Source organism: Streptomyces sp. NPDC029836, from assembly GCF_055574495.1.
The window spans coordinates 791,660-849,330 of record NZ_JBVHZI010000001.1 but is presented as its reverse complement, the minus strand read 5'-3'; the positions used below and the strand labels follow the sequence as shown (position 1 = coordinate 849,330).

The window sequence follows — 57,671 nt, the reverse complement described above, 5'->3', positions numbered from 1 at the left end:
GCGCCAGCCCCGGTGGACATCGCAACGGCGTTGCTTCAGTCACATATCGGACGTGGTGCCGAGTTTGATTGAGCTCGGGCTCAATGAGGGAATCCAAGGTGAGGTGGGCAATATCGGGCCCGACGAGAACCCCGTTACCATTCTCGAGCTGGCGCAAACGATCGCTGATGTCCTGGATGTCCCGTGCAACCCGATCTTTGTCCCCGGGCGGCCACTCGAAGTGCATCAAGCGACCTGTAGTTCCGGCAAGGCGCGTGTGCTCCTGGGCTACCGCACAGAGGTCGGGCTACGTGAGGCCGTGGCCGCGATGGCCGAATGGATATCGGCCCAGGGGTCACGTGAGTTCGATTACCATCTTCCGTTGGAAATCGTGAGCGGCCGGACGCCCGTGACATGGACCGAGCGGATCCTGTGACGCCGACGCCTGAGGTCTGCATCGTGGGACGCGGTCGCTGAGCCGTGCGGGCTGTCGGACTGGTTCGGCAGGAATCTGGATGCCTGGTCGGACACCGTCCACGCCCCCGGCATATCGGATGTGATCGATAGCTGCGACGTCCTGGTCGTGCACGTCGATCAGAGCGGACTTTTCGAGGGCGGTCGGCGAAGAGGCGAGGTGCTGGCTAGCATCTTCGGCGGAGAGCAGAACCGGCCGCAGAACGACCCGGCCGCCGGGCCTCGCCACGTGCACGGCCTCGTTGACGGCAAGGGGCGGGCGCCCAGACCCCGTACGCCCCCGAGGCGGTGGCCCGTGCGCTGGGCGAGGCAGCCGCCGCTTTCGAGTGAGGGACCGCCCATGCCCGGATCGCTGACTGAATCACCCGTCCTCGGCGGACCGTCCGGCCCGCCGGGCCGCCAGGCCGGGCAAGCGGGTCCTGCCTAGTCGTCGCGACGCCGGACCGGCGGCTTTGAGTAAGCCGGTGACGAGTCGGTGTCACCAGCGCCGAGCAATCGAGAGCCATGTGGGCCCGGGTCGAGCGACCTGGCGCACTCGCACCATCGGCTGAGCCTTGCCGTGGGCCGCAAGAGAGCGACGCTGGCTGGCGTATGGCGGGTCCGCCCAGCCTGCCGCGAATGCAATCATGGGCCGTTACCGGGTAGGTGGGGCGGCGGAACCGCGCCGATCCAGTCCCGGAAGAAATAAATCCCCCTGGTCAGACCCGTGGGTGGGTGCCACGATGCTGACTTTTGCTGACTTCCAGGGGCTCGCAACGTCCTGACCTGCGGAAACGCCCAACGATCCAATGGTTCTGGAACTGGATCGGGCGGTCCCAGGAGGATGTCGCAGGCTTCCGCGAGGACTGGATGAACGGCACCCGCTACGGCGAGGTCAAGGGCTACGACGGCCCTCCGATTCCGGCTCCGGAACTGCCCCCAACTCGCCTGAAGCCTAGGGGAAGGGTGCGCTGAACCGTGCTGATGCCCGGGGTTGCGGTCGGATGAGGCTGCTGTCATCTCGTTCCGGTTCCAGAGGTCGGCGGAAGGGAACGCCGTCTCTGGAGGGGCTTCCTGATCTTGAGGTCGTGTCTCATGTGAACCAGGCTGTGGTCAGGTCCAGTCGAAGGAGTCCACGCTGCGGATCGGTCTACCGACTGCCGCACCCAGTCGTTGAACCGGTGGGGGGAGTGCTTACGTCGAGGGCGTAGTCCGGCCGATGAACATGCTGGGTCGCTTCGCCACGTTGGCCCAGCACTCGCGCTCGCACACGCCTATGGGATCTCGTGGATCTCCAGCGAACGGCCGCTAACCGGTGATGTGCGGCGGTGGCGACGGTCACGGATCAGGGCCCACAAAACGTTGACGCGGCGGCGGAGCGATCACCGTCCGGGTATCCCGTTTCCCCTGGGCTCGCCGGATCTTGCCGTGCCATCCGAGGAGTCGAAGGCGTGTAGGCCTCGGCATGCCGACGTGGTCAGGGCGCAGTTGACGTCGACCACGCCTTCCACGGCGCGTGCGAGCCGTGCTGCCACCGGAATGAGTGATGCGTCGAGGATGCCGCCGGAGAGGGTGACCACGCCGTGGTGGACATCGACCCGCACCCGGTGCTGGGCGAGCGGGAACAGCCGGCCGACGACCTCGCGCCGTACGTCGTCGGCGAGTTCGCTGTCGGGGCGCAGGAACACTTTGAGCAGATCGGTGCGGCTGACGATGCCCTGGAGGGTGCCGTCCGGGTCGACGACCAGCAGTCGTTTGATGTGCCGTTCCGCCATGATCCGGACCGCCCGGGCCAGGGTGGTGTCGGGCCCGACGGTGACGGCGGGGGTAGTCATCAGGTCCTTGGCCAGGGTCGAGCCGGCCTTCAGCGTGTCTCCCAGCCGCTGCATCTGCTCGATGAGACCGGGGTCGTGACCGCGGAACTCCTCTTTCGGAAGCAGATCGGCTTCCGAGACCACACCGATGACCTTGCTCGCGCCCTCCCCCTCGATGACCGGTACTGCCGTCACTCGCCACTGGTTCATGACGGCGACGATCCCTTTGAACTCGGCGAGGGGCGTGACACTGACGACGATTCTCGTCATCACGTCGCGGACGAGGTGCGGACTGGAGGTCATGGCGTGGTCCTCGATGAGACGGCGACAGGTTCTCCGGGCTGTCCTGGAAAGCGGCGGCCGGCCTCCGGTGGAGGAAGCGGCCCCGCCATCCACCATCACACGTCCACGGCAAGGGCCGGACGGGCCTGTCAGGCCCCGGTGCGGGACCGTTCGGCCCTGGCCGGGAACCGAGCGGCGGGGACAGCATGAGGTGAACTTTGCCGGAGCGTGCACGACACGAGGAGAGGTGGCGTGATGAAGGCACTCGTCTTCCAGGGGCCTGGACGCACCGCGTGGCACGAGGTCCCGGATCCGGGCATCAAGGATCCCGGCGACGTGATCGTGCGCGTCGACGCGGTGACCATCTGCGGTACGGACCTGCACATCGTCAAGGGTGACCTGCCGGATGTGGTTCCGGGGCGGGTGCTCGGTCACGAGGCCGTGGGAACGGTGGTGGAGAGCGGCGGTGACGTCCGCTCGGTGCGGGCCGGCGACCGGGTGCTGGTGTCATGCATCTCCTCGTGCGGCCGGTGCAGGTTCTGCCGTGAGAGCCGCTACGGGCAGTGCCGCGGGGGAGGTGGGTGGGTGCTCGGCCACACCATCGACGGAACCCAGGCCGAGTACGTCCGTGTGCCGTTCGCGGACCTTTCCGTGTACCCGTTGCCGAGCACGGTCGACAGCGCCGATGCCGTTCTGCTCGCGGACATCTTCCCCACCTCCTACGAGGTGGGAGTGCTGAACGGCAACGTGCGGCCCGGGGACACCGTGGTCGTGGTCGGGGCCGGCCCCGTGGGACTCGCGGCCATCGCCACGGCACGGCTCTACTCGCCGGCCCGCGTCATCGCCGTCGACCTCGCGCCGTCCCGGCTGGCGAAGGCACGAGAGCTTGGGGCGGACGCGGTCGTGAACGCCGCCGAGGAACCGGAAGCGCTCGTGGGCGCCCTGACCGACGGTCTCGGCGCGGATGTCGTGATGGAGGCCGTCGGCGTGCCCGAGACCTTCGAGATGTGCACCCGCATGGTCCGTCCGGGCGGCCGGGTCGCGAACATGGGCGTCCACGGCAAACCCGCGACCCTGCACCTCGAAGACCTGTGGATCAAGGACGTGACCATCACCACCGGGCTCGTGGACACCAGCTCCACGCCGATGCTGTTGCGCATGCTGGCGGCGGGCCGGCTGCCGACCTCGTCGCTGATCACGCACCGTTTCGAGCTGGGGCAGATGGAGGAGGCGTACGAGGTGTTCTCCCGCGCCGGTGAGACGGGCGCGCTGAAGGTCGTGCTGGGCGGGCCGCTCCACGACGACCTGGTCGTGTCGAACCCGTCGCGCATCCAGAAGGCCTGACGGACCCGGGTGTGCCGCGTCGCCGGTGCTGACGCGGGGCCGGCGGTGCCAACTGTCGGTCACACGGTCTTGGCCGCTCCGTTGGGCAGGGACGGGGCGAGTTCCACCACGGGCGGTGCCTGGACCGGCGCGGCCGCGGCTGCGGAGGACTCGCGGGCGAGGAAGGCGCCGAGTTCGCCGATGGTGCTCATGAGCGGGGCGGGGAAGACCACGGTGGTGTTCTTGTCGACGCCGATCTCCACGAGGCTCTGCAGGTTGCGCAGTTGCAGGGCGAGGGGGTGGGCCATCATCGTGTCGGAGGCGTCCCCGAGTGCCGCGGCGGCCATCGATTCGCCCTCCGCGTTGATGATCTTGGCCCTCTTCTCCCGTTCGGCTTCGGCCTGGCGGGCCATCGCGCGCTTCATGCTGTCGGGCAGCTGGATGTCCTTCAGTTCGACGAGGGTGACTTCGACGCCCCATTCCGCGGTGGTGACGTCGAGGATCTCGCGGATGCCGAGATTGATGCGGTCGGTCTCCGAGAGGGTCTCGTCGAGGGTGTGCTGCCCGACGACCTTGCGCAGGGTGGTCTGGGCGATCTGGTTGATGGCCGCGCCGACGTTCTCGATGGCGATGACCGACTTCACGGCGTCGACGACGCGGAAGTAGGCGACCGCGGAAACGTCGACGCTGACGTTGTCCCGGGTGATGATGCCCTGGGACTGGATGGGCATGGTGACGATCCGCAGGGACACCCGGTGCAGGACGTCCGCGAACGGCACGATCGCCCGTAGGCCCGGCGCGCGGGTGCCGATGAGCCGGCCGAAGCGGAACAGCACGCCCTGCTCGTACTGTTTGACGATCTTCAGGGCCATCGACAGCCCTATCAGGGCAACGGCGGCCAGGGCGATCAGCGCGAAGATCAGGACTTTCATGAAGGTGCTCCTCACGAAGCGTGTTGGCGGAGTAGGGGGATGACCCGGGTCCGTCCGCGGGGCTCGGCACGGTGCGACCGGGTGTGGCGAGCCCGCCTCGCTCTCATGGTCGCGCGGGGCGGGCAGGGGCCGAACGGTCCGCATCCTGCGTCAGCGGGGTACGTCCTCGGCGCTGCGGGCCGGCGGAGCGGTGAGGGAGCGGGCGTCGTGGGAGTGGGCCGTGAGCTGGTTGATGACCGCGACCACGCCGTCCAACTGCCCTGCGAGCCTGAGCGCGACGGGAATCTGGCTGCTTTTGGCCAGTCGGCCGTCCAAGGTGACGATCCCGTCCACGACACGCACGTTCACGGCGTCGGCAGCGATGCCCATCGTGTCCGCCAGCACGTCCTCGACCAGCACGCGGCGTATCTCGTGGTCCGGGCGCAGGAACACGCGCAGCAGGTCCCGTCGGGTCACGATGCCGACCAGACGGTCCTCCTCGTCCACCACCGGCAGTCGCGTCACGCCCCGTCGTGTGATGAGGCGGGCGGCCTCGGTGACGGTCTGTTCGGCGTGGACCGTGACGGCCGGCGCGGTCATCACGTCTTGAGCGGTGAGGCGGCCCTGGACGAGCAGATCGGTCCGCGAAACGACCCCGAGGACGCGCTCGTCCGCGTCCACGACAGGCACCCCGCTGATGTCGTGTTCGACAAGCAGCGCGGCCACGTCCGCGGACGGAGTGCGCCCGACGACCGAGATGACCTCGTCGGTCATGAGGAAGCCGACTTTGGCATGCTTCATCAGCGGCCCTCCTGTCGGCTCCGGCCGGTGAGCGCACCTTGTGGAGCGCCCTCACCAGCCACCATCCGCCGCGTCCGCCCACAGTGCGAGGGCCGAACGGGCCCTCTGCCAGGCTGACCGGTCCCGGCCGGGTGCGGTCGGTGAATCGGTGCGTGACGGACATGGGACCTTCGGTCCCATGACTGCCCCCCGCAGCCCATTCCTCGCGCCGGTCCGGGTGATGGTGTGAAAGCACCCCCGACGCCGTTCCACAGCTACGCTGAAGGCCGGACTGGTGCGCAGAGCCCCTCGATACCGTCGGAGGTGTCCATGGTCGGGGACGATCGCGATGCGCCGACGAGCCCGATTCCGCAGCCGAGGCTGGACGCGCTGCAGGCGGAGATCCGTGACGCGCGGGGCACCCGTGACCGGCTCACGGGCCTGCTGGAGGCGGTCATGTCGTTGGGGCAGGAGCTGGACCTGGCCCAGGTGCTGCGCGGAATCGTGGAGGCCGCTGTCGTCCTCGTGGACGCGGAGTACGGCGCGCTCGGCGTGGTGGGAGACGACGAGAAACTCGCCGAGTTCATCCCGGTGGGCGTCAGCGACCAGCTCCGGGCGAGGATCGGCACCCTCCCCACCGGGCACGGACTGCTGGGCGAGCTGATCCGGCACCCGCGGCCACTGCGCCTGGGAGACCTCTCGGAACATGCGGCTTCCGCTGGTGTTCCGGATGACCACCCTCCGATGCGCTCCTTCCTCGGCGTGCCGATCCGGGTCCGGGACGAGGTGTTCGGCAACCTCTACCTGACGGAGAAGCGGGGCGGCACGGACTTCGACGCGGATGACGAAGGGGTCCTGTCGACCCTCGCGGTCGCCGCGGGAGTGGCCATCGACAACGCCCGCCTGTACGAGGAGGTCCGCCTCCGGGAGCGCTGGCAGGCGGCCGGCTCCGACTTCACGAGCGCGCTGCTGTCCGGCTCCTCCGAGATCGAAGTACTGGAAGGCATGCTGGAGCGGGCCCGGGACATCATCTCGGCCGAGATGTGCGTCTTCTACCAGGTGGGGCCCAGCGGCGAGCTGCGCGGCTCGCTGGCCCTGGGGGAAGGCGCCGAAGCGCACCGCGGGATCGTCCTGCCCGGCGGCGAGGGGATTCTGGCCGGGCCTGGCATGGCGCGGGACGGACTCGTCACCTTGGCGAATGTGGCCACCGACACCCGGGTGGCGGCGCAGCCGGACGTCTGGACGGGCTTCGGGCCGGCCGTGGCCGTCACGGTGGGCACCCGGGCGAAGCTACGGGGTGTACTGATGCTGGCGCGGCGTACCGGACGGCGGGCGTTCGCCGCGACCGAGGTGGCGCCCCTGCCCGGCTTCGCGGGTCAGGCCGCCCTGGCCTTGGAACTGGCCGACCGGCGCCGGGACGGTGAACAGGTGAGCCTGCTCGAAGACCGCGACCGGATCGCCCGTGACCTGCACGACCTCGCGATCCAGCGGCTCTTCGCGACGGGGATGACCCTGCAGAGCGCCCAGCGCTTCGTGGAGCACCCCGAGGCGTCCGAGCGGCTGGGCCGGTCGATCGACGACCTGGACGAGACCATCAAGATCATCCGTACGACCATTTTCGGACTCCGTGACCACGACGCGGCGGACAGCACGCCGAGACTCCGGGTCCGCGCGGTGCGGGCCGTGGGCGAGGCGGCTGCGCTCCTCGGGTTCACGCCCGCCCTGCGCATGGAGGGGCTGATCGACACCGACGTGCCGGCCCCGGTCGCCGACGAAGTGGTCGCCGTCCTCGTCGAGGCCCTGACCAATGTGGCCCGGCACGCGCGGGCGGCTCGTGCGGAGGTCGGGATCGTCCTGGCGGAAGGCGTGCTGACCGTGACGGTGAGTGACGACGGCGTGGGCGTCGCGGAGGACGGCCGTCGGAGCGGGCTGCGCAACCTCGCGGAGCGCGCCGAGGCCCGCGCGGGCGCGCTGTCCCTCTCCCCGCGCGCGGACGGTGACGGAACCCGGTTGGACTGGCGGATCCCGCTCCTTCCTCCCATGTGAGTACGCGCGTCAGCGACCGGTTTCGTCGCGCTCGCGGACCTCGGCGGCGATCACGGCTGCCTGGACGCGGCGTTCGACCCCGAGCTTGGCGAGGAGCCGGGAGATGTGGTTCTTGACCGTCTTCTCGGACAGGAAGAGCCGCTTGCCGATCTGGCGGTTGGTGAGGCCCTCGCCGATCAGCTCCAGTACGGCGCGCTCGCGCTCGGAGAGCACCGTCAACCGCTGGTCTTCCTGAGGTTTGCTGCCGCCCGGATCCCGGAGCGAGCGCATCAGGCGGGCCGTGGTCGCCGGGTCGAGCATCGACTGCCCCGTCGCCACGGTGCGAATGGCGGCGACCAGGTCGGAGCCCTTGATCTGTTTCAGGACGTACCCGGCGGCGCCGGCCATGATGGCGTCGAGCAGCGCGTCCTCGTCGTCGAAGGACGTCAGCATGAGACAGGCGAGATCCGGCATGCGCGAGCGCAGCTCACGACAGACGGTGATGCCGTCACTGTCGGGCAGCCGGACGTCGAGCACCGCGACGTCCGGCCTCAGCGCGGGCCCCCGGGCCAGGGCCTGGGCGGCCGTCGCGGCCTCGCCGACCACTTCGATGTCGGGCTCGGAGTCCAGCAGGTCGTGCAGGCCGCGCCTGACGACCTCGTGGTCGTCGAGGAGGAACACCCGGGTGGGTGCCGGGGCCGCATTTGGTGCATCGGACATCCGCGCCACGCCCTCGGGTCGGGTTACGTCTGGGGTCGATCATCTCAGATGTGGCTTCCGCTGCCGTGGGGCGCGTAAAGGTCGAGGAGCCGGATGTGGGCGGAGACGAGCCGGTGGGCGAGCACCTGGCCCACCCACTGCCACATCGCGGAGGTGAGCGCGGGGTCGGCGTCCATCAGCTCGCGCACGGCGGCGGCGTCGAACTCGTCGGTGCGCACGGGCGTCATGGCCTCGGCGCCGAAGTGCCAGGTGTAGGGACGGAACAGCCAGGACCAGCCGACGAGCTCGCCGGGGCCGACCGTCTCGACGACCGCGGCCTGCCGGCCGGGGACATGTACGTCCATGCCGACGCTGCCCGACCGGATGACCCAGAAGTGGCTGGTGTGGCCGCCCTGGTTGAACAGGCGCGCGCCGGCGGGGAAGTCCGCCTCGTGGGCGAGGGCCAGCAGGCTGCCCCGCTGCTCCGGGGAGAAGGCGTGGTCGAAGCGGTTGGGGGAGGAGGTGAGCCGGTGCTGGGAAGAGGTGCTCATGGCGGTTCTCCGTTCGGGTCCGCCTTCAGTCTCCGCCGGTGGCGGCCGGCCCGGGAAGGGCCGTTCGGTACCCTCCCGGACCCGGGCGGCCCCCGTGTTCTGCCCCGGAGCGGCCGCTCAGTAAGGCCAGGACCAGTCGGCAACCTCCGGGAGATCGGTTCCGTGGGCTCGGATCCAGTCGTGGTGGCGGGTCCGCTGGTCGGACATGGTCTGGCGCAGTACCCCGGCGCGCCCGGCGAGGCCGGGGACGCGGTCGATGACGTCCATGACGAGCCGGTACCGGTCGAGGTCGTTGCGCACGACCATGTCGAAGGGGGTGGTCGTGGTGCCGGACTCCTTGTATCCGCGCACATGGAGCTGGGCGTGGCCGGTCCGGCGGTAGGCGAGGCGGTGGATGAGCCAGGGATAGCCGTGGTAGGCGAAGATCACGGGCTTGTCGGTGGTGAAGAGGGCGTTGTACTCGGTGTCGGTCATGCCGTGCGGGTGTTCCTCGTGGGGCAGCAGCCGGGCGATGTCGACGACGTTGACGACCCGTACGGCCAGCGAAGGGAGGTGTTCGCGGAGCAGGGCCGTGGCGGCGAGGACCTCCATGGTGGGTACGTCGCCGGCGCAGCCGAGCACGACGTCCGGCTCGCGGGAGCCGTCTTCGGTCCCCGCCCACTCCCAGACGCCGGCGCCGCGCGCCACGTGCGCGCGGGCATCCGCGATGGGCAGCCAGTCGAAGCAGGGCTGCTTGCCCGCGACGATCACGTTGACCTGGTCGCGGCTGCGCAGGGCGTGATCGGCCACCACGAGGAGGGTGTTGGCGTCCGGCGGCAGGTACACGCGTACGACGTCCGGGCTCTTGTTGAGGACGTGGTCGACGAATCCGGGGTCCTGGTGGGAGAAGCCGTTGCTGTCCTGGCGCCAGACGTGCGAGGTGAGCAGGTAGTTGAGGGAGGCGACCGGCGCGCGCCAGGACAGCTCGCGGGCGCTTTTGAGCCACTTGATGTGCTGGCCGACCATGGAGTCGACGATGTGGGCGAAGGCCTCGTAGGTGGAGAAGAGGCCGTGGCGGCCGGTGAGGAGGTAGCCCTCCAGCCAGCCCTGGCACACGTGCTCGGAAAGGATCTCCATGACCCGGCCCTCGTGGGACAGGTTCTGGTCGGTGGGTTCCGTCATGCCCTGCCAGGCCTTGCCCGTCACGTCGTACAGGTCGTCGAGGTGGTTGCTCGCCGTCTCGTCCGGTCCGACGACCCGGAAGTCCCGCCGTCCGGCCGTGTCCCTCATGACCTGGGCGAGGTAGCGGCCCAGGACGCGGGTCGGCTCGTGCAGGGTGCTTCCGGGCTTCTCCACGGGCACGGCCCACGCGTCGAGCCCGGGCAGCGGGAGCGAGCGCAGGAGCCGGCCGCCGTTGGCGTTCGGGCTCGCGCCCAGGCGGCGCTCACCCTCCGGTACGCAGGCCAGTACGGCGGGCACCGGACGGCCCTCGGAGCCGAAGAGCTCCTCCGGGCGGTACGAGCGCATCCAGCTTTCCAGCTGCTTCAGGTGTCCGGGGTTCTCGCGGACCCCGGCGAGCGGCACTTGGTGCGCCCGCCAGGTGCCCTCGACGGGTTGGCCGTCGACGGTCTCGGGGCCGGTCCAGCCCTTGGGGGTCCGCAGGACGATCATCGGCCATCGTGCGCGCTCGGCGCCCGGATCCGTGCCCGCGGCCCGCGCCTCCTGCTGGATGGCGCGAATACGGTCGAGGGCCTGGTCCATGGCTCGGGCCATGGCCGGGTGGACGAGGGCCGGGTCGCTGCCGGAGACGTAGAAGGGCTCGTGTCCGTAGCCGCGCAGCAGTGCGTCGAGCTCCGCCTCGGGGATGCGTGACAACACGGTCGGGTTGGCGATCTTGTATCCGTTGAGGTGCAGGATCGGCAGGACGGCACCGTCGTGGACGGGGTCCAGGAACTTGTTGGAGTGCCAGGAGGCGGCCAGTGGCCCGGTCTCCGCCTCGCCGTCGCCGATGACGCAGGCGACCAGCAGCTCCGGGTGGTCGAAGGCGGCCCCGTACGCGTGGGCCAGCGAGTAGCCGAGCTCGCCGCCCTCATGGATGGAGCCCGGCGTTTCCGGCGCGACGTGACTCGGCACGCCGCCGGGGAAGGAGAACTGGCGGAACAGCCTGCGCATCCCGTCCGCGTCCCGGCCGATGTCCGGGTAGACCTCGCTGTACGTGCCCTCCAGCCAGGAGTTGGCGAGGACGGCCGCCCCGCCGTGGCCGGGTCCCCAGACGCACAGGGCCTCCAGCGAACGCTCCTTGATCACCCGGTTCAGGTGGGTGTGGACGAGGTTCAGGCCGGGTGCGGTGCCCCAGTGGCCGAGCAGTCTGGGCTTGATGTGCTCCGGCCGCAGCGGTTCCGTGAGCAGCGGGTTGTCCAGGAGGTAGATCTGGCCGGCGGCCAGATAGTTCGCGGCGCGCCAGTGCGCGTCCAGCTCCGCGATCCGGTACGTGGTGGTCATCAGTGCTCCTTCGAACCGCGGGCTGCTGCGGCATGCGTCGGACGAGGCGATATCCGAACCGTGCTCCCGCGGGCCGGGGGAGGGAAGGGCAGGTGCGGCCCCTGTAGGGGGCCGGTCGGCCCCTTCTGTGCCGGCGGCCCGGCGTGGAGTGTGGGCAGGCGTACCGGCAGGGCCCGCCGCCCCGGCTGACGGCGGGCCCTGGCGGTACGCCGGGAAACGACGCGGGAGCGTGTCAGGGCGCTCGTCCCGGGGAGGCAGGCAGGTGAAGGGAACAAAGGCCGAGGCCGAGACGGAGACAGGGGCGCGGCATCATCCGGTGGTCGTCGCACACCGCACGAACCGGGCCGCCGATGTCCAGCTGCGCGTCGCCGACGCGATCACGAGGTTCGCCGGTTCCATGCCGTTCGTCTATCTCCACGCGATCGGCTTCGCTCTCTGGATGCTGTTCGTGGAGGCCGATCCCTGGCCGATGCTGACGCTCGTCGTCTCCCTGGAGGCGATCTTCCTGTCGACGTTCGTGATGATCGGCCAGAACCGGCAGGCGGCGTTCCAGCAGGCGAAGGCCGACCACGACTTCGTCGAGCAGGAGCTGGAGCTCAAGACCAATACGGAACTGACGCGCGCCATCCACGCGATGACCACGGAACTCCACCGCCGACTGGTTCCGGAAGCGGACAGCGGTAGTGGATCTCCCGCACAGTGACGTACCGGACCCGCGGGGGCTGATGGCGCCCACACCCCGCGCCAGGACCTCGGGCCGCGGTTCGGGGGAGCGCGTGTGGGCCGAATGGGCCCGACCGGCCCCGGTAGGGGACCGTCCGGCCCTGTGCTTGCACCGGTGCCGGGTACAGCCTGAGGTTAACGCCTGGTGCGTCGCAAAAATTCTGTACCGGCTACCAACTGCAAGGGTGTGACGATCATGGGAGAGGCCACAGCAGGTAGGTCCCCGATCAAGGTTCCGGCTGCCCGCGGCGACCTCGGACGACGCGTGACCGCCCGCCGCGAAGAGCTGGGAATCACGCGCGAAGAACTTGGAGAGCGCTGCGGAGCCGCCACGTCGTACATCGTGTACGTGGAGGAGCGGGCGGCGGCGCCCAGCATGGGCATGCTCGTATGTCTCGCGGACGGGCTGGGGACCACCGTCGCCGAGCTGACCGGGAGAACGACCGACAGTCCCCCCGGCATGGGGACCGCGATGCGTGATTCCGAGCTGACGGTGCTGAGTGAGGCCGAGTGTCTCCGCCTGCTCTCCACCCACGGCATCGGCCGGGTCGGGTTCTCCGGCATGGAAGGACTTGCCGTCTTTCCTGTCAACTATGTCGTTGTGGGAAACGAGATCGCGTTCCGCACGGCGGCCAACTCACGGCTCGCCGAGGCATCCGGGACCGAGGTCGCCTTCGAGGTGGACCACATCGACGACGCGATGCGAGAGGGCTGGAGCGTCATGGCCGTCGGCGAGGTGTCCGGCGTCACGGACGGGGCGCGCGTCAGCCACCTGTATTCGGTCGCGCGCTCCCTGCCCTGGGCCGGCGGCCCCCGCACGCACTGGATGTCCATCACCCCCGACCGGATCAGCGGCCGTCGCGCGCGATCCGCGTGATGGCGCCACGTGCCGTCGTGTTCGACACCGACGGGGTGCTGCTCGACTCGGCACGACTGCACGCCGCGGCCTGGAAGACCGCCTTCGACAGCTGTCTGGACGCCTGGGCCGCGTCCGGCAACGGGAGGCAGCCGCCCTTCGACGCGGACCGTGAGTACCGCCAGTGGGTCGACGGCAAGCCCCGGCTGGACGGGGCGAACTCCTTCCTGACCTCCCGCGGCATCCAATTGCCGACGGGGAGCCCCGACAGCGCACCGGGCGACGACACGGTCCGGGCGGTCGCGGCGCGCAAGGAGGAGGAGTTCGTACGCACGCTGGAGGCCGGGACCGTCGACGCCTTCGCCGACGTCGCTCCGGCGCTTGCCCGGATGCGGGATCAAGGTGTGGCATGTGCCGCCGTATCGGCCTCCCGGCATGCCAGGCCACTTCTCGGATCAGCCTCGCTTCTGGGCTTCTTCGACGCGGTGGTGGACGGCACGGACGCCGCCGAGCTGGGACTGGCGGGCAAGCCGGACCCCGCCCTGTTCCTCGAAGCCGCCGAGCGGCTCGGGGCGGACCCCGCCCGCTGCGCGGTGGTGGAAGACGCCCTCGCGGGTGTCGAAGCAGGTCGGCGTGGTCACTTCGGCCTCGTGATCGGCCTTGACCGGACGATGACCCCCACCACCGCGCGGGCACTGCGAGAACGAGGAGCGGACCTGGTCGCCGCCGAACTCCTCGCCGTCGCCGATACCGTCTGTGGGGCAGGACCGTGACCGCCTCGTGGACGTGGGAGTACGACTGCTACGAGCCCAAGACCGAGCGACTCGTGGAAGCCCTGTGCACCGTAGGCAACGGGAGGTTCGCCACGCGTGGCGCGGCCCCCGAGACCCCGGCGGGCCCCATGCACTATCCCGCCACGTACGCCGCCGGCTGTTACAACCGGCTCACCTCGCACGTGGCCGGACAGCAGGTCGACAACGAGGACATGGTCAACCTGCCCAACTGGACGGCACTGCGGTACCGCTGCGTAGCCGACGACGGGCTCGCGGGCGGCTGGCTGACTCCCGACGACCCGGGGATGCTGCACTACAAGGTGGTGCTCGACCTGCGCCGGGGGACGCTCACCCGGCACATGCTCTTCCAGGACGGCCAGGGCCGCCGCCTCGGCGTCACCCACGTCCGCATCGTGCACATGGGGGACCCGTTCCTGGCCGCCCAACGGACCACGTTCCGTGCGTACGGCTGGAGCGGCCTGGTCGAGGTGGAATCAGGGCTCGACGGAGCGGTGACCAATGCGGGCGTGGATCGCTACAGCGGGCTCGACGGCCACCACCTCACGGATCACCGGACGGGCTTCGCACCGCACGGCGTCGCATGGATCGCCTGCCGCACCACCTCCTCCCACATCGACATCGCCCTCGCCGCCAGGACGGTCACCCGACCCGGCGCACCCGCCGTGACGAGCCCCACCGCGACCGGAACGGTACAGACGTTCCGGCTGCCCGTCGCCCCCCGGCGATCCGCGACGGTGGTGAAGACAGCAGCCCTGTACACCTCCCTCGACCGGCCCGCCGGGGACCTCGTGGAGCGCGCGATCGAACGCGCCTCACAGGCACCTGGATTCCCGGCACTGCTCACGACACAGCACTCGGCCTGGGAACGGCTCTGGGAAGAAGGCGAGATCAGCGTCTCGGGGGAGAAGGGCCGGATCCTGCGGCTCCACCTCTTCCACGTGCTCCAGACGCTCTCCCCGCACACCGCCGAGCTGGACGTGGGCGTCCCCGCCCGAGGGCTGCACGGCGAGGCCTACCGGGGCCACGTCTTCTGGGACGAACTCTTCATCCTGCCCTACATCACCCTGCACTTCCCCGACGTGGCGCGGGCCCTGCTCATGTACCGCCACCGACGGCTGCCGGCCGCCCGCACCGCCGCCCGTCACGCCGGGCGGAGCGGGGCCATGTTCCCCTGGCAGAGCGGAAGCTCCGGCCAGGAGGAGAGCCAGGCCCTGCACCTCAATCCCCGCTCAGGCCGCTGGCTGCCCGACCACTCCCACCTGCAACGCCACGTCGGCTCCGCGATCGCCCTGAACGTCTGCCGGTACGGACGCGCCACCGGGGACACCGGCTTCATGCACGGCCCCGGCGCCGAACTCCTGCTGGAGATCGCCGCGTTCTGGGCCGGAGCCGCCGTCTACGACACCGGACGAAAGCGGTACCGCATCCGCGGTGTGCTCGGCCCGGACGAGTACCACGACGCCTATCCGGATGCCACGGCTCCCGGAATCGACGACAACGCCTACACCAACGTGATGGCCGCATGGGTCATCCAGCAGGCGCTCGAACTGCTCGACGAGCTGCCCCCCGCGCGCCGGACGGAGCTGACAGGCAACCTCGCCCTGGACCGCGCCGCGCTGGAGCACTGGGACGAGGTGTCCCGCCGTCTGTACGTCCCGTTCCACCGTGGCGTCATCAGCCAGTTCGAGGGATACGGAGAGCTGGCCGAGCTGGACTGGGCGGCCTACCGCGCCCGCTACCGCGACGTGCGCCGGCTCGACCGGATCCTCGAATCCGAAGGCGACACGGTCAACCGCTACCAGGCATCGAAACAGGCCGACGTGATCATGCTCGGCTACCTCTTCCGGCCCGCCGAGCTGTACGGCCTCTTCGACCGGCTCGGCTACCGGCTCGACGACGCGACATGGCGGGCCACCGTCGCGTACTACCTGCCGCGCACCAGCCACGGATCCACGCTCAGCAGCCTCGTGCACGGCTGGGTACTGGCCCGTCTGGAGGAGCCCGATGCCTGGAAGCACTGCGAAGAGGCGCTCCTCGGCGACGTCACCGACATTCAGGGCGGAACCACCGGCGAAGGCATCCACCTGGGCGCCATGGCCGGCACCCTCGACCTCGCGGAACGCGGCGTCACAGGCCTGGAGACCGGCCCCGCCGGCCTGTACGTCGAACCCGTCCCCCTGGGGCAGATCGAGCCCGTCTCCTTCACGCTCTGCCACCGCGGACACCGCGGCGTCCGCATCCGGCTGCTCCCCGGAAGGCTCGGCATCACCGTCCCCGAATCCCTCGAAGGTCCCGTGAACCTCGTGCTGCCCGGGGAACAGGCCGTCGTGGCGGCGGCCGGGGACGAGCACTGGTTCCGTCTCCCGTCGGACTGACCCCCGCACCACGGAAGCCCCCGGGGCGGGCCGACCCGAGAGGGCCGAACAGTGGCCCTCGTCTACGTCCCGGCCCTGCAGGGCCTCTTCGGAACCGCCGCCCTGCCCCTCATCGTGGTCTTCCCCGTCCTGGTCCGGGGCACCGACGAACTGCGGCGCCGGAGGCGGTGTACCCGTAAGCCCGCGCACGCCTGACGACCAGGGACGGCCGGCGCGCTCACTCGTGGGCGATGACGGCGACGGGCGAGGCGGAGTGGTGCAGGACCGCGTGCGCGATCGCGCCGATGTGGGTGCCGTAGGCGGACCGTCGGATGCGCCTGCCGACGACGACGAGCGCGGCCCCTTGGGAGGCGTCCACGAGCTGGATCGCGGACTGGCCGATGCGGACCTCGGGGGTGACCGCCACCGAGGGGTACTTCTCGCACCAGGGGCGGATCATCTCGTCCACCGGCCACCGCTTCCGAGAGGGGCCCAGGGGCCCGTTGTGGAGCCGACCGGCCCTTACGGGGTGACGTCCGGGGGGACGGCGAGCAGCCACCAAAAACCGGCGGGAGGGGCGGGGCTCCAGCTCCGCTGTCACCTTGGTGCTCACGCGCTTCACAGGCCCTCCTCCGAAAGCGGGCATGCATGTCCTCGGCGGGGCCACCGGGGACGGTGAGGCACCGGTCGGTTCTGGTGGATGGTCAGTCGTGGGCGAGTACGGCCACCGGCGCGGCCGTGTGGTGGAGGACGGCGTGGGCGATCGGGCCGAGGTGTGTGCCCATGGGCGAGCGGCGGATGCGGCGTCCGATGACGACGAGGTCCGCGCCCGTGGTGGCCTGGACGAGCTCCCGTCCCGCCCATCCGATGAACGTCTTCTCCTCGAGTCGCACGTCCGGGAACTTCAGCCGCCACGGCATGAGCATGTCGTCGAGCATCTGGGTGACGGTGCGGTCGACCTCGCGGGCGACCGAGGGATTGAGGACGGGTGAGTAGCCGGACGCGGGAGGGAGCTTCCAGCCGTGCACCGCCCGCAACGCGCAGTCGCGGCGCGAGGCTTCCTCGAAGGCGAAGGCCAGGACCCTGTCGCAGGCGTGGTGGATGTCGACACCCACGACGATGTCGCCGTAGGGGGTGCGGGCCGCGTTCTCCCGGCCGTCCTCCGCCGCTCGTACGAGGACGACGGGCGTGTCGGTGGCGGTGAGGGTGGACAGGCTCACGGAGCCGACGACGAAGCCCACCACACTGCCCAGCCCGCGGGAGCCGAGCACCAGGAGGCCGGCGCTCTCGGCCTCCGCCGCCAGGGCCGTGGAAGGCCTTCCCGAGAGGCGACGCGTGGAGATCTCCAGACGGGGATACGCCCGCTTCAGCTCGTCGGTGGCGGAGCCCAGGACCTCATCGGCCCAGCGGTCGCGCGTCCCGGGATCCAGCTCGGGTACCAGCGCGGCGGGGGACCAGTCCTCGGCGTGGACGATCCGCAGGGGTGCCTGGCGGAGCGTGGCCTCACGGGCTGCCCAGCGGGCTGCGGCGAGGCTTTCGGGGGAGCCGTCGACTCCGACGCTTACGTGGTGGTTCATGAGGGTGGCCTCCTCAGGCTGGGCGGAGCACTTCGCTGTCACCAGGTGATGGGGTGCGCTCCGCGCTCCGGTGGGATCAGTCGGGAGTCGTCCGTGCGCGCTGTGAGCTCGTCCACGACGGCGACGACGCCGTCCAGTCGTGCGGTGAGTCGCAGGGCGAGGGGGATCTGGCTCTGCCGTTCCAGCCGGCCTGTGAGGGTCACGACGCCGTCCAGGACGTGCACGTCCACCGCCCCGGTGCCCGCTCCGATGGTGTCGGAGAGCACGTCCTCGCTCACGTGCCGCCGGATCTCGGCGTCGGGGCGAAGGAAGACGCGCAGGAGGTCCCGCCGGGTGACGATGCCGATGAGGCGTTCTTCCTCGTCGGTGACCGGAAGGCGTTCCACGCCCCGTCGTGTCATCAGTTGTCCGGCCCGGGTGACGCTTTCCCGTGTGCGGACCGTGACAGCGGGAGCCGACATGATCTCCGCGGCCGTACGGGCCGTGCGGGCGAGCAGGTCGCTCTCGGATACGACGCCGACCACCCGGTCGTCCTCGTCCACGACGGGCACTCCGGTGATGTCGTAGGCGGCGAGGAGCTTGACGATCTCCCGGAACGTCGTCGAGCGATCCACCGAGATGACGGCGGCCGTCATCACCTCGCCGACCTGGGTGTGCTTCACGAGCGGACCTCCTGTACGTCGTCGTGCGGGGGCGCAGAGGGCTGGTGTGCATCACCCGTACCAGCCACCATCCGCCCGGCCGACGCCCCTATCGAGGGCCGAACGGTCCTGTACGGGGGCCGACCGGGTGCGTCTACGTGGGCTTGCGTCGGCTCTGGGAGCGAGGGAGGGACCGGTCGGCCCTCGTCCTGGCCTCTACGGCCCTCGCCGTCCACACGTCCGCGATGCCAGCGTGGGAGGAGAAGCACGATCGCCCTCGATCAGGAGAATCCATGGAAGGCACCACCGCCGGTCCGGAACTCGGGACGGTCATCGTCGGCGTCGACGGGTCGGACCCCGCACGCGGGGCAGCCCTGTGGGCCGCGGCGGAAGCGGCACGGCGGGGGAAGGCCCTGCACATCGTCCACGCCGCCGACACGGACAGCAGAGCCGTCTACGCCTCGGTGGAAACCATCGAACGGGTCCGCGCAGCGGGCCGCGAACTCCTCGATGACACCGCCGCGGCCGTTGCGGATCTCCATCCCGGTCTGCACGTCACCACGGAATTCAGCCGCAGCCCGGCCGTACCCAGCCTCCGCCGGGCCGCCGGCGTCCACGGCACTGTCGTCGTCGGCAACCGCGGGCTCGGCGGGTTCACTTCGCTGATGCTCGGCTCCGTCGGGCTCAAGGCCGCCGCCAGTGCCACCACCCCGTTCGCCGTGGTGCGGGGTACGGACCCGGGAGTCGAGAGGGGCAGCGTGCTGGCCGGTGTTCGGGACGAACACGACCTCGACTGCGTCCGGTACGCCGCGTGCGAGGCAGAGCTGCGCAAGGCGTCGCTGCGGCTGCTGCACGTATGGAACCTGCTGGAGTCCGTGGGCGACGTCGTGAGCATGCTCGACGATGTCGAGGAGATCAGCGACCGGCCTGCCCACCGCCTGTCGGTCATGGCCGAACTGATCCGCGAGGAGTTCCCGGATCTGACCGTGTACGCCGACCTGGAGAAGAGCTTCTCGGTGGCCGGTGTACTGGCCGAGGCCTCGCGGGGCGAGGACCTGCTGGTCGTCGGCGGGAGGCGCTCGCCGGGCTACATCGGCCGCACGCTGGGGCACGTGACCCACAGCCTTCTGCACCACGCGTCGTGTCCCGTGCTGCTCATCCCGCGGCAGGGCAATGACCAGGGGAGTGAGTCGTGATGACGCATATGACAGGCCGTGAGATCGTCGTCGGCATCGACCCGGTCAGGGACTGGCACATGGCCCTGGCCTGGGCCACCGACGAGGCGCACCGCCGGTCGCTCGGACTGGCTCTGGCACTGGCGGTGTCGCCGCAACACGACACGCAGCACGTCGACGGGACCGCGAATCGCATCGACTTGCGCCGGTCCGGATCGGAGACCCTCGAAGCGGCTGCCGCATGGGCGCGCGCGCGGCACCCGGATCTTGAACTGTCCACCCACCTGCTCGACGGGTTCCCGGCGCCCGCCCTCGGTCAGCTGTCCCGAAAGGCCCCCATGGTGGTGCTCGGGTCACGACACCTCAGCCGCACCGAGGAATTCCTCAGTGCCGGTTCCCTGGTGGTGCCCGTGGTCGCGCAGGCGCACTGCCCGGTGGTCGTGGTCGGCGACGCCGAACATGCCGGCCAGCAGCCGCCGTACATGGTGGTCGCGGTCGACGGCAGCGAGTCGTCGAGGGCGGCGCTGGCCGTCGCATTCGAGGAAGCGAGCATACGAGGGTGCGCCCTGCGGGCGATCTCGGTGTGGCACCAGCCCCTCCTCTCGTTCCAGGACAAGAACGCGGGTCTCCAGGCGCAGCGCCGCATGCTGTCCGAGACCGTCGCCGGCCGGCCGGGGAAGTACCCGGACGTCACCCTCACCCATGAAGTGCTGGCAGGTCACCCGGTCGAGGAACTCGCGAAGGCGGCCGAACACGCCCTGGCGCTGGTTTTGGGCCGACGGGGAAACGGGGGCTACACGGGCATGCGGCTCGGTTCCGTCGTCCACGGACTGCTGCACCGGGCCCACTGCCCGGTCATCACGGTCCCCGTCCCGCGGGGGACCTGATGTCCGCGCCCGCGGCCGGCCAGGCACCCGCCACCTCGCAGAAGTCCACCGGACTCACCGAACGGGAGGCCGCGCGCCTCCTCGCCGAGCACGGCCGCAACGAAGTCGCCGCCCAGTCGGCGACCCCCCTGTACGTCCGGGTTCTGGCGCAGCTCAAAGACCCTCTGATCATGGTCCTGATCGGGGCGGTCCTGCTCACGATCGCCATCGGCGACCACGCCGACTCCATCGTCATCGGCCTGGTGATCCTCTTCAACACCACCGTCGGCGTGACCCAGGAGATCCGCGCGGACAACGCGGTGGCAGCCCTCTCGGCCATGTCGGCTCCGGGAGCACGGGTACTGCGAGAAGGCACGCCACGCGCAGTCCCGGCCACCGACGTCGTACCCGGTGACGTGCTGCTGCTGGGCGAAGGTGACATCGTCGCCGCCGACGCCGAGCTGACCGAGGCATCGGCCCTCCTCGTCGACGAGTCCATGCTCACCGGGGAGTCCGTCGCCGTGGACAAGGATCCCGGTACGACCTTGAGCGCCGGAACGGTCGTCGTACGGGGGAGAGGCGTGGCCACGGTGGCGGCGACCGGCGCGGCCGGCGCACTCGGCCGCATCGCCGCCCTCCTGGACGGAGCACGGGAGCCGACACCACTGCAACACCGCCTCGCCTCCCTCGGACGGATCCTGGCCGCCACCACCCTCGGACTCTGCCTGGTCGTCTTCGTACTCGGCCTCCTGCAAGGCCTGCCCGTCGGGATCATGGCAGTGACCGCCATCAGCCTCGCGGTCGCCGCGGTACCGGAATCCCTGCCCGCCGTCGTCACCCTCGCCCTCGCCCTCGGCGCCCGCCGCATGGCCGGCCGCCACGCGCTCGTCCGCCGCCTTCCCGCCGTGGAGACGCTCGGTTCCGTATCGGTCCTCGCCACGGACAAGACCGGCACCCTCACCGAAGGCCGGATGGTGGCCCAGCACGTCTGGACACCCCACTCCACAGCCGACCTCTTCGGCGTCGGCTACGAACCGGAGGGTGACGTCCTGATCGCCGGCCGACCCCCGACGCCGGCCGAATGGGAGCCGCTACGCGAACTGCTGACCGCGGCGGCGCTCTGCAACGACGCCTCGATCCGGCCGCCGACGGGCCCCGCCCCGCCCGACGACCGCTGGACCGCACTGGGTGACCCCACCGAAGCGGCCCTCCTGACGGCCGCGGCCAAAGCGGGCTGCGCCGATCAAGCCACCCTCCTCGAAAGCCACCCGCGCGCCGACGAAGCGCCCTTCGACAGCCTGCGCAAACGCATGACCACCCTGCACACCACGCCCGAGGACCGGGTGCTCGTCTGCCTGAAAGGCGCACCCGAGGCGATCCTGGACCCCGCCGTCCTCGCCGACGACACCGACCTGCTGCACAGGGCGGACCAGCAGGCCGCGCTGCTGGCCGCACGCGGCTTCCGCGTCCTCGCCGTCGCCTCCGGGACGCGGGACGCCCTGCCGGACGACGCCGCCGACGCCGAGTCCGGCCTCCACCTGCTCGGCCTGGTCGCCATTGATGATCCGCCCAAACCGGAGGCCGCAGCCACCATCGCCGCCTGCCGGGCCGCGGGCATCACCCCCATCCTCATCACCGGCGACCACCCCGCCACCGCGCGCGCCGTGGCCACCCAGGTAGGACTGCTCGCTGCCGGCGCCTCGTCCAAGGACGTGGTCACCGGCGCGGACATCGCCGCCGACCAGGTCGACGACCTCACCGCCGTGAGGGTGTTCGCCCGCACGAATCCCCAGCAGAAGCTGGACATCGTGGAAGCCTGGCGCTCCCGCGGGGCCGTCACCGCGATGACCGGCGACGGCGTGAACGACGGCCCCGCGCTGCGCCAGGCCGACATCGGCGTCGCCATGGGCGCGCGTGGCACGGAGGTCGCCCGGCAGGCCGCCGACCTCGTACTCACGGACGACGAACTGTCGACCGTGGTCAAAGCCGTCGAGGAGGGACGGCGCGTCTACGACAACATCCGCCGCTTTCTCATCTACGGCCTCGCCGGCGGAACAGCCGAGATCCTCGTCATGCTCGCCGGCCCCCTCATCGGGCTCCCCCTGCCGCTGCGGGCCGGACAGATCCTCTGGATCAACCTCCTCACCCACGGCCTCACCGGCGTCGCCATGGGCGCCGAACCCGTCTCACCGGGCGCCATGAACAGGCCTCCCCGCCCCACCGGACAGCACATCCTCGGCGCCCGCGCCTGGCAGCGACTCCTCCTGCTCGCCACCGTCGTCACCGCCTCCTGCCTCGCGGCAGCCCTCACCGCACGCGCCTGGGACCTGCCTTGGCAGAGCGTGCTCTTCCTCGCCCTGCTCGCCGCCCAGCTCGGAGTCGTCCTGGGCCTTCGAGCCCGCCTCCTGACGAGAGGGAATCTGTTCCTCCCCGTGGCGGTCCTCTCCTCCGCACTCCTCGCGGCGGCCGCACTCTACGTACCAGCACTCCGATCGATCCTGGAAACCGAGCCGCTCGACTGGACCGGCATCGGCCTGGCGACAGCCACGGCCCTGATCAGTTTCGCCGCGGCCCGCGTCGTGCGGTCCGCGTTCCACACACGGCCGCGAACGAAGCCGATCTCCCAAGGCTGAAGCGAAACGGCCTCGGTTGAGGGCTGCCGACTTCCGGGCATGCGGGTGGCCGGCCACATCGTCGACGCAGCACGGCGCGCTGAACACCGTGCCGCTGGTCCAGCCCCGGTGGATCCGTACGCATGCGTCGTACCTGCTTGGTGCGGTTCTCCGGCGGGGCCATGACGGTGCGATTCCGGGGCCCCAGTGGCCCGGCGTGCAGGGCCGTTCGGCCCTTCGGCTGTCGGTACACCGACGAGCACCCTGTCGGTGGAGGCAAGCGGATGCGGTGCCCACCCGGGCACCCGAGGCGTTTGCTTCGAGGAGAGAGGATGACCGCGCGTCCTGGCCTGCGGGGTCCTCGCCCACTGCACCTGGCCAACCTTCGTCCCTGGGACCTGCCATGCGAGCGCAACCTGCCGTCAACCGCGCCCTCCTGGCCTTGATCGGGGCGATCCTGCTCGGCACCGGATCTCTGGCCCTGGCGGGCGGACTTGACCTGTACCGCCGCTGGGACCTGCCTCAGCCACCCCGGTGGATTCCCACCAGCCCGCGTGAGGCCGCCCTGCGCTCCACAGCCCGCGACGGCATCACCACATGGCCGTGGGCCCGGCCGGTGACCGTGACCGTGACCGTACTGACCCTGCTCGTCCTGTTCGGGCTGGCCTTGCTCCTGCGGGCCTATCGGCTTCGACGACCTACCGCGGGCGGGCGCCGCCCGCCGGCGTGGACGCGAAGCGTGCCCGGGGCGCCGCTGACCTAGGGCCTTCCCGCGTCCCGGGACCCGGACCTCAGCGACCAGGCGGCGGCCGCGCCGGCCGGCGGGGTTGCGCAGGCGGTGACAGGGGAAGTCTTTGTCCCGCGGACCGTCGGTCGACATCCGTTGTCCGAGAGCAGCGGAAACTTCGTATGTGGAGTTGATGCACGTGGAACGACGTCTGCCGGTCGCGACGCACTGGGGCAGTTTCATCGCGGTGGTCGATTCCGGCCGGCTGGTACGCATTGAGTCCCGGGCTGATGACCCGGCGCCGTCGCCCATCGGCCCTGGAATGGTGATGGCCGCCGACGACCACGCCCGTGTGCTGCGCCCGGCGGTGCGCAAGGGATGGCTGAAGGGCCTGCCGCGCATCCAGGACACGGCCAGAGGTGCGGACGCGTTCGTGGAGGTGAGCTGGGACGACGCGCTCACGATGGTGAGCGATGAACTGTCCCGGGTTCGTTCACAGCACGGAGACAGCGCGGTCTTCGGCGGATCCTACGGCTGGGCGAGCGCGGGCGGCTTCCACAACGCACAAGGTCAGTTGCAACGGTTCCTGGCGTTGGGCGGGGGATACACCGACTCCCGCAACACCTACAGCACCGCGGCGTTGGAGGTCATTCTCCCCCACGTGATCGGCGGGCACCCGTGGAGCTACCAGTCCCGGATGCCGATGTGGGACGAGATCGCCGAGAACTGCGAGCTGGTGGTGGCGTTCGGCGGGCTGGCTCTCAAGAACAGCCAGATCAACCCCGGCGGGCTGGCCAGACATCAGACGCGGAACCTGCAGCGCCGGTGCCGCGAGGCGGGGGTGCGGTTCGTCAACGTCAGTCCCTTACGCAGTGACGTCGCCGGCTTCCTCGACGCACAATGGCTGCCCGTCGTCCCCAACACCGACACCGCCGCGATGCTCGGCATCGCCCACACGATGCTGGTCAACGGGTGGCACGACGAGGATTTCCTCCGCCGGTGCTGCGTCGGCTTCGACCGCTTCGCCTCCTACCTTCGCGGTGAGCTCGACGGCATCCCCAAGGACGCCGCCTGGGCAGCGGAGATCACGGGCATCAGCCGCGACACGCTCGTTGATCTGGCCCACCGCCTCACAACCCAGCGCTCCCTCATCATGGTCAACTACGCGGTGCAACGGGCGGACCACGGCGAACAGCCCATCTGGATGTCCGTCGTGCTGGCCGCCATGGCCGGCTCGATGGGCCGGCCCGGCTGCGGCTGGGGCGCGGGTTACGCGACCATGGACGCGACCGGCGTCGCCCCCGGCCGCCCTTCCGTGGCGTCCGTACCCAAAGTCTCCAACCCCGTGGCGGACTTCATCCCGGTGGCAAGGATCGCCGACACCCTGCTGCACCCGGGCAGGACCATCGACTACGACGGCCAACGCCTCACGTTGCCCGAGCTCCGCCTGATCTACTGGTGCGGAGGCAACCCGTTCCACCACCACCAGGACCTGCATCGATTGACCCGCGCCTGGCAGACCCCTGACACGGTGGTGGTCCACGAAGCCTGGTGGAACGCCACGGCCAAGTTCGCCGACATCGTCCTGCCCGTCGCCACCACCCTGGAACGCGACGACTTCGCCGCCGGCTTCTCCGACCCACACCTCGTCGCGATGCCGAAGGTCCGCGAGCCGGAAGGCGAGTCGCGCACCGACCACCAGATCTTCGCCGCCCTGGCCTCCCGGCTCGGATACGAGCAGGAGTTCACCCAGTCGCGTTCCGAGTTCGAATGGGTCCGGCACCTCTACGAGCAGACGAGGGCTGAGCTCGGCACCAATGCGGCCTTGCCGGCTTTCGACGACTTCTGGCGGAACTCCACCGCCGAGCTGCCGGCGCTGACCGGACCGTTCCCCGGCAGCTTCGAAGCGTTGCGCGCAGATCCGCGGCGTTCCCCGCTGCCCACGCCCTCGGGCCGGATCGAGATCTTCTCCGAGGAGATCGACTCGTTCGGTTACGACGATTGCGCCGGGCATCCGACGTGGTACGAACCGGTGGAATGGCTCCATTCCGACCTGTCGGCCCGGTTCCCGCTGCACCTGATCTCGAACCAGCCCGCCTCACGCCTGCACAGCCAGTACGACAACGGCGGCCACAGCCTCAGTTCGAAGATCCGCGACCGGGAACCCGTCACACTCAACCCCTCGGACGCCGCTTCGCGCGGCATCGAGAACGGCATGATCGTACGCGTCCACAACGATCGGGGCAGCTGTCTGGCGGGCGCGGTCCTGTCGGACGACGTCATGCCGGGCGTCGTACAGCTCTCCACGGGAGCGTGGTGGGATCCGGTCCGGCCGGGCCTGAGCGGAACACTGGACCGCCACGGCAACCCGAACGTCCTCACAGCGGATCGACCGTGCTCGCGCCTGTCCCAGGGGCCGAGTGCACTCAGTGCGCTGGTCGATGTCGAACGTTACGACGATCCCCTTCCTGACGTGCGGGCGTTCTCCCCACCCGAGCTCGAACAGTGACACTAAGGGCTCTCCCCGCCCAAGCCCGCCGAGGGGCCCATCACGAGCCCGTTTGTGTTTTGAGTGACCGACTGAATACCGTACGTGGTCGTGACTGCACTTCAAGACCTCAAGTACGGCCAGTGGTTCAAGGGCGCCGACGTCGATGGCGACGGGTTCATCACCCGTCAGGACGTTCGCATGATGAGCGAGCGCTACATCGGCGCCCGCAGCGCCGTACCGGACCCGGCCACCGCGCGCCGACTCACCGACGGAATGGACGGGTTCTGGGCCAACGTCATCGCCCCCATGGATCAGGACGGTGACGGGAAGGTCGATCTGCGCGAGATGACCGAAGGATTCAAGCAGGTCCTGACCGACCCCGCCCTGTACCCGGAACAGATCGCGCCGGTGACCAACTGCTTCTTCGACCTCGTCGACCTGAACGCCGACGGCAAGATCGACCGAGCCGAGTTCCAGCAGATGTTCGACGCAGTCGCCGGTGTCCCCAGCGAGGACTGCGCGACGGTCTTCGCCGCTCTGGACCGTGACGGCTCCGGTGCACTCGACCGCGCGGAGTTCCACCAGGCGCTCACCGAGTTCTTCTACGGCAACGACCCCGACGCTCCCGCCAATCACCTGTTCGGCAGGGTCGCCGGCTGACAGCCCTCCCCGTTGGGCGGCAACCCCGGTGGTGCTTCGGGGTGTCGCTCGCCAGGGTTGGGGCGGTCCAACGCCGGTAACTTCTCGAGGATCTGGTCATTCGCGATCCCACTACGGCGGAAGGTGAAGTCCATGGGTGCACCGGCCCACAGTTCCACGACGCCCGGCCCGCCGTGTGAGCGGGGGAGATCGCTTCTGGTGTGCGGCCTCATCGGGATGGGGGTCATGGCCGCCATCGATGAGATCGTCTTCCACCAGATTCTGGGCTGGCATCACTTCTATGACCGTTCCACCCTCGGCGTGGGCCTCATGTCCGACGGTCTGCTGCACACGGCCGAGCTGCTGGCTCTGGTCTCCGGGTTCTTTCTGTACGCAGATCTCCGACGGCGCCGAGCCCTGGCTCCGGGCCATGCCCGGGCCGGGTTCTTCCTCGGGCTGGGCATCTTCCAGCTGTTCGACGGGATCGTGGACCACAAACTCCTGCGCCTTCACCAGATCCGCTACGGCGTGGACGTCACCCCCTACGACTGGGCCTGGAACACCGTCGCCCTGGTCCTGCTGCTGATCGGCACGGCGTTGGCCGTCCGGGCAGGACGCGACCCCGAAGCAGAGCCGGCGCCGTGATCCTCCCGCATGTCCGTTCCGACCCGACGGCGGTTTCCGGCGCGGTCGTAGTGGGTGCGGGCGTGGCCGTAATGCTGGTTTGCGCGGTCTACATGCCGGCCGCGTGCCGTTTGCGGCGGCGCGGCGACGCCTGGCACCGTCGGAGAGACGCTTCGTTCGCCGCAGGCAGCGCCGGGGTGGCCTGGGCCGCCACAGGGGGACTGCCCGGCGGGCCGTTCACCGCCCACATGACGCAGCACCTGATCGTCGGGATGGTGGCACCGCTTCTGCTCGTGCTCGGCCGCCCCCTCACCCTGGCCCTCCGCGTCCTGGCTCCCGGCACACCGCGCCGCGCACTGCTGGCCCTCGTCCGCTCCCGCCTCATCGGTTGGCTGCTCTTTCCCCCGCTGGCAGCCCTCCTGAATGCCGCGGGGCTTTGGGTGCTGTACCGCACCCAGCTCTTCGCGGGCATGAGCCACGAGCCCTGGCTGCACGCCCTCGTCCACGCGCACGTCCTTGCCGTCGGCCTGCTGTTCGCCTTCGCTGTCTGCCAACTCGAACCCGTTGCCCGCCGCTGGAGCATCGGCGTGCGAGGGGCGAGCCTGCTGGCCGCGGGCGCCGCGCACGCCGTGCTGGCCAAGACGCTGTACGCGACGCCACCCCCAGGCACTGCCTTCGCCGCTGCCGACGTGCACGCCGGAGCACAGCTCATGTACTACGGCGGGGACCTGGTCGAGGCCGCCCTGGCCACCGTCGTGGCCGTGTCCTGGTACAGGGCCACTGGCCGGGCCGAGGCACACCGGCGCCGCCGGACGGCGGATCGCGGGCCGCTCCCCGTTGCATCGAACGGACTGTGAAATTCCGGGCGCATGGTGACTGCCCCTTGCGATCCCGTCCGGCCCGTGCCGGCGGTCGGAGGAGGGGTGTACGACCGGGCCCTCGGTTCGTCCCACCGTTTCTACCGATGGGCCAAGGCGGCCCTTCCCGCCATGGGCCTCGGGGCTCCGCGTCTGCCTCCACGCGTTGCGACAAACACATCGGAAGTCCCGCATCGGAGGGTGAGGCGGTGAAAGGAGGGCAGGCGGCGGTGCGAGACGCATCACCGCCATTCATCAGGAGGAGGAGCCTTGAGTGACTTCCAGGATGCGCGCCGTCAGGATGAGAGCAGGACGACGGCCGCAGCACACACGGTGCAGGAAAAGGCCGGCGAAAGCGTTTCGCTGGTCGGTGACAAGGCCGCCGAGGTAGGCGGTACGGCAAAGGAACAGGCTGCCAACGTGGTCGGTGAGGCCACCGCGCAGGCACGCGATCTCGTCGGCGAGCTGCGGACCCAGCTGACCGGCCAGGCCGAGACCCAGACGCAGCGCCTCGCGGAAAACGTACGCCGCCTCTCGCAGGAGCTCCGTGAACTGGGCGAGAACGGCAAACCCGACTCCACCATGGCGGACGTGGCCCGTCAGCTGGCTGACGGTGGACACAAGGTCGCCTCGCACATGGACACGCGGGGTCCGGACGGCCTGGTCAGCGATCTGCAGAACTTCGCCCGCCGCCGCCCCGGTGTCTTCCTCGCCGGAGCGGCGCTGGCCGGCTTCGTCGTAGCCCGAGCCGGAAAGAGCGTCAGCGCCGCAGCCTCCGCGGAGACCGCCGGCACCACTGCGGCCGGCAGCGGCAGCGCTGCAGGGGCCGACCGGCCGACCGCCGGGACGGGCACCCCCGCACCGGTCCAGCGTCCGGTCCCTGACCGCAGCGGCATACCAGCCGGGTACGAGGACCCCCTCGACACCCACGGCCCGTCGCAGCCGCCGCACATCGCTCCGGCGCCCCCGGCCTATCCGCAGGCCGGCCCGCCCGCCACCGGCTCCCCGCAGCCCGGGAAAGGGATCTGAGCATGGTTCATTCCTCCCATGACCGACCGGCGGCGCCCGCGCCGCCCCCGCCGACGGAGGCCGAACCTTCGCTGGGCGACCTGATCGGCGAGATCGGCCAGGACGTGTCCCAGCTGGTTCGTACCGAGATCGAGCTGGCGAAGGCGGAGCTCAAGCAGGAGTCCGCCAAGGCGGGCAAGGCCGTCGGGATGCTGGGCGGAGCCGGCTACGCCGGACACGCGGTGCTGCTCTTCGCGAGCCTGACCGTCGTCTTCGCCCTCGCCAACGTGATGGACCCCGCCTGGGCTGCTCTGATCGTCACGGCCCTGTGGGCCGTGGTGGGAGGCGTCCTCTACTCCACGGGCCGCAAGCGCCTGCGGAGCGTCAACCTCAAGCCCGAACAGACCGTGGAAACCTTGAAGGAGGATGCCCGATGGGCGCGACACCCGACGAGCTGAGGACCGACGTCGAGTACCGGCGTGCGCACCTCGCGCGCAACGTCGATCTCCTGGCCGACAGGATGACCCCGAGCAGGATCGCCCAGCGCAAGGTCGACTCGATGCGCGACCGGGTGACCGGAGTGAAGGAGCGCGTCATGGGCACTGCACAGGACACCGCGCGGGGGACTTCCGGCAGCCTGCACCAGGTTGCCGACAGCATCACCGAAACCACCCGGGAAGCGGGCAGTGGCGCTCAGGACGCCATCCAGCAGGCTCCCGCCCGGATCAAGCGGCAGACCCAGGGCAGCCCGCTGGCAGCCGGCCTGATGGCGTTCGGCGCCGGCATGCTCGCCGCCGCCCTGCTGCCGACGACCGAGGCCGAGGAGCACGCGGGGCAGCGCCTGCGAGAACACTCCGACGAACTGCTGGAGCCCGTCAAGCAGACTGCCCTTGGCGCCGCCCACGAGGTCCGCGACGAGTTGAAGGAGCCGGTGGCCCAGGCCGTCGAATCGGTCAAGGGTACGGCTCAGGACGCCGTGTCGACGAGCACCGACCACGCACAGCAAGCGGGCCGGGAAACGGCCGACGGTCTGCGCCAGGCCGGACAGGACACGGCCGCCGAAGTACGCAGCGACCCCCGGACACAGAGTCCGCCCGGGCAGGGCTGATCACGCGACCGGCACGAGGCCGGGGCGCAGGCCGCGCCGCAGGGGGTTCCCACCCCGGCGCCCGCCTCGCCCCGGCCTCTTCGTCGAGACGAGGCCGGATCTCGGGGCCCGGTCCCGCGCTCCCGCCGGGTCTGGCCGCAAAGGCGGGGTTCGGCAGACGAGGCCGAGGAACACGAAGGACTCATCCTGATCCGCGCCCAGCAGCCCTGATGGACTCACTGCACGAAGCCAGACCGTAAACCCTGCCTCACGTCGGGGCGCCGCCGCCTGGTCCGACCGAGCGCTGTCGTTCCGGCCGCGGCCGGGCCTCACGAGGGCGGCCGGGCCCCACGGGGGGACCCGGCCGCCGACGGAGGCGAGGGGGTCACACAGCGGCGGGGAAGCGTTCCCAGACGCGGTGGGCTGCGAGCAGTTCCGTAAGCCGGCGCATTCCTTGGGCTCCGTCGGTCACGACGACGCCCGGTTCACCGACCAGGATTCCGGCGGCCTCGAAGAGGGTCCCCGCGTCGCCCAGGCCGACGAGTGCCTTGCCGTGCCGGTAGGCCTCGGTGAGGAGAGCGAGGACCCGAGGATCGCTGACGGGGGGCTGGGGAGCTCCGGCTTTGGCGTCGCGGGCTCCGTAGGCGTCGGCACCGGCTCCTGGCACACCGGCGAAGACCAGGGCGTCGAATTCGACGGAGCGGGCGGTGGCGAAGGTGCGCTGCACGGTCACCGGATCATCGCCGACGCCGAGTACCCCGCTGGCGGGGGCGATGACCAACGGCACCATTCCGGAGTCGAGGACCGCTTGCCGCGCGGCGCGTACGTCGCCCATGTCGGTGTCCTGGCCTGCGACGATGCCGACGACGCGGCCGTCCAGCGGCCAGGTGTCGCCGACCTGCGACAGGCGGGGGCTGGGGGCGACGTCGGCGAGGGGTTCGAGAGGGTTGGAACGGTCAGGACGAACGTCACCGTTCGGGTGGCCCCGGGCCATGCGGTGCGGGCTCCGGTGAAGGTGGTCACGGTCCATACGCCCAGGCGGAACGGGCGGCTGATCAGCTCGCCCGCTGTCATACGGCCCGGCCCTTCGCGCAGGGTCTCGTTGAGTTTCCCCCGGCGCACCGGGCCCCGTCCACGTGGGTGAACGGGGCGCGCAGGGCCGCGTCACCGGGGCCTTGCTGACCAGCCGGGGCTGACCGTAGATGCTCGTGTGCAGGCGGTGACTTTTCCCGTCGTAGGGCCGGGTGACCCCCTGACCCCTGCCGCGACCCGGCCCGCTTCAGGCACGATCACGCGCAAGCCGACAGGGGAGAGTTCCCACCCGGTGCTGGGACCGGCGGTTCCCGCGCCGACCAGTACCACGTCGGCTCGCACCGGGAAGTCGGTTCAGGCTCCGCGACTGCCCGCAGAGCCATCGGGTGATGCGTCACACCCGGCTCCCGCCGGACCACTGACGGCGGGGCTGCACGCGAACGCGTCCCGGCGCCCTGGGCCCGCCGCGCCTGGCCTGCCGGTCACGCTTTCGTGTTGTCGAAGGCGAGTTCGTCGGGCTGGAAGAGGGTGGTGGACATGTTGGTTTCCATCATGCGCAGTGCGGCATCCGCCAGCTCCGGATCGATGTGCGCGACGGTCTGGGGGGCGATGCTGACGTCGAAGTGGCGGATGTGCGCGTCGAGGGCGGAGTAGAGGATGCACTGCTCGGTGACCTGCCCGCACAGCACCAGGTGCTGGACGCCCAGCTGCCCCAGCAGGTAGTTGAGCGGGGTTTCGTAGAAGATCGAGTGCCGGGCCTTGACGACGAAGAGGGAGTCCTCGTCCGGCACGATGGATTCGACGAGTTCGGGGTGGCGGCCGGCCAGTGCGGCCTCGACGAGTTCGCCGTGGTGGGAACGCCACTGGCCGAAGTTGTCGTTTACGTAGATCACCGGCACCGAGGCGTCCCGGGCCCGCTTGATCAGCTGCTCGACCGCCGGCAGGGTGCCGCGGACCGAGCGGACGAGTGCGTCGGCGTCCTCGTGTTCGTACGTATTCAGCATGTCGATCACGACGAGTGCCGTGTCCTTCATGACCTCACCGCCTTCGATGGCCGGCCGCCGCACTCCCGAGGGCTACGCGAAAAGGCGCGTCCAGCGCACTGTCAGGTCGCTGGAGAGAGCCTGACCCTGCCGCGGGTGGGCAGCGCACCCATACTCATGCTGGTCATCTTCTCCGCGGCGTCCAGGACGCTGTCCTGGGCGCCGACGCAGGTGGCATCGGAGTCACGATCTCGCGCGCTGTAGGCATGATCGACAGTCCTTCCATATGTGCGAACTGTGCCCTTCGCCTGCCCCGAAGAACTGCGTGGCATGCGGCTACTCCACAGTTGCGAAGTCGTGTCGCCTGACGATGCCGGAACGGCGGCCCGGCACCGTGGGCCGTACTCGGCGTACGGTGAAGGTACGGCCCGCGCGCCGCGCGCGAAGCGCGGCTTTGGGTCCGGCATCTGCCGGGTGATCGCGGCGGGCGACGTCGACGTCGCAACGGCCCCCGCCGTCCGCCAAGCGGTGCGCGCGTCGTGAACAGGCATGGGCACGGCATCGAGGCGCACTGCGGCGCGGGCCGCTCCCGATCGACCGGACCGCCGGGTGATGCCGGTCGTGTCCCGCCGACGATCAAGCTGTTGTGACCCTCCGCCAAGCTATTGTGACCCTCCGCCCAGGCGACCTCCGGCGACGTCCCGCCTGACCGATGTCGACGGGCAGGAGTTCATCTCTCCTCCGGCGTCCTGTGGCCTGCTGGAGGACGCCGGGTTCGATCTTGCCCTCCAGGGTGTTCCCCGGCCTGGGTGACGAGTCGTTTCGGGCGATCACCTGACAAATAGTCAGAAGGCGTGAACTTATGCGATGCCCCTTTATGGCCGTGACATGTTGCGCTGTCATATTCCCTGCAGGATTGCCCCGCTCGTCTCGTCGCACCCAGCAGGGGAAGGCAGAACCATGGGCACTTTCAGGTGCAAAACCGCAGTGTCGGCCGTCGCGCTGGCGGTCTCAGGCTTGCTCGCAGCCGCAGGAGGTACAGCTCACGCGGAAGCGGGCCAGGACACCATCAACATGTACAAGCAGGAGAAGACCCAGTGGTGTTGGGTCGCCTCCGGCCTGACCATCGCCAAGTTCCACGGCGTCGGCTCCACCCAGAGCGACTTCTGCACCCGGGCCCAGCCCTACTACGGCTGCAACAACCAGCCCGCCACGCTCGACGACATGGCCAAGGGCTGGAGCAGCCTGGGCATGGCCCACACCGGCACCGGGTTGAGCAGCGCGGCCACCTTCAACCAGGTCTACACCGACGTCAAGGCGGCCCGGCCGATCGGTGCCCGCATCGGGTGGACGTCCGGGGGCGGCCACATGAACGTGGTCTACGGCTTCGACACGTCGAAGAACACGATCGCGGTGGCCGACCCGTGGCCGGACACCACCACCTACACGTGGTGGAACTACAACGACTACGTGAGCAACAGCTCGTCCAAGTGGACCCATTCCCGCATCGGCATCTCCCGTTAAGGCAGGCGACATGCGCGACTCCAGCACCTTTGAAACAGTCGGCGAGCGGTCGAACCCCCGCTCCTGGCGCCTGTCCCTCCTCCTGGCACTGAGCGCGTCCGCGTTGCTCTCCCTTTCCCACCCGGCCCACGCCGCGCCGGTCAAGGACCCGCTCCCCGCGGACATCCCCGGCTATCAGGCCGCTCTCGACGCGGTGAAGTCCGCCGACGTCCGCAACACCGTCTGCCGCTTCCTGAACACTCCGCTGCCCGTCGGGGCCGGCGAGCCGGTGCAGACGATCCCCGAGACGGCCGAGCCGTGCCAGGGACTGCCGGCCTTCACCATCAAGGACCCGGTGGCAGTGAACGAGATCACGCCCGGCTTCGTCGCGGGCACCTCCCCGGCACTGCCCACCGAAGCGGTCAAGCTGACACAGCTGGTCTCGTCGCTGAGCACCACCGTCAACGGTCGCAACGCCACCGTCATGCTCGCCCCCACCCAGGGCGGCGGCTGGCACCTGGCCGCCGTACGCGACGGCGACGAAGACGCCACCCAGGCCGCCAAGGCAACCCTGGGCACGCTGGTGTTCACCGAGCCGCAGATCCGCGGCTGGTACCAGCTCAAGCTCACCACCGTCGAACCGCTCAACGACCAGGCCCGACAAGGACTGGACGGCCGGACGTCGGTCTCGCTGAGCGACTACCAACAGCTGGTCAAGGCTCGTTACGCCGACAAGCTCCCCGGCTCACAGTACGACTCCCAGGGCTACTCCAGCGGCTACACCCTTCCGCACCAGGCGGACGCCGGCGCCTCCCCCACCCCCCTGCTCGCCGGCGGTACCGGTGCGGCACTCGCCCTCGGGGGCGCGGCCGCCGTGATCCTCCGACGCCAACGACGCGCAAGGAACGGCTGACCCCGGCCCGAGACCCGCTCCGGCCCCCGGCCGGAGCGGAGCGGCTCCACCGCGCCGCGGCCGCTACTGGGCCCCAAGACGGCCACCGGTGACCAGCGGTTCAACCAGGAGCGCGCCCGGACGGCCCCGCCGGAGCCGGCGGCGGTGTACCCCCGGAGGCGTGAGTGGCGTTCGCGGTCGGCTGCCGCGAGGCACGGCCATCCGTCCGAAATTCAGTGGAGCCCTGCTCCTGTAAGCCGCTAACGTGCTCCCGCCCGTGGTCGCCCCCGGCAAGGACGTGCCGTTGTACACCAAGTGAGACCCCCCGAGCGCTGAACCGTCGCGCGTCGCACCTGTGCGCCGTGCTCCTTTTCGCTGCGGTCTTCTCACTGGAACCGGTGTATTCGCATGTCCAGAACCTGGGTGGTCGTTCCCACCTGCCCTCCGATCGTTCTTCGCCGTTGCCACAGGTGCCCTTCCGGGCGCTTCCGCACGCACGGCAAGTTCCGCGTCAACGCACACCACAAACTCCTCGATGCCTGGCTCCTGGCCCTGTGCGCCGGCTGCGGGGACACCACCAAACTCGCCGTCCTGGAACGGACGCGCGTGCGTTCCGTACGACCCGAGCTGCTGAACCTGATGCACGACAACGACCTCGGCCTGGCAGCCGAACTGCTTCAGGATCCCCTCCTGTTGCGCCGCAACCGCGTCGCCCTCGATTGGGACAACGCCTGGCGCCTCGACCGCGGCACGCCGGAGCCTGCGGATCGGCCGGACGGTGAGGCGATCGAGGTCCGGGTCCGTTTCGCGGCGCGGGTGCCGGTGCGGCCCGTGCGACTGATCGCCGAAGGGTTCGGCTGTGCGCGGGCCGAGGTCGAGAGGCTGCTCGCCGAGGGGAACTTCGTGTCGACGGTTCGCCTGGGTGGCAAGCTCTCGGGCGACTTCACCTTCATGCTCAAGCGCTGAGTCCTTCGACGGGCCCGGGTCCCGTCCGGCGGACCGATCGGTTCCGCCGGCCGGGAGAGGAGGCTCCGCGCGTCGGACGTCTTGTCCTGAACGCCGCGGCGGTGCGTGTCCGGTCAAACGCCGTCCGGTGGCCAGGTGGCGCGGTCACGGAGATGGTGGAACTCCGTCAGCTCGGAGGCGAGGACGTCGAAGTGCGGGAGCGGGGCCCACAGGCCGCGCTCGCCGATGACGTACAGGCGGCGTTTGGCGCGGCTCGCCGCGACGTTGAGCAAGTGCGGGGTGCGGGCCGCCCAGTCGCGGGCTCCGGGCCGGCCGCCGCCCAACACGAGGACGACCACGTCGGCTTCCTTGCCCTGGGCCCGGTGGACGGTGGCGCAGCGCTCCTCGATCAGTTCCGACGTCCAGCCCGCACGGCCGCGGCAGACCTTCTGGCATGCGCCGACGAGGGCTCGGAACGGGGCGATGACGCGCACGCGCTCGACGCCGACGCCGTGCCGGTGCAAGTGGTCGAGGACGAACTCGAAGGCCCGGCGGTCGCGTTCGCCCCAGGGGGCGTCGGCCGGGCGGGCCGGGTCGTCGGTGTTGAGCCAGCGGCTGGGGAGCAGACCGTCCCGTTCCGCGTCGGGGAACGGCTTGTCATCGGTGCCGTGCACCATGAGGCCGCCGTACGCGACCTCGTTGCTGACCGTGAACATCGGGTCCTGGCAGCGCCGGTGCACGCGCAGGGGCGCGCCCACCCAGACGTGCTCGTCGTCGGAGTCCGGGGCCGGCAGGTAGGTACCGTAGCGGTTGGTCCGGTCGGCGACGGCCTGGGCCGAGGTGGCCGACGGAAGCCAGTGCTCGTCGACGCCGTAGGCGCGCAGCAGCCGGCGCTGAAGGGCCGTGGGCATGGTGACGACGGGTTCGAGCTGGAGCGGATCGCCGACCAGGACGGCACGACGCGCGCGCCACAGTGCGCCGGCGGCGGCCTGCGGGGTGGCCTGGCCGGCCTCGTCGACGAGGACCCAGCCGATCGACTCCCGGCCGAGACGGGCGAACATGCTGCCGATGGAGGAGAAGGTGGTCGAGACGACGGGCACCAGGAGGAAGAGGGTCTGCCAGGCGCTCTCGACCTCGGCGTCGGGGACGGGCCCGTTGGTCCCGGTCATCAGTTCCATGAGGACCTGGAGGTTGCCCCGGATCTTCTTCGCGGCCCCGGCGGCGAAGGCGCGGTGGAGGTCGAGGGCGCGCAGGAAGAGGTCGCTGCGCGCGGTGGACCATGCCTCGTCGGACCAGGGCGAGCCGAGTTCCTGTCGGGCTTCGTCGAGGTGCGACCAGCCGCGCGGCAGGGACGGCAGCGTCCGGGCCGCCTCCCGCAGTTCTCGGTGGCGGTCGTCCAGTTCGGTGACGGCGATCCGAAGGCCGCGGCGGGAGGAGTCGGCGGCCTGCCGGGAGTGCCGCAGGGCCGTGGCCGCCGCGGCCTCCCGCGTGCGCGCGGCCCGTTCGTGGTCGAGGGCGGCGCTGAGGCCGGTGGCGGCGGCGTCGACGGCGGTGCCGGACCTGTTGTGCCGGTCGACGGCCGCGGACTCGGCGCGTACGGCGGCGGCGACCCGCTCCAGGGAGTCGTCGAGTGCGGCGCGCTGCCGGACGAGCAGGTAGGCGATCTCGGCCCGGGCGAGCTCCTGCTGCCGTTCGGCGGCCTGTCGTTCGGCCGTGCTCCGCAGCAGCCGGCGCAGCCCGCCGCGCAGGCCCTGCTCGACGGCCGGGGGCGCGTCGTGGTGGGCGGTGAGCGCGGCGGCGTACTCACGTTGCTCAGCGGCGAGTTCCCGGGCGACCGACAGCTCCGCGCGGGCGGTGGCCAGTTCCTGGCGAGCCCGCGGCACGTATGCGGAGGCCGCCCTGTGTCCGGCCTCGGCCGCCGCGGTGGCGGTCCGGGCGGCGGCGGTGGCGGCAGCGGCCCGGTCCAGGTCCGCGGCAGCCGAAATGGCCAGATGGTCGGCCCGCGTCACGGCGGCTTCCAGGCCCGCGATCCGTTGCCCGGCCGACGGGGACTCGACGGCGGCCAAGGCTCCGGCCAGCCGGGTGCGGCCGGCCCGCAGTCGCTCGACCTCGGCGAGAGCGGTACGGAACGCCGCGACGGCGTCGGTCCACGACGGTACGGATTGGGCGGGTCCGGCCGCCGCAGTTCGGTCCGCGGGGGTCACAGCGCGCCGGCCGCCGGGCGTGGGCTTGGGTGGAATCCAATCGCTCAGGATCTCCCGCATGCCGCGCAGCGGCGGCTGTCCCGCGACTTTGCGGGCCTGGGTCTCCTTGTCGGGCAACCGGCCCCACCAGAACCGGTCCCCGAATTCCCTGCGGTTGGACTTGTTGCCGAGCACCGCCGCGACCAGACCCCAGGCCGGCCCGCCGAGGAGCGCGGAGGCGAGGTCGGAGAAGTGGTCGGGGTCGTCGTGCCAGTGCTCGCCGAGCGCGCCGATGCCGGGCAGTTCGGCGGTGATGTTCTCCACGGCGCCGTTGTTGGAGGAGGTGACCACGATCTCGAACCCGGTCAGCCGCGGGTCGAGCCGCGACACGAACCGGGCGTGCCGGCCCTGGCGGTCCTTGCCCCGCCACACCGGACCGGTGAACGCCTGCTCGGGCCGGTCGAAGGTGGCCAGTACCGCGGCCCGCTCGACGACCAGGGCGGCGACCAGGTCGCGCAGCATCGTGGTCTTCCCCGTGCCCGGCGGACCGTTCACGGAGAACATGCCGCCCTCGGTCCCCGCCCGGTCGGCGAGCAGGCGGTTGACCGCGAACTGCTGGCTCAGAGCGAGCGGGAACTTCGACGGTGCGGGCCAACGGCCGGCCGGGACAAGGTCCGGAGCCACTCCTTCCAGCACGATCCCGCGTTCCCGGCGCACATCCGTTCGAGCCTCCACCGCGACGGCGTCCAGTTCGGTCAGGTACGCCTCCAACGCCGGCCCGATGTCCGTGCCGACGGCCGCGGATACCCGGGCCAGATCGGGCGGGAGCAGACTGTTCAGGAACGGGGCCGCGGCGGTGACCTTCGAACCGGGGTCCTGCGGTCGGCGGACGAGCCTGCTGCGCACCCGCAGCACCTGCGGCCGCAAATGGTCCCGTACCCCGCACAGGTCGGCGATCTGGGCGGTCAGGGCGACCAGGTCGGCGAACCCCAGCGCACGGGGACCGGCGCAGGCCCCCTGATCCGTGGGCATGTCCGGACCGTCGGTCGGCGCCCCCTCGGGGACGCCGCCGGTGCCGTCCGGTTGCCCGGACTCCCCCCGGTCCTCGGTGGGGCGCCGGGCCGCGACCCAGTCCGCGGCACGGCGAACCAGAGGTTCCGCCGCGCCCTGCAGCGCGGCGCCGGCGACCTCCCCGAACAGGGCCCCGACCGCGCCGACGGCAGCGCCGCCCAGAATCTCGGCGAGGAGCAGTTGCCAGCTCCTGCCGTCGGTCGCGCCCCGCGCACCCGCGGAGTCCGGCCACCGCTCGTACGCGGTGCCGGCGGTCGACGCGGTGGGGCCGTACGGGATCGTGGTGGCGGTGAGTTCACCGATCGCCTGGCCGAACGCGGTGTCGAGTTCCTCGAATCCGTCCAACCACCCTGGTGCGGACGGCCCCGGATCGAACAGTCGGCCGGTGGCCCAAGCGCAGGCGGAGACCACGGACGTGTCCTCGATCGGCCGGCCCTCGTCATCCAGGACCAGCGCGAACATCGCGCTCTGCCCGGAGAGCACCAGCTCGGACTGCGGCACGCCGGGATCGGGATCGGTTCCCGGCGGCAGTACCGCGATCATCGCTCGGCGAAGCAACTCCAGGTCGAAGACCCCGCCGTAGACCTCGTGGCGCCACATCCGACCGAACGGTGCCCGCCGAGCCCCCGTCTCCGGATGATCCGGGGCCCACGGCAGGGGCGGCGGTACCCGGCCCGGCTCCGGCGTCAGGTCGATGACGTACTCGTCCCTCGGCCCTGACCGCGCGGCGGGACGTCGGCGGGGCAGCGCCGGGATGGTCGGCGGACCGAACAGCTCGATCGCGCGCCAGCACTCCAGCAGGGCCTTCCGCCGACGGTCCTGCGCGTGTCCGCTCCGCACCCACTGCCCCCGTGTCGCACGCGCGGCATCCTGCCGCTCCCCTGAAGATCAGCCGTGTCGCCGAATCTACCGGACCGTCAGCGGGCCGGATCCCGGCCGCCTCCGGCGAGGCAGTGGTCGGCGGGTGGTTGGCGGCCGGTCGGCGTCATGGGGGGCGTCCGCAGGTCAACCGCAGGCGGCGGTCAGGGCGGTGGTGAACTCCGTCGCCAATTCGGTGATCACGGGGAGGTCGAAGGCCAGGGCGTTGTACTGCAGCCAGCACCGCATGCCGCCGTCCGGCTGCTCGACCACGGTCAGCTCGGGCACGCCCCGGTCGCCGCCCGGCAGCGGCCACGGGACGGTGCTGCCGCGCGGTAGTTCCCAGGGCTCGCAGGCCAGGCCGGGCAGTTGAGCGGGCGCGGCCCACGCCTCGTAGCGGAGCCAGGCCGCGAAGGGGACGGACGGGCTGAACTCGGCGAAGGGGTGGAGCTGGTGGTCCAACGCCTCGCTGTGCACCGTTCTCAGCCGGTCCACCAGTTCGGCGAAGCCGGGTCCCCCGCTCGCGTCCACCCGCAGCAGCAACGACTGGACGAAGCAGCCCACCGTCCGCTCGGCGTCCGGGCGCGGACGGCCGGGCACCGGGGTCATCACCACCAGGTCGGGTTGATCGCCGCGGCGCGCCAACAGTGCGGTCCAGGCCGCCGCGACGGCGAGGAAGGGGGTGGCGCCCAGCTCGGCCGCCCGGGCCCGCAGGCTTCCCGCCAACGCCGCCGGCACCTCGAACTCGTACGCGGCGGTGAGTACTTCGTCCACCGACCGGCGGCCGGCGAACCGCTCGACGGCCTCCGGCGCACCGGCGAGCGCGGTCCCGAAGTGGGCCCGGGAGGCCGGCCAGTGCGCGTTCGCCCAGTCCACCAACTCGGCGTAGCCCGGGCCCGATCGGGCCGGCGGGGCGGAGCGGCCCCGCCGCAGCGCGGAGTAGAACACCCCGAGGTCGGCCAGCAGCACACCGACCGACCAGCCGTCGGCGACCATGTGGTGCATTGCGACGAGGACCACGTGGTCGGTCTCCGATCGGCTGACCACCAGGAGGCGCGCCATCGGGTCACGGGCCAGGTCGGTGAGGCGGTCGCGTTCGGCCAGCAGCAGGGCGTCGACCTCCGCGTCGCCGGCCCCCGGGGCCCGGGTCAGCGTGATCCGTACCCGGGGCTCCTCGTCCAGCACCGCCCGCACGACCCCCTCGCCGACCGCCTCGAACCGGGTCCGCAGGGCCGGATGGCGGCGGACCGCCTCGGTGAGCGCCAGGCCCAGCGTCTCCGGTTCCAGCCGGTCGGTGACCCGGAACAGGGCCGTCACCGCGCCGGCGTCCCGCCCGGGGGCCTCGGCCATCCAGCGGAAGAAGTTCTCCTGCTGGGAGGTGAGCGCGACGGCGTGCGGCTGCGCACGGAGCGCGGCCAGGTACGGCGTCACGGTCCCCGTTCCGGCGGACGTTCCCTCGGGGGCGGGCCGCCGCCGGTCGGGTTGGTCCACCCAGGCCGCCTGCGAGCGCAGCGAGGGCCGCTCGAAGACCACGGCGGTCCGCGCCCGGACCCCGAACTCGGCGCTGATGCCGGTGGCCAGCTGTACGGCCCGGAAGGAGTCGCCGCCGAGCGCGAAGAACTCGTCGGCCACATCGGTCACCGGCCGGCCGAGCAGACGCCGCCAGATCCCGGCCAACCGCAGTTCCGTCGGGGTGGCGGGGGCGACCGCGGGACCGGTGGACTCCGCGGGCGCGTCGAACAGCGGGCGGAGCCGGTCCTTGACGACCTTGCCGCTCGGGTTCCTGGGCAGGTCCCCGGCGAGCAGGATCCGGACCGGCAGTTCGGGCCGGCTCAACCGGGCGCTCAGGAACAGCCGGAGCTCGTCCAGGTCCAGGCCGTCGGGTCCGGTCACCACGACGGCCACCGGGACGGCGCCCATCACGGGGTGCGGCAGGCCGAACGCGGCGGCGTCGGCGACCGCGGGGTGTTCGTGCAGCACCTCCTCGATCCGCAGGGTGGAGACCTTCAGCGCGCCGCTCTTGATGACGTCGCTCTCCCGGTCGACCAGGTACAGGTAGCCGTCCGGGTCGAGACGGCCGACATCGCCCATCCGAACCCAGCCGTCCCGGAACACCCGGGCGCTCTGCCCGGCGGCACCCAGGTAGGCGCGTGACGGTCCGGGCTGGCGCAACCAGACCTCGCCGACCTGCCCGGCGGGCAGCGGCAGTCCCTCCGGGTCGAGGATCCGCAGGTCCCGGGGATCCGCCGGACGGCCCAGCGAGCCGGGGCGGCGGGCGTCGACCACGGTGGAGATCTGCGCGGGCGAGGCCTCCGCGGAGGTGTAGGTGTTGACCAGCGTCGCTCCCGGCAGCGCCGCGGCCAGCGCCGCCGCCACCGGCACGGGCAGTGCGGCGGCGGAGGAGTTGACCAGGCGCAGACTGCTCAGGTCGTACCGCCCGGCGGTGCCCGCGTTGACCAGTTCGATCGCCATCGAGGGCACCAGGAAGGCCGTGCCGATCCCGAACTCCTCCACGGCGGCGCCGAACCGGTCCGCGTCGAAACGCGGCAGGCTGAGCGTGGTCGGCGCGGCGGTTAGCGCGCCCAGCAGCATCACCTGGCCCGCGTTGGTGCCGATCGGGAAGGCGTGCAGGGCGTGCCGCGAGTGCGCGTAGGCACGGCGGCGGGGGTGGGTGGTCAGGCCTGCGGTCAGGTTGCCGTGCGCGGCGATTACGCCCTTGGGCGCGCCGGTGGTGCCGGAGGTGCCGATCACCTGGGCCGGGTCGCCCGGACCGACCCGGTGCGGCGGGCCGGCCGGCGGCTCGGGGTGCGCCGCCAGCAGGGCGTCCAGACACAGGTCCGCCGACCCCGGCAGCGCGGGTGCCCCGCCCTCCCGCAGGACCGTGCGGGCTTCGGCCAGCGCGGCCAGTGCGGCGGCGTCGGCCTCGGACAGGTCCTCGCGGACCGGCACCGGCACCCCGCCCGCGTACTGGACGGCGAGGAAGGCGACGGCGTACCGCTCCCAGCACGCGTTGGAGAACCGCAGCACCACCCGGTCGCGCGGTGCGACCCCGGCGGCGGCCAGTCCGACGGCGGCGCGGAGCGCCTCCTCCCGCCAGCGGCGAAAGGTGAGTTCCCCACCGCCGACGACCCGTAGCGCGCTGTGGTCCGGGTGTTCGGCGGCCCGTGCGTCGAGGAGCTCAGGGACGGTCGTCGCGGCGGGCGGCACGGTGGTGGCGATGGCGTTCTCCGATGCGATGCGGTGCGGTGCGGTGCGGGGGAGGGGGTGGGGCGGGCGGGTGGGTGCGGTCAGTTCAACCGGTCGGCGGCCTCCTCCTCGCTGAGGGCGTCGATCTCCGCGATCAGCAGCGCCTCGATCCGGGCCGCCAGGGCCGCCGGCGTGGGGCTTTCGAAGACGTCGCGGATCGACACGTCGAGGCCGACGCCGGCCCTGATCCGGGCGGCGACCCTGGTGACCAGGAGCGAGTCCCCGCCGAGGGCGAGGAAGTCGTCCAGTACGCCGACCTTCGGCACGCCGAGCACCTCCTGCCAGAGGTCCACCACCAGGGCCTCGGCATCGGTGCGGGGCGCCAGGTACCCGGCGGTGGAGCCCGCCGGGTCCGGGTCGGGCAGGGCCGCGGTGTCGAGCTTGCCGTTGGAGGTGAGCGGGAAGGTGTCGAGCAGCACCACGGAGTCCGGCACCATGAAGGCCGGCAGCCGCAGCGCCAGGTGTTCGCGCAGCTCGCCCACCGGCGGGGAGGCCGCGGCCCCCCGCCCGGCGGCCGGTCGCAGGACGGCGTAGGCGATCAGCCGGCGGCCGTCGCGGACCAGCACGGCCGCCCGGCCGACCGCCGGGTGGGCGGTGAGGGCGGCCTCGACCTCGGCGGGCTCGATCCGGTACCCGCGGATCTTCACCTGGTCGTCGGCGCGACCCAGGAACTCCAACTGCCCGTCGGCGCGCCACCGGGCGCGGTCGCCGGTGCGGTACATCCGGGCGTCCGGGGCTTCGGCGAACGGATCCGGGAGGAAGGCCTGCGCCGTCAGCTCGGGTCGGGCCGAGTAGCCGCGCGCGAGGCCGTCGCCGCCGATGTACAGCTCGCCCTCGGAGCCGGCGGGCAGCAGGCCGCCGCGCTCGTCCAGGACGTAGAGCCGCACCCCCGGCAGGGGGCGGCCCAGCGGCGGGCGCTCCCCGGTGGCGGGCGCGCTGCCGGGCGGGCCGCCGGCGAGCTCGCCCGCCGTGACGATGACGGTCGCCTCGGTCGGGCCGTAGGTGTTCACCAGCCGTACGGTGTGGCCGTGCCGCTCCCGCCACTGGGCCAGGGTGACGGCGTGCGCCTCGGAACCGCCGAGGATCACCAGGCGCAGCGACGCCGGCCACGGGGTCCGGTCACCCAGGGACACCAGTTCCTGCCAGTACGCGGTCGGCAGGTCGAGTACGGTGACGGACCGCCCGGCCCCGGTGCGCAGCAGGTCGGGCAGCATCCCGCCGCCGCCGGGCAACAGGACGACACAGGCGCCCGCGGTGAGGGCCGGCCAGATCTCCTCGGCGTGGGTGTCGAAGCCGATGGAGGCGAACTGGACGATCCGGTCGCCCGGCCGGAGCCCGTACCCCTGCGGCCCGGCCATCCAGCGGACGCGCTCGGCCAGGGCGGCGTGCTCGACGGCGACGCCCTTGGGGGCGCCGGTGGAGCCCGAGGTGTAGAGGACGTACGCGAGGCCGCCCGGGTCCGTCCCCGACGGCGCGGCCCCCGCCGGTTCCGCGCCCTCGGACGCGACGCCCGCGGCCCCGGCCCCGATATCCGGATCGCCGACGGACAGCACCGGGACCCCCAGATCCGGACGCTCGCCTGCGGTGAGCAGCAGGACGGCGTCCGCCTCGCGGAGCATCAGCCGTCGGCGCTCGGCCGGGTGCGCGGGGTCGAGCGGCAGGTAGCCGGCGTCCGCCTTCCAGATCGCCAGCAGGGCGGTGACCAGCGCCAAGGACGGCTCGATCCGGACGCCCACCGCGCGACCGGCCACCGGACCCAACCGGCGAGCCAACTCGGCCGATGCCCGGTCGAGTTCGGCGTAGGTGAGGACGTCGCCCGCGCACTCGACGGCGGGCGCGTCGGGGCGGACGGCGACCTGGTCGGCGAATCCGCGCAGGATCGGGCGGGCGTCCTCGGTGACGACGGGTCCGGCACCCAGGGCCAGCAGCGTGGCGCGCTCCTCGCCGGTCAGCAACCAGTCACCGTGCAGCGGGACCTCCACGTCCACGACGGCTCGGGCGAGCAGGTCGCGGACCCGGCGGGCCAGGGCCTCGACCGTGGCAGGCTCGAACAGCTCCCGGTCGAAACAGAACGACAGCGTCATCCCGCCGTCGGGAGTACGCCAACTGTCCAGCAAAAGATCGGTCTTGGCCCGGTCGAATCCGGAGTCCATGCTCGTCGTCGTGACGTTCGCGGGCAGCCCGGCCCGCCCGTCGGCGTCGGCCGGGTCGTACTGGCTCTGGTGGACGAACACCGCTTGGTGGAGCGGGCCGGCGCCGGGCACCACGGGCAGCCCCAGTGCGGCGGCCACCCGCTCGACCGGAACGTCCTGATGGCTCAGCGCGGCCATCGTGGCGGACCGCACCCGGCGCAGCACGGTACGGAAGTCGGGCTCGCCGGTGAGGTCCGCTCGGATCACACCGGTGCGCGAGAAGTAGCCGAGCAGAGCCTCGTGGGCGGTCTCGTTGCGGCCCGCCAGCGGGGTGCCGACGGCGAAGTCGTAGCTGCCGCTCCAGCGGGCCAGCACGCTCTGGTAAGCGGCGAGCAGCACCATGAACGCGGTGCAGCGCTGCTCGCGGGCCAAGGAGTCGATCCCGGAGACGAGTTCGGGATCGAGGGCGAGGTCGGCGAAGCCGGCCGGGTGGGTGGGTCCGGCGGGCCTGGGGTGGTCCAACGGCATCCGCAGGACGCCGACGCCGGCAAGTCGTTCGCTCCAGTACCGGACCGCCTCCTCGGCGCCGCCGCCGTCCAGCCTGGCCCGTTCCGCGAACGCGAAGTCGCCGAACTCCATCTTCACATCGGGTAGGTCGGCGGCGTCCTCGCCGATCTCCTCGCGGTACAGCGCGAGCAGTTCGCGCCACAGCACGGTGAACGACCATCCGTCGGAGACGATGTGGTGGACCACCACGCTCAGGGCGTGCTCGTGCTCACCGGCACTGACCAGGACGGCCCGCAGCGGAGGGCGCTCGCCCAGGTCGAAAGGGGCGTTGACGAAGGGGGCGCAGGCCGCGGTGAAGGACTCCTCGACGGCGTCCGGTATCGCGATCAGGGTGAGCGCGACGTCCTGGACGGGCTCCACCAGTTGCACGGGCTGCTCGCCGTCCAGGGCGAACCGGGTGCGCAGCACCCGGTGGCGCGCGACGAGCCGGTTGAGGGCCGCGCCGAGCGCCCGGGGGTCGATCGGGCCGTGCCAGCGCCGGTTCAGGTACATGTTGAACCCGGACTCCTGGGGCCGCAGTTGCTGGAGGAACCAGAGGCGGCGCTGCTCGTCGGTCAGTGGATGCCGGGCGATCGACCCCGGTGCCGGTGCCGGTGCCGGTGCCGGTACCGGCACCGGCACCGGGGTCGAGGCCGACGCAACGGCATGCTTCGGGTTCGGGTTCGGGTTGGGGTACGGGTTCGGGGAGTTCATGAGCTCATCTCGCTTTTCGCGCGGGCCCGCAGGGTCTCCAGGCCGATCAGGTCGTCGGACTCGGCGTCCGGGACTTCCCGGTCAAAGCGGGCCAGAACGGGAATGCAGAGGCTGATCAGGACCAGTGCGGCCATGGCGAGGCCGAACACCAGGTAGAGCAGGCCGATTCCGCGGCCGTCGCCGGTGCCGATCAACACGCCGACGCTGGAGGCCAGGGCGCCGCCCTCGTCCATCAGCGGCTGGAGCAACTCTGGTCCGATCGGGGCGACCAGGGCGAAGCCGATCGGCAGGGTGGACCAGGCGACCATGGTGTTCACCGCGATCACCCGGCCGTGGAACCGCATCGGCACCTTGGTTTGGACGACCGTCGCGTAGATGCCGTTGAGCAGTGCCAGCCCGTAGGTCATGCCGAACGCGCCGACGGCGACCACGGCCACCGAGGGCCGCAGGCCGGTGACGACGCAGGCGGCGGCGAGGCCGAGCGTGGCGAGCAGGACCCCGCGCAGGCGCATCCGGCGCGGACCACCCCAGACCAGCAGGGTGAGGCCGCCGAGGACGGCGCCCAGACCGGCCGCGGTGGAGACCCAGCCGGCCGCCGCGGTCGACGAGAAGGAGAGCACCAGCGGGGTGACGAGCAGGAAGAGCGGCGAGAGGAAGACGTTGAGCGCCGCGAACCAGAACAGCATGGCCCTGAAGTGACGGCTGCCGAGGGCCCGTTGGAACCCCGCCCGGATCTCGGCCGCGACGCTCTCGCGTCGGGTGGCGGCCATCGCGTCGGGGAAGCGCACCGCCAGGGTCACTCCGGTGGCGAGCAGGTAGCTGACGACGTCGAAGACCAGGATGCCGCCGAGTCCGATCACGTGCAGGATGCCGACCGCGATCAGCGGAACGAGGAACTGGGCGAGTCCGAAAGCCATTTGGACGACGCCGTTGGCACGGCCGAGGAAGCGTTTGGGCACCAACTGCGGCACCGCCGAGCCCCAGGCGACGCGCTGGAAGGCGAGCGAGGCGGAGAGCAGGGAGATCATCACGTAGCAGTGCCAGGTCTCCAGCGAGCCGCTGAGGTACAGCACCAGCAGGGCCGCCTGGGTCAGGCCGGCCGCGACATCGCCCCACAGCATCACCCGACGACGGTCGCTGCGGTCGACGACGGCGCCGGCCAGCGGGGCGACCACGATGCCGGGGACGAGGCCGAAGGCGGCGAGCAGGCCGAGTTGGAACAGCGAACCGGTCTGCAGGTACACCCAGATCGGCAGGGCGAACTCGGTGAGCGCCGAGCCGATCATCGAGAGCTGCTGCCCGGTGGCGACGGCCAGGAAGCGGCCCATCGTCGGGCGGACGGGGCCGCGCTCACGGCCCTTCCGAGCCCTCCCCGGCGTCCGGACCGGCTTCGACTCCGTCGACCGCGCGGTTGCCGGACCGGGGTCCGGTTCAAGGTCGGGTCCGGTCCCGGCGGCGTCGCGGGACACGCCGGCCAACCACCAGGTGGCGTCGGCGGTGCGTTCGTGGCGCGCCTCCTCGCCGTCGGCGATCGAGCGGTGCACGCCGGTCAGGATGTCGGCCAACTCCTCGGCGCGGTACTTGAGATAGAAGTGCCCGGCCTCGTCCAGGACCACCACGGCCGCGGTGCCGGTGATCCGGTGCCACTCGCGGAACCGCTCCTCGTAGAACTCGGTCGCCGGATCGCGGTCGCCGCAGACGGCGATCACCGGCGCCGTGATGCGGCCGCCCTCGCTCTCGTACAGCTCGCCGAAGTAACGCTCGGCACCCTTGGTGCCGATCCGGCGGTTGTACACCATCAGCCGCAGCTGGTCCTCGTCGACATCATCGACGTCCAGACCCGCCGCGGCCAAGGCGTTGATCATGCCCTGGTCGCTGCGCAGGCGGGCGGACAGCTCGGCGAAGCGCTCGGCCAGTGCGGCGCCGCCGCCCTTCGGGCGGGCGAACGGGAAGATGCCGCCGAGGTGGACGGCCTCGATCTCCCGGCCGGCCGCCTCGACCCGGCGGGCGATCTCCACGGTCAACCGGACGCCGACCCCGCAGTGCCCGTAGAGCACCAGCCGTCCCTCGACGTGGGCGACGATCTCCTCGGCGCAGAGCCGGGCGACCTCGTCGATGTCCAGCGCCTCCTCGCCCAGCTCGTGACCCGGGACGGCGATGGAGTGCAGGGCCCAGTCAGCCGGCATGGCGTCGGCGAGCGGCTTGTAGATCAGTGCGCTGCCGCCGCCGTACGGGGCGCAGACCACACTGGCGGCCGGCGCGCGCCCCTCGGGGGTGAGCAGGTGCAGCAACCGGCGCGGGCCGCGGGCGGCCTCCGGAGTGGCCACCAGCGCGGCGAGCCGACGGACCGTCGGGTGCGTGAACAGGTCCATCACGCCGACCGGGGTGGCCAGGTCGGGGAAGGCCCGGCGCATCCGGGCGACCACCTGGGTGGCGAGCAGGGAGTGGCCCCCCAGCGCGAAGAAGTCGTCCAGCGCGCCGACCCGGGGAAGGTCCAGCAGGTCCGCCCACATGGCGGCGATCACCTGCTCGGTCCCGTCCTCCGGATCGACGTGGGCGCCGGCGGCCGGGGCGTCCGCGGGCGCGGGCAGTGCCTTCCGGTCGACCTTGCCGTGGGCGAGCAGCGGCATCCGGTCCAGCACCACGTAGCGGGCCGGGACCATGAAGTCCGGCAGGACCTCGCCCAGGGCGGCCCGCAGATCGGCGGCGGTCGGCGGTTCGCCGCCGGCGGGGCGTTCCAGGTAGGCGACGAGGTTCTGCTTGACGCCCTCGCCGCGAGCCAGGACCACCGCCTGGGTGATGCCGGGCAGCGCGGTCAGCGCGGCCTCTATCTCACCGGGCTCGACCCGGTAGCCGCGCACCTTGATCTGGTCGTCGACGCGGCCCAGGTAGTCCAGGGAGCCGTCGGCGCGCCAGCGCGCCAGGTCGCCGGTGCGGTACATCCGCGGGCCGCCGGTCCCAGGACCGCCCGGGGCGGTGCCGGACGGGTCGGCCGCGGACGACTTCGCGTCGGACGGAACGGCGTACGGGTCGGTGCCCGGAGCGGTGCCCGGAGCGGCGTTCGGGTCGGCGTACGGAGCGGCGTCCGGGTCGGCGTACGGGTCGGGCAGAAACCGTTCGGCGGTCAGGTCCGGCCGCCCGAGGTAGCCGCGGGCCAGGCGGTCCCCGCCCACGTACAACTCCCCGGTGACACCCGGCGGAACGGGGTTGCGGGCCTCGTCCAGTACGTAGCAGCGCCCGCCGGCCAGCGGACTGCCGATCGGGGTGTTGCCCGGAGCGTCCACGCCGTCGGCGCTGACCTCGTGGACGGTGATCCCCACCGTCGCCTCGGTGGGTCCGTAGTGGTTGAACACCGCGCACCGGCCCAGTGCGGCGATGCCCGCCGCCCAGGACCAGTTGCTCGCCTCGCCGCCGAGGACCAGCGCGCGGCGCGGCAGCAACCGCGCGAGCGGCGCGTCGGAGGACAGCGCGGCCAGGTGCGAGGGCGTCATCTTCAAGTAGTCGATGCCGGCCCGCTCCATCTCCGCGGCCAGCTCCACGCCCGCGATGCGTCGCGGCAGCAGGTGCACCCGGCCGCCGGTCGTGAGGGCCAGGTAGAGCATGGTGATGCTGAAGTCGAAGGAGAGGGACTGCAGCAGCCCGAAGGAGGAACCGGGTTCGATCCGCAGTCGCTCGCCGGCCCCCGCGAGGTAGTTGAGGACCTGGCGGTGCTGTACGGCGACGCCCTTGGGCGTGCCGGTGGAGCCCGAGGTGTAGATCACGTACGCCAGGTGGTCGGCGCCGGAGACCTCCTCCAGCGGCGACCCGTCCCCCTCGGCCGCGTCGTCGTCCGTCAGCAGGTCCACCGCCGGGTGGTCGCCGAACCGCGGTCGCAGCGCGCTGTCGGTGATCAGGACCTTGGCCCCGGCGTCGGTCACCAGGTGGGCGAGCCGGGCGGGGGGCTGCTCGGGGTCGAGCGGCAGGTAGCCGCCACCGGCCTTGAGCACGGCGACCAGGGCGACGGCCAGCTCGGCGGACTGCTCCAGGCAGACGGCCACCCGGTCGTCGGCGCCCACGCCCAGGGCCCGTAGCCGCCGGGCCATGGCATTGGCGCGCCGGTCGAGGTCGCCGTAGGTCAGTGTGCGGTCCTCGAAGACGAGCGCCGGCGCCCCGGGCGTTCGGGCCGCAGTCCGGGTCAGCGCCCCGGTGAGGGTGGCGGGACCGCCCTTCGGCAGCGGGGGACCGGCGGCCCAGGTCTGCAGTACGGCCGTGCGTTCGGCCGCTTCGAGCAGCGGGAGCCGGTCGATCGGCAGCGCGGGGTCGGCGACGCCGGCCGCCGTCAGCAGCCGGAACCGTTCGGCGAGGCGCTCGACGGTGCCCGCGTCGAAAAGGTCGGTGCGGTAGGTGAGCAGACCGTAGAGGCCGCCGTCCGCCTCCTCGCGCATGTACAGGGCGAGGTCGGCGTGGGTGGTGGTGGCTTCGTAGCCGAAGCCCTCGGATTCCGGGCCGGTGGTGGTGGGGGCGCGGTCGGCGTAGTTCTGGAAGGCGAACGTGGTCTGGAAGACGGCGGAGCGACTGACGTCGCGCTCCACCGCGAGGTCGCTGACCATCTGCTCGAACGGCACCTCCTGGTGCGCGTAGGCGTCGAGCGTGGTCTCGCGGACCCGACCGATCAGACGGCCGAAGTCGAGGTCGGCGGAGAGTCGGGCGCGGATCGGCAGCATGTTCACGAACACGCCGACGACGCCTTCGAGTTCCTGGTGGAGACGGCCTGCGACGGCGGAGCCGACGGCGAAGTCGCGCCGGCCGGTGTGCCGGCTCAGCACGACCTGGTACGCGGCCATCAACACCATGTACGAGGAGGCGCCGTGGGACCGCGCCACCTCGCCGACCCGGCGGGCGAGTTCGGCGCTCCAGCGGAACTCGAACGCGGCCCCGTCGAAGGTGAACAGGGGCGGGCGGGGCCGGTCGGAGGGCAGCTCCAGCGCCGGTACGCCGTCGAGTTCGGTGCGCCAGTGCTCGCGCGAGGCGGCGAGCGCGCCGCTCTCCAAACGGCCCCGCTGCCACACCGCGTAGTCCCCGAACTGAACGGAAAGCGGCGGTAGTTCGACAGAAGTACCGTGCGCGTGATGGGCGTGGAGGAGGTCCAGTTCGCGGTTGAGGATGTCGATCGACCAGCCGTCGCCGATGATGTGGTGCATCACCAGGGCGAGGACGTGGTCGTCCTCGGCGATCCGGACGACCAGCGCGCGCAGCAGCGGGCCGACCTGGAGGTCGAATGGCTCGGCGATCAGCGCGCCGAGTTCGCCGGCGGCGCGCGCCCGCGGGTCCGGATCCGCGCCGACGTCCAGGTACTGGGCGGCGAACGGGGCGGGCTCGGCGATCCGGACCTCGGCGGTGCCGGACCCGGTGGTGCCGAAGGTCATGCGCAGGCTCTCGTGCCGAGCCACCAGATCGGTCAGCGCGGCGTCCAGCGCGGCGCGGTCGAAGGGGCCGCGGAAGCGGCGGGCGGGCGCCAACGTGTAGGCCGTGGAGCCGGGGGCCAACTGGTCCATGAACCAGAGCCGTTCCTGGCCGCTGGAGAGGGGCGGCGCCGTCCCCACCGGGCGGGGCTCCACCACCCGGGCGGGCGCCGCGGCGCCGCGCAGCCGCCGGCTGAGCAGGGTGCGCTTGGCTGCGGACCAGTCGGTGGGCAGGTCCTGGGTATCCGTCATCGGGTTCCTGTTCGGGCGTTCGGCGGGGGAGGGGAGGGTGCGGACGCGGCGGGGCCGGGCGCGGAGGAGGGGCCCGCGCCCGGCGTACCGGGCACCGGGCCTACAGGCGCTCGCGGACGGCGGCGCCGATGCCGGCCGGCGTCGGGACGTCGAAGAAGACGTCGAAGTCCAGTTCCACGCCGAACGCGTCGCGGATCCGGGCGGCGATCCGGATCACCGTGAGCGAGTGCCCGCCGAGGTCGAACAGGTCGTCCTCGGGGCCGACCTCGGGCAGGTTCAGCACCTCGGCCCAGATCCGGCGGATGGTCGCGGTCGTCCCGTCGCCGGAGTCGCCGGAGTCGCCGGCGGCGGCGTCGGCATCGGCGTTCGAGCCGGCGTCCGCGTCGGTGGCCCGCCGCGTCGAAGATTCGCGCGGCGGCGCCGGCAGGGCCCGCCGGTCCAACTTGCCGTTGGGGGTGAGGGGAAGCCGCTCCATGGTGAGCCACCGCTGCGGGGCCATGGCGGCCGGCAGGATGCGCAGCAGGTGATCGCGCAGGTCGGCGGGTGCGGGCGGCCGGGCGCCGGCGACCGGGACCAGGTAGCCGGCCAGGAAGGGCTCGCCGTCCTCATCGGTGTGGACGGCGACGGCGGCCTGGGCCAGGTCGGGGTGGTCCAGCAGGACGGATTCGATCTCGCCGAGTTCGATCCGATGGCCGCGGACCTTGACCTGGTCGTCGATGCGGCCGAGGAATTCGAGTGCGCCGTCGGACATCCGCACGACGCGGTCCCCGGTGCGGTAGAGCTTGCCGTCCGCTGCCCCGAACGGGTCCGGCACGAAGCGTTCGGCGGTGAGTTCTGGTCGGCCGAGATAACCGTGGGCGACGCCGTCCCCGCCGATCAGCAGCTCTCCGGGGATGCCCAGCGGGGTGGGGCGCAGCTGCTCGTCGACGACGTAGGTCCGGGTGTTGGCGATCGGGCGGCCGATCCCGACCTGACGGGGCTCAGCCGGAATCTCGGCGCAGGTGGACCAGATGGTGGTCTCGGTGGGGCCGTACACGTTGAACAGGCGGGCGGTGCGCCGGCGCAGTTCGCGGGCGAGCGGCAGCGGCAGCGACTCGCCGCCGGCCAGGCCGGTGACACCGGTGAGCGCGTCGGCGCCGGTCGCGGCCGTGAGCATCACCCGCCATCCGGACGGGGTGGCCTGGACGTGGGTGACGCCCTCGGCGGCGACCAGCGCGAGCAGGCCGGGGCCGTCGTGGGCGAGGCCGTCGGGGGCCAGCACCAGGCGGCCGCCCGTGATCAGCGGCAGGTAGAACTCCAGCGCGGAGATGTCGAACGAGAGCGAGGTCAGGCCGAGCCAGGCGTGCCGGGGGCCGGAGCCGAACAGGCCGGCGAAGGAGGTGAGCAGGTTGACCAGCGCCCGGTGGCCGACGGCCACGCCCTTGGGGCGGCCCGTGGAGCCGGAGGTGTAGAGGACGTACGCCACGTCGTCCGGCCCGGGCGCGCCGTCGGGAGTGTCCCCGGCCGGGGAGGGGTGGACCGCCGAGGGGGCCGGGAGCCGCAGGACCGCGGGGGCGGCGGCGGCCACCACGGGTGCGGGCTCGCGGTCGGCGAACACCAGAACGGCTCCGGAGTCGCGCAGGACGAGCGCGAGACGCTCGGCCGGATAGCCGGGGTCCAGGGGCAGGTACGCCGCGCCGGTGGCGAGGACGGCGAGCAGCGCGGCGGGCAGGTCGGCGGTGCGGTCCAGGTGGAGGGCGACCAGGTCGCCGGGCCGGACACCGCCGGCGCGCAGGGCTTCGGCCAACTGCTCGATACGGCAGAGCAGTTCCCGGTAGCGCAGATGGCGGCCGGTGGCGCTGACGGCGATGGCCCCGGGGGTGGCGGCCGCCTGGGTACGGAACAGGTCGAGCACGGTCCGGTCGGCCGGGTAGGGCCGGTCGGTGGCGTTCGGCGCGGTGGTGACGGCCCGGAGTTCGGCGGCGTCCAGCAGCGGCAGGTCCAGCAGTCGGGTGTCGGGTGCGGCGACCGCGCCGGCGAGCAGGGTCCGGTAGTGGCCGGCGATCCGGCGGGCGGTGTCCGGGGGGAGCACGGCCGGGTCGAACTGCAGGCTGAAGTCGAGGCCGCCGCCCGGGGCGCCCGGAGTGGCGGGGGCTTCGACGATCTGGAGGTGAAGGGTGTTGCGGGCGGTACGGTTGTGCACCGCCCAGGCCACCCGGGCACCGGTGTCGGCGAAGTCCGGGTCCGGGCCGCGCCGGCGGTAGCCGAGCGAGACCGGGGCGAGCCCGACGCGGGGGCCCAGGCCGGCCACGGCGGCGCCGAAGGGGACGTCGCGGTACGGGTAGCCGGCCCGCAGCTCGGCCCGGACGGCGGCCGCGAACCCGGCGAAGGTGTGTGCCGCATCGACCGCGGGGGCGTGGACGGGCAGCTCGTTGACGAACATGCCTATCTCGTGGACGAGTTCCGGCGTCCGGGTGGAGAGCGGGACGGACACCGGCACGGCTTCGCCGCCGTAGCGGCGCAGCAGTCCGTGCAGGGCCGTGAGCAGGAACTCGAAGACGGTGGTCCCGGTCAGGGCGGCAGCGGCGGCCAACTCCGCGATCCCGGAGCCTTCGAGGCGCCACTCGACGGCCTCACCGGTCCCCTCTGCGGTCGGTGTGCGGGGCGCGCCGGGCAGGACCGGTTCGGTGGCGGCGGCCCAACGCGGCCCGTACCACTCGGCGGCCTTCCTCACGGTGTCCGGATCCGCGGTCGGCGCGGCCGGTGCCGCTGCCGTGGGCAGGGGGAGTGAGTTGTACGCGGCTGCGAGGTCCCGGGTCAGGACGTCCTTGGAGTTGCCGTCGAAGACCGAGTGGTGGGCGGTGACCAGCAGTTCGGCGCTCCCGTCGGCGCGCCGGAGCAGGGTGAAGCGACTCAGCGGGCCGGTCTCCAGGTCGAACGGACGAGCCGCCTCTTCCTCCAGGCGCTTCTCCAGGTCGGCCTCGTCCGCGGGTGCTTCGAGCTGCTCAAGTTCGGGCCGCCGAGCCGCGGGTTCCTGCCGGACCCGGCCGTCACGCTCCACCAGTCGGGCTGTCAGGGCGGGATGGCGCGCGGTCACGGCGGCCACCGCGCGGGCCAGCGCCGCGGTGTCGATCCGGTCGAAGGAGATCCGCACCGGCATGTGGAAGGCCTCGCGGGCCAGTCCCAGCCGATCGGTGAGCCAGATGCCCTGCTGGGCCGGTGAGGCCGGGGCGCTGTCGGGGGGTGGGATGACTTCGGACATCGGCGGCTCACTTAGGACGTCGGAGCGGAGCGGAGGAGCAGCACGGTGAACGTGCGGGCGCGGCATGGGGTGCGGGCCGCCGCGCATCGAGGTTCTGGACGTCAACGGCGTTCTGCAGCATCAGAGTTGAGTGTGGGTTCCGGCCGTCGTGTGGCGTCCGGCCCACCCCCGAGGACCGGCCGACGGCCGTGAGCGGTCGGGGCCGCCGAACCTCTCGGTTTCGCCGAGGTGGTCGGTGACTCGGGCTCCCGCCCGATGAAGACAATTGGTCCAGACCTGTCGAGAGATTCGCACAACACCCACACACCGTCAAGGGTTGACCATGGCCTGGAATCGACCGTCATGTGCACGCGGGGCCGGACGGGTGTTCATGCGAACATCCGCAATGAAAGGCGACATTGACGGAGCGTCACCATGTGTTGAACCGGAATCTGAGCGACCGGCACTGGGGGCGAGAGAGTAGGGGGGTTCGCTCTCGCACATCTGCGACCGTCATCAGGCTGACGATCAGCGGGAAGGAGTCGTCGCCGATCGACACCGACCGAAACCGGTCGACACCCATGAGGATGTGCCCGGCTGGGTCGCCGCAGGGCTCGGTCGTCCCCAGGAGGCCGAGGCGGCACCATCGCGCCGGTCCTGGTGAAGCGCGGTCCGCGCGACCGGGCCGCGGCGACCGGGGGCATTTCCCCCACCGGCGGTCCACCGCTCCGCCCGCGTCCGAACCGCAGACCCGCGAGCACGGAGGGGCGACATGCGCGTGCGGAGCGTCACCGGGGCGGCCGGGGCGAAGGCCGGGTGTCACGGGCCCGTACCCGCTTGCGGGGGACGATGTGGGGTAGGCGCCCTGTCTCGGAGGTCGGTCGGTGCGCAGGCCCGGCCGGACCGGCCGCCGAGTGTGCTGAACGGTACGTATGCCCGGACGAGAGGAACGCCCCATGAGTGAGAAGAAGCAGGAGCGCAAGCCGACCCCGCCCTCCGAGGCGCCCGGTGAGAGCGGCGACCGTGCGGCCCGCGAGGAGGCTCAGGACGCGATCGTTCCCGGGACGGGGGACGCCGGGAACGACAAGGACGACGACGAGGCGGGCCCAGGGCGCGACGGCCGGACCGAACGGGACGGGTGAGCGCCATGAGTGACGAGCAACAGATGGCGGACGACGTGTACCAGCCGACCGGCGGGAACGAGGACCAGGAGGACGCGGCGCCGCTGGACCTGCAGAACGCGGTGGGGGAGCGGACGTACGACGACAGGCTGGACGAGGGCTGGTCACCGCCGGAGAAACCGCTGGGCGTGACCAAGTACGGAACGACCGCTGCCGAGCAGCACGAGGGGGAGTCCCTGGACCAGCGCCTGGCCCAGGAGGTGGCCGAGAACGCGCCGGACCCGGGCGACGGGCTCGGTGACCTGCCCGGAGGCGACGGAGAACTGTGGGACGCCGAGGTCGGCACGGTGCGCGCGGGCCGGCTGACCGCTCCGGACCAGGGCGCGCACCCGAACACGACGAAGGAACTCGTCGCCGAGGACCACGGCATCGACGGCGGCGCGGCCGGTGCGGAAGAGGCCGCGATGCACGTGGTCGACGTACGGCCGGACGAGTCGATCGAGCCCGGCGACCCGGACGACGGCCCGTACGCGTAGCGGTCCCGTCCGCGGAGGTGTCCCCCGCTCAGGGCCTTCTGCCCGGGCGGCGCAGGACGCGCATGCTGCGGGCGCCGAGGACGGTCGTCGCCGTCGCCTTGATCTCCATCTCGTCCTGGGCGTCGTCACCGTCGAGGGCGGTGTCGAGGGCCACCGTCCAGGTTTCGCCGTAGGCGGCGGGAGGAAGACGGAAGGACATGTCCTCGGCCGAGGCGTTGAACATCAGCAGCAGCGAGTCCGGCGGCGCGCCGGCTCCGTCGCTGCCGTCCGCAGTGAGGCGGTCCCCGCAGAGGTAGACGCCGACGCTGCGGGCATCGGAGCGGTCCCAGTCCTCCTGCGTCATGCTCATGCCGTCCGGGTGGAGCCAGACGATGTCGGCCTCCGGTGCGGCCGCGTCCGTCGGCGCGCCCTGCGGGAAGCGCCGTCGGCGCAGGACGGGCTGCGCCCGGCGCAGGTCCAGGGCCCGGCGGGTGAAGGCGAGCAGCTCGGCGTGCTCCTCGTCGAGGTCCCAGTCCATCCAGGCGAGTTCGTTGTCCTGGCAGTAGACGTTGTTGTTGCCGTCCTGCGTGCGACCCAGTTCGTCGCCGTGGGCGATCATGGGCACGCCCAGGGAGAGGCACAGGGTCGCCATCATGTTGCGCTGCTGCCGCGCCCGCAGGCGGCGGAT

The 57,671-nt window shown here is 71.7% G+C and carries 41 protein-coding genes and 2 pseudogenes (1 of these 43 cut by a window edge); 25 read left to right on the top strand and 18 right to left on the bottom strand.

Features of this window, described 5'->3' with window-relative positions; translation table 11 throughout:
• The first annotated feature begins 52 nt into the window (after positions 1–52).
• Complete coding sequence (locus ACZ4XJ_RS03975) at positions 53–415, top strand: NAD-dependent epimerase/dehydratase family protein (protein ID WP_468495210.1); 363 nt, start codon at positions 53–55, stop codon at positions 413–415.
• A gap of 830 nt (positions 416–1,245) precedes the next feature.
• Positions 1,246–1,407, top strand: a pseudogene (locus tag ACZ4XJ_RS03970) (pirin family protein); the annotation flags it as partial.
• A 407-nt stretch (positions 1,408–1,814) separates the two neighbouring features.
• Here ACZ4XJ_RS03970 and ACZ4XJ_RS03965 read toward each other — a convergent pair.
• Positions 1,815–2,549, bottom strand: coding sequence for a CBS domain-containing protein (locus tag ACZ4XJ_RS03965; RefSeq protein WP_468495209.1), 735 nt, complete (start codon positions 2,547–2,549; stop codon positions 1,815–1,817).
• Positions 2,550–2,783: 234 nt separating this feature from the next.
• On the opposite strand from ACZ4XJ_RS03965, the gene ACZ4XJ_RS03960 reads away from it, so the two are divergent.
• Entirely contained in the window at positions 2,784–3,872 is a 1,089-nt protein-coding gene (locus tag ACZ4XJ_RS03960) for an alcohol dehydrogenase catalytic domain-containing protein (protein WP_468495448.1), read from the top strand.
• Positions 3,873–3,931: 59 nt separating this feature from the next.
• On the opposite strand, the gene ACZ4XJ_RS03955 is transcribed toward ACZ4XJ_RS03960, so the two are convergent.
• On the bottom strand, positions 3,932–4,783 hold the full coding sequence (locus tag ACZ4XJ_RS03955) for a slipin family protein (protein ID WP_468495208.1): 852 nt from the start codon (positions 4,781–4,783) through the stop codon (positions 3,932–3,934).
• A gap of 150 nt (positions 4,784–4,933) precedes the next feature.
• Positions 4,934–5,563 carry a CBS domain-containing protein gene (locus ACZ4XJ_RS03950; RefSeq protein WP_362877098.1) on the bottom strand — a complete coding sequence of 210 codons (630 nt, stop codon included), beginning with the start codon at positions 5,561–5,563 and terminating at the stop codon, positions 4,934–4,936.
• A gap of 309 nt (positions 5,564–5,872) precedes the next feature.
• Between ACZ4XJ_RS03950 and ACZ4XJ_RS03945 the strand changes: the two genes are divergently transcribed.
• Positions 5,873–7,588: a sensor histidine kinase gene (locus ACZ4XJ_RS03945; protein ID WP_468495207.1), complete on the top strand. Its 1,716-nt coding sequence runs from the start codon at positions 5,873–5,875 to the stop codon at positions 7,586–7,588.
• A 9-nt stretch (positions 7,589–7,597) separates the two neighbouring features.
• Here the strand turns inward: ACZ4XJ_RS03945 and ACZ4XJ_RS03940 are convergent, their stop codons facing one another.
• The 3 genes from ACZ4XJ_RS03940 to ACZ4XJ_RS03930 all read right to left on the bottom strand — a co-directional run bounded on the left by ACZ4XJ_RS03940 (position 7,598) and on the right by ACZ4XJ_RS03930 (position 11,298).
• The gene (locus tag ACZ4XJ_RS03940; protein ID WP_362877100.1) at positions 7,598–8,287 is read right to left on the bottom strand and encodes a response regulator transcription factor; all 690 of its coding nucleotides are present in this window, start codon (positions 8,285–8,287) and stop codon (positions 7,598–7,600) included.
• Positions 8,288–8,331: 44 nt separating this feature from the next.
• On the bottom strand, positions 8,332–8,817 hold the full coding sequence (locus ACZ4XJ_RS03935) for a Crp/Fnr family transcriptional regulator (protein ID WP_362877101.1): 486 nt from the start codon (positions 8,815–8,817) through the stop codon (positions 8,332–8,334).
• Between the two features lie 117 nt (positions 8,818–8,934).
• On the bottom strand, positions 8,935–11,298 hold the full coding sequence (locus ACZ4XJ_RS03930) for a phosphoketolase family protein (protein ID WP_468495206.1): 2,364 nt from the start codon (positions 11,296–11,298) through the stop codon (positions 8,935–8,937).
• A gap of 262 nt (positions 11,299–11,560) precedes the next feature.
• Between ACZ4XJ_RS03930 and ACZ4XJ_RS03925 the strand changes: the two genes are divergently transcribed.
• The 5 genes from ACZ4XJ_RS03925 to ACZ4XJ_RS03905 all read left to right on the top strand — a co-directional run bounded on the left by ACZ4XJ_RS03925 (position 11,561) and on the right by ACZ4XJ_RS03905 (position 16,241).
• Positions 11,561–12,001: a DUF1003 domain-containing protein gene (locus ACZ4XJ_RS03925; RefSeq protein ID WP_468495205.1), complete on the top strand. Its 441-nt coding sequence runs from the start codon at positions 11,561–11,563 to the stop codon at positions 11,999–12,001.
• Positions 12,002–12,217: 216 nt separating this feature from the next.
• Complete coding sequence (locus ACZ4XJ_RS03920; protein ID WP_362877141.1) at positions 12,218–12,898, top strand: helix-turn-helix domain-containing protein; 681 nt, start codon at positions 12,218–12,220, stop codon at positions 12,896–12,898.
• Complete coding sequence (locus tag ACZ4XJ_RS03915) at positions 12,898–13,650, top strand: HAD-IA family hydrolase (protein WP_468495204.1); 753 nt, start codon at positions 12,898–12,900, stop codon at positions 13,648–13,650. The genes ACZ4XJ_RS03920 and ACZ4XJ_RS03915 overlap by 1 nt, the downstream gene beginning before the upstream one ends.
• A complete protein-coding gene (locus tag ACZ4XJ_RS03910; protein ID WP_468495203.1) occupies positions 13,647–16,046 on the top strand; it encodes a glycoside hydrolase family 65 protein in 2,400 nt (799 codons plus the stop codon). The genes ACZ4XJ_RS03915 and ACZ4XJ_RS03910 overlap by 4 nt, the downstream gene beginning before the upstream one ends.
• A gap of 51 nt (positions 16,047–16,097) precedes the next feature.
• Positions 16,098–16,241: a hypothetical protein gene (locus tag ACZ4XJ_RS03905; RefSeq protein WP_468495202.1), complete on the top strand. Its 144-nt coding sequence runs from the start codon at positions 16,098–16,100 to the stop codon at positions 16,239–16,241.
• Between the two features lie 22 nt (positions 16,242–16,263).
• On the opposite strand, the gene ACZ4XJ_RS03900 is transcribed toward ACZ4XJ_RS03905, so the two are convergent.
• From ACZ4XJ_RS03900 to ACZ4XJ_RS03890, 3 genes are all read right to left on the bottom strand, one after another.
• Positions 16,264–16,485, bottom strand: a complete 222-nt coding sequence (locus tag ACZ4XJ_RS03900) for a universal stress protein (protein WP_362877142.1) — start codon at positions 16,483–16,485, stop codon at positions 16,264–16,266.
• A 244-nt stretch (positions 16,486–16,729) separates the two neighbouring features.
• Entirely contained in the window at positions 16,730–17,602 is an 873-nt protein-coding gene (locus ACZ4XJ_RS03895; protein ID WP_468495201.1) for a universal stress protein, read from the bottom strand.
• 38 nt (positions 17,603–17,640) lie between these two features.
• Entirely contained in the window at positions 17,641–18,264 is a 624-nt protein-coding gene (locus ACZ4XJ_RS03890) for a CBS domain-containing protein (protein ID WP_468495200.1), read from the bottom strand.
• A 272-nt stretch (positions 18,265–18,536) separates the two neighbouring features.
• Here ACZ4XJ_RS03890 and ACZ4XJ_RS03885 point away from each other — a divergent pair, with 272 nt between their 5' ends.
• The 11 genes from ACZ4XJ_RS03885 to ACZ4XJ_RS03835 all read left to right on the top strand — a co-directional run bounded on the left by ACZ4XJ_RS03885 (position 18,537) and on the right by ACZ4XJ_RS03835 (position 30,350).
• Positions 18,537–19,439: a universal stress protein gene (locus tag ACZ4XJ_RS03885; RefSeq protein WP_468495199.1), complete on the top strand. Its 903-nt coding sequence runs from the start codon at positions 18,537–18,539 to the stop codon at positions 19,437–19,439.
• Positions 19,439–20,305: a universal stress protein gene (locus ACZ4XJ_RS03880; RefSeq protein ID WP_362877110.1), complete on the top strand. Its 867-nt coding sequence runs from the start codon at positions 19,439–19,441 to the stop codon at positions 20,303–20,305. The genes ACZ4XJ_RS03885 and ACZ4XJ_RS03880 overlap by 1 nt, the downstream gene beginning before the upstream one ends.
• Entirely contained in the window at positions 20,305–22,917 is a 2,613-nt protein-coding gene (locus ACZ4XJ_RS03875; protein WP_468495198.1) for a cation-translocating P-type ATPase, read from the top strand. The genes ACZ4XJ_RS03880 and ACZ4XJ_RS03875 overlap by 1 nt, the downstream gene beginning before the upstream one ends.
• 382 nt (positions 22,918–23,299) lie before the next feature.
• Positions 23,300–23,659 carry a hypothetical protein gene (locus ACZ4XJ_RS03870; protein WP_468495197.1) on the top strand — a complete coding sequence of 120 codons (360 nt, stop codon included), beginning with the start codon at positions 23,300–23,302 and terminating at the stop codon, positions 23,657–23,659.
• Positions 23,660–23,750: 91 nt separating this feature from the next.
• Complete coding sequence (locus tag ACZ4XJ_RS03865) at positions 23,751–26,132, top strand: molybdopterin-dependent oxidoreductase (protein WP_468495196.1); 2,382 nt, start codon at positions 23,751–23,753, stop codon at positions 26,130–26,132.
• A gap of 90 nt (positions 26,133–26,222) precedes the next feature.
• Complete coding sequence (locus ACZ4XJ_RS03860) at positions 26,223–26,774, top strand: EF-hand domain-containing protein (protein WP_468495195.1); 552 nt, start codon at positions 26,223–26,225, stop codon at positions 26,772–26,774.
• A 132-nt stretch (positions 26,775–26,906) separates the two neighbouring features.
• Positions 26,907–27,398: a DUF2243 domain-containing protein gene (locus ACZ4XJ_RS03855; RefSeq protein ID WP_362877113.1), complete on the top strand. Its 492-nt coding sequence runs from the start codon at positions 26,907–26,909 to the stop codon at positions 27,396–27,398.
• A gap of 71 nt (positions 27,399–27,469) precedes the next feature.
• The gene (locus ACZ4XJ_RS03850; RefSeq protein WP_468495447.1) at positions 27,470–28,234 is read left to right on the top strand and encodes a cytochrome c oxidase assembly protein; all 765 of its coding nucleotides are present in this window, start codon (positions 27,470–27,472) and stop codon (positions 28,232–28,234) included.
• Positions 28,235–28,504: 270 nt separating this feature from the next.
• Positions 28,505–29,263, top strand: a complete 759-nt coding sequence (locus tag ACZ4XJ_RS03845; RefSeq protein ID WP_468495194.1) for a hypothetical protein — start codon at positions 28,505–28,507, stop codon at positions 29,261–29,263.
• Between the two features lie 2 nt (positions 29,264–29,265).
• Complete coding sequence (locus tag ACZ4XJ_RS03840; RefSeq protein WP_362877115.1) at positions 29,266–29,700, top strand: phage holin family protein; 435 nt, start codon at positions 29,266–29,268, stop codon at positions 29,698–29,700.
• The gene (locus ACZ4XJ_RS03835) at positions 29,676–30,350 is read left to right on the top strand and encodes a DUF3618 domain-containing protein (protein WP_468495193.1); all 675 of its coding nucleotides are present in this window, start codon (positions 29,676–29,678) and stop codon (positions 30,348–30,350) included. Before ACZ4XJ_RS03840 ends, ACZ4XJ_RS03835 begins: the two co-directional genes overlap by 25 nt.
• 364 nt (positions 30,351–30,714) lie before the next feature.
• Here ACZ4XJ_RS03835 and ACZ4XJ_RS03830 read toward each other — a convergent pair whose 3' ends face one another.
• From ACZ4XJ_RS03830 to ACZ4XJ_RS03820, 3 genes and pseudogenes are all read right to left on the bottom strand, one after another.
• Positions 30,715–31,323, bottom strand: coding sequence for a hypothetical protein (locus ACZ4XJ_RS03830; RefSeq protein WP_468495192.1), 609 nt, complete (start codon positions 31,321–31,323; stop codon positions 30,715–30,717).
• 5 nt (positions 31,324–31,328) lie between these two features.
• A pseudogene (locus ACZ4XJ_RS03825) lies at positions 31,329–31,403 on the bottom strand (DUF1360 domain-containing protein); the annotation flags it as partial.
• Between the two features lie 440 nt (positions 31,404–31,843).
• Entirely contained in the window at positions 31,844–32,395 is a 552-nt protein-coding gene (locus ACZ4XJ_RS03820; protein ID WP_468495191.1) for a cysteine hydrolase family protein, read from the bottom strand.
• A gap of 1,023 nt (positions 32,396–33,418) precedes the next feature.
• Between ACZ4XJ_RS03820 and ACZ4XJ_RS03815 the strand changes: the two genes are divergently transcribed.
• The 3 genes from ACZ4XJ_RS03815 (at position 33,419) to ACZ4XJ_RS03805 (ending at position 35,705) form a co-directional block, all read left to right on the top strand.
• Complete coding sequence (locus ACZ4XJ_RS03815; RefSeq protein ID WP_383999923.1) at positions 33,419–33,868, top strand: papain-like cysteine protease family protein; 450 nt, start codon at positions 33,419–33,421, stop codon at positions 33,866–33,868.
• Positions 33,869–33,878: 10 nt separating this feature from the next.
• A complete protein-coding gene (locus ACZ4XJ_RS03810) occupies positions 33,879–34,760 on the top strand; it encodes a hypothetical protein (RefSeq protein WP_468495190.1) in 882 nt (293 codons plus the stop codon).
• Between the two features lie 387 nt (positions 34,761–35,147).
• Positions 35,148–35,705, top strand: coding sequence for a DUF1062 domain-containing protein (locus tag ACZ4XJ_RS03805; protein WP_468495189.1), 558 nt, complete (start codon positions 35,148–35,150; stop codon positions 35,703–35,705).
• Positions 35,706–35,818: 113 nt separating this feature from the next.
• On the opposite strand, the gene ACZ4XJ_RS03800 is transcribed toward ACZ4XJ_RS03805, so the two are convergent.
• The 5 genes from ACZ4XJ_RS03800 to ACZ4XJ_RS03780 form a co-directional block, all read right to left on the bottom strand.
• Entirely contained in the window at positions 35,819–39,778 is a 3,960-nt protein-coding gene (locus tag ACZ4XJ_RS03800) for an AAA domain-containing protein (protein ID WP_468495188.1), read from the bottom strand.
• Positions 39,779–39,943: 165 nt separating this feature from the next.
• The gene (locus tag ACZ4XJ_RS03795) at positions 39,944–43,003 is read right to left on the bottom strand and encodes a class I adenylate-forming enzyme family protein (RefSeq protein WP_468495187.1); all 3,060 of its coding nucleotides are present in this window, start codon (positions 43,001–43,003) and stop codon (positions 39,944–39,946) included.
• Between the two features lie 80 nt (positions 43,004–43,083).
• Positions 43,084–46,434, bottom strand: a complete 3,351-nt coding sequence (locus ACZ4XJ_RS03790) for an amino acid adenylation domain-containing protein (protein WP_468495186.1) — start codon at positions 46,432–46,434, stop codon at positions 43,084–43,086.
• The gene (locus ACZ4XJ_RS03785) at positions 46,431–52,127 is read right to left on the bottom strand and encodes an amino acid adenylation domain-containing protein (RefSeq protein WP_468495185.1); all 5,697 of its coding nucleotides are present in this window, start codon (positions 52,125–52,127) and stop codon (positions 46,431–46,433) included. The genes ACZ4XJ_RS03790 and ACZ4XJ_RS03785 overlap by 4 nt, the downstream gene beginning before the upstream one ends.
• A 100-nt stretch (positions 52,128–52,227) precedes the next feature.
• Positions 52,228–55,368: a non-ribosomal peptide synthetase gene (locus ACZ4XJ_RS03780; RefSeq protein ID WP_468495184.1), complete on the bottom strand. Its 3,141-nt coding sequence runs from the start codon at positions 55,366–55,368 to the stop codon at positions 52,228–52,230.
• Positions 55,369–56,303: 935 nt separating this feature from the next.
• Between ACZ4XJ_RS03780 and ACZ4XJ_RS03775 the strand changes: the two genes are divergently transcribed.
• A complete protein-coding gene (locus ACZ4XJ_RS03775; RefSeq protein WP_362877123.1) occupies positions 56,304–56,489 on the top strand; it encodes a hypothetical protein in 186 nt (61 codons plus the stop codon).
• Between the two features lie 5 nt (positions 56,490–56,494).
• Positions 56,495–57,004: a DUF5709 domain-containing protein gene (locus ACZ4XJ_RS03770; RefSeq protein WP_362877124.1), complete on the top strand. Its 510-nt coding sequence runs from the start codon at positions 56,495–56,497 to the stop codon at positions 57,002–57,004.
• 28 nt (positions 57,005–57,032) lie between these two features.
• On the opposite strand, the gene glgX is transcribed toward ACZ4XJ_RS03770, so the two are convergent.
• On the bottom strand, positions 57,033–57,671 hold the 3' end of the coding sequence (glgX, locus tag ACZ4XJ_RS03765; protein WP_468495183.1) for a glycogen debranching protein GlgX. The gene runs 1,485 nt beyond the window's last position; only the last 639 of its 2,124 coding nucleotides appear in the window; the start codon falls outside the window, past its right edge; it ends in the stop codon at positions 57,033–57,035.

Excerpts from the sequence above, each read along its gene's own strand:
- ACZ4XJ_RS03965 (WP_468495209.1), bottom strand. The coding sequence starts at position 2,549 with ATGACCTCCAGTCCGCACCTCGTCCGCGACGTGATGACGAGAATCGTC.
- ACZ4XJ_RS03960 (WP_468495448.1), top strand. The coding sequence starts at position 2,784 with ATGAAGGCACTCGTCTTCCAGGGGCCTGGACGCACCGCGTGGCACGAG.
- ACZ4XJ_RS03955 (WP_468495208.1), bottom strand. The coding sequence starts at position 4,783 with ATGAAAGTCCTGATCTTCGCGCTGATCGCCCTGGCCGCCGTTGCCCTG.
- ACZ4XJ_RS03950 (WP_362877098.1), bottom strand. The coding sequence starts at position 5,563 with ATGAAGCATGCCAAAGTCGGCTTCCTCATGACCGACGAGGTCATCTCG.
- ACZ4XJ_RS03945 (WP_468495207.1), top strand. The coding sequence starts at position 5,873 with ATGGTCGGGGACGATCGCGATGCGCCGACGAGCCCGATTCCGCAGCCG.
- ACZ4XJ_RS03940 (WP_362877100.1), bottom strand. The coding sequence starts at position 8,287 with ATGTCCGATGCACCAAATGCGGCCCCGGCACCCACCCGGGTGTTCCTC.
- ACZ4XJ_RS03935 (WP_362877101.1), bottom strand. The coding sequence starts at position 8,817 with ATGAGCACCTCTTCCCAGCACCGGCTCACCTCCTCCCCCAACCGCTTC.
- ACZ4XJ_RS03930 (WP_468495206.1), bottom strand. The coding sequence starts at position 11,298 with ATGACCACCACGTACCGGATCGCGGAGCTGGACGCGCACTGGCGCGCC.
- ACZ4XJ_RS03920 (WP_362877141.1), top strand. The coding sequence starts at position 12,218 with ATGGGAGAGGCCACAGCAGGTAGGTCCCCGATCAAGGTTCCGGCTGCC.
- ACZ4XJ_RS03915 (WP_468495204.1), top strand. The coding sequence starts at position 12,898 with ATGGCGCCACGTGCCGTCGTGTTCGACACCGACGGGGTGCTGCTCGAC.
- ACZ4XJ_RS03900 (WP_362877142.1), bottom strand. The coding sequence starts at position 16,485 with ATGATCCGCCCCTGGTGCGAGAAGTACCCCTCGGTGGCGGTCACCCCC.
- ACZ4XJ_RS03895 (WP_468495201.1), bottom strand. The coding sequence starts at position 17,602 with ATGAACCACCACGTAAGCGTCGGAGTCGACGGCTCCCCCGAAAGCCTC.
- ACZ4XJ_RS03885 (WP_468495199.1), top strand. The coding sequence starts at position 18,537 with ATGGAAGGCACCACCGCCGGTCCGGAACTCGGGACGGTCATCGTCGGC.
- ACZ4XJ_RS03880 (WP_362877110.1), top strand. The coding sequence starts at position 19,439 with ATGACGCATATGACAGGCCGTGAGATCGTCGTCGGCATCGACCCGGTC.
- ACZ4XJ_RS03875 (WP_468495198.1), top strand. The coding sequence starts at position 20,305 with ATGTCCGCGCCCGCGGCCGGCCAGGCACCCGCCACCTCGCAGAAGTCC.
- ACZ4XJ_RS03870 (WP_468495197.1), top strand. The coding sequence starts at position 23,300 with ATGCGAGCGCAACCTGCCGTCAACCGCGCCCTCCTGGCCTTGATCGGG.
- ACZ4XJ_RS03855 (WP_362877113.1), top strand. The coding sequence starts at position 26,907 with ATGGGTGCACCGGCCCACAGTTCCACGACGCCCGGCCCGCCGTGTGAG.
- ACZ4XJ_RS03850 (WP_468495447.1), top strand. The coding sequence starts at position 27,470 with ATGCTGGTTTGCGCGGTCTACATGCCGGCCGCGTGCCGTTTGCGGCGG.
- ACZ4XJ_RS03840 (WP_362877115.1), top strand. The coding sequence starts at position 29,266 with ATGGTTCATTCCTCCCATGACCGACCGGCGGCGCCCGCGCCGCCCCCG.
- ACZ4XJ_RS03835 (WP_468495193.1), top strand. The coding sequence starts at position 29,676 with ATGGGCGCGACACCCGACGAGCTGAGGACCGACGTCGAGTACCGGCGT.
- ACZ4XJ_RS03830 (WP_468495192.1), bottom strand. The coding sequence starts at position 31,323 with ATGGCCCGGGGCCACCCGAACGGTGACGTTCGTCCTGACCGTTCCAAC.
- ACZ4XJ_RS03820 (WP_468495191.1), bottom strand. The coding sequence starts at position 32,395 with ATGAAGGACACGGCACTCGTCGTGATCGACATGCTGAATACGTACGAA.
- ACZ4XJ_RS03815 (WP_383999923.1), top strand. The coding sequence starts at position 33,419 with ATGTACAAGCAGGAGAAGACCCAGTGGTGTTGGGTCGCCTCCGGCCTG.
- ACZ4XJ_RS03810 (WP_468495190.1), top strand. The coding sequence starts at position 33,879 with ATGCGCGACTCCAGCACCTTTGAAACAGTCGGCGAGCGGTCGAACCCC.
- ACZ4XJ_RS03805 (WP_468495189.1), top strand. The coding sequence starts at position 35,148 with ATGTCCAGAACCTGGGTGGTCGTTCCCACCTGCCCTCCGATCGTTCTT.
- ACZ4XJ_RS03790 (WP_468495186.1), bottom strand. The coding sequence starts at position 46,434 with ATGAACTCCCCGAACCCGTACCCCAACCCGAACCCGAACCCGAAGCAT.
- ACZ4XJ_RS03785 (WP_468495185.1), bottom strand. The coding sequence starts at position 52,127 with ATGACGGATACCCAGGACCTGCCCACCGACTGGTCCGCAGCCAAGCGC.
- ACZ4XJ_RS03780 (WP_468495184.1), bottom strand. The coding sequence starts at position 55,368 with ATGTCCGAAGTCATCCCACCCCCCGACAGCGCCCCGGCCTCACCGGCC.
- ACZ4XJ_RS03775 (WP_362877123.1), top strand. The coding sequence starts at position 56,304 with ATGAGTGAGAAGAAGCAGGAGCGCAAGCCGACCCCGCCCTCCGAGGCG.
- ACZ4XJ_RS03770 (WP_362877124.1), top strand. The coding sequence starts at position 56,495 with ATGAGTGACGAGCAACAGATGGCGGACGACGTGTACCAGCCGACCGGC.